General features: G+C 71.4%; 50 protein-coding genes and 4 pseudogenes (1 of these 54 running past the window's edge). 35 read left to right on the plus strand and 19 right to left on the minus strand.

Going from position 1 to position 55,934, the window contains the following annotated elements:
• Positions 1 to 128: 128 nt before the first annotated feature.
• Positions 129 to 1,127 (minus strand): annotated as a pseudogene (locus tag KV205_RS24415) (IS481 family transposase); the annotation flags it as partial.
• 46 nt (positions 1,128 to 1,173) lie between these two features.
• Entirely contained in the window at positions 1,174 to 1,851 is a 678-nt protein-coding gene (locus tag KV205_RS24420) for an NADPH-dependent F420 reductase (protein WP_265866727.1), read from the minus strand.
• Positions 1,852 to 1,958: 107 nt separating this feature from the next.
• On the opposite strand from KV205_RS24420, the gene KV205_RS24425 reads away from it, so the two are divergent.
• The 3 genes and pseudogenes from KV205_RS24425 to KV205_RS24435 all read left to right on the plus strand — a co-directional run bounded on the left by KV205_RS24425 (position 1,959) and on the right by KV205_RS24435 (position 4,525).
• Positions 1,959 to 2,324, plus strand: a complete 366-nt coding sequence (locus tag KV205_RS24425) for a helix-turn-helix domain-containing protein (protein ID WP_265866728.1) — start codon at positions 1,959 to 1,961, stop codon at positions 2,322 to 2,324.
• A gap of 127 nt (positions 2,325 to 2,451) precedes the next feature.
• Positions 2,452 to 3,501: a hypothetical protein gene (locus KV205_RS24430; protein WP_265866729.1), complete on the plus strand. Its 1,050-nt coding sequence runs from the start codon at positions 2,452 to 2,454 to the stop codon at positions 3,499 to 3,501.
• Positions 3,502 to 3,734: 233 nt separating this feature from the next.
• A pseudogene (locus KV205_RS24435) lies at positions 3,735 to 4,525 on the plus strand (IS5 family transposase).
• A gap of 16 nt (positions 4,526 to 4,541) precedes the next feature.
• Here the strand turns inward: KV205_RS24435 and KV205_RS24440 are convergent.
• Positions 4,542 to 4,865, minus strand: coding sequence for a hypothetical protein (locus KV205_RS24440; RefSeq protein ID WP_265866730.1), 324 nt, complete (start codon positions 4,863 to 4,865; stop codon positions 4,542 to 4,544).
• Positions 4,866 to 5,363: 498 nt separating this feature from the next.
• Here KV205_RS24440 and KV205_RS24445 point away from each other — a divergent pair, with 498 nt between their 5' ends.
• Positions 5,364 to 6,578 (plus strand): IS110 family transposase, encoded by a 1,215-nt coding sequence (locus tag KV205_RS24445; protein WP_265866731.1) that lies wholly within the window; start codon positions 5,364 to 5,366, stop codon positions 6,576 to 6,578.
• Between the two features lie 1,381 nt (positions 6,579 to 7,959).
• Positions 7,960 to 9,999 carry an AIPR family protein gene (locus tag KV205_RS24450; protein WP_265866732.1) on the plus strand — a complete coding sequence of 680 codons (2,040 nt, stop codon included), beginning with the start codon at positions 7,960 to 7,962 and terminating at the stop codon, positions 9,997 to 9,999.
• 168 nt (positions 10,000 to 10,167) lie between these two features.
• On the opposite strand, the gene KV205_RS24455 is transcribed toward KV205_RS24450, so the two are convergent.
• Positions 10,168 to 10,584, minus strand: coding sequence for a secondary thiamine-phosphate synthase enzyme YjbQ (locus KV205_RS24455; RefSeq protein WP_265866733.1), 417 nt, complete (start codon positions 10,582 to 10,584; stop codon positions 10,168 to 10,170).
• A gap of 91 nt (positions 10,585 to 10,675) precedes the next feature.
• Here KV205_RS24455 and KV205_RS36560 point away from each other — a divergent pair, with 91 nt between their 5' ends.
• The 6 genes from KV205_RS36560 (at position 10,676) to KV205_RS24480 (ending at position 16,052) form a co-directional block, all read left to right on the plus strand.
• Positions 10,676 to 10,762: a putative leader peptide gene (locus KV205_RS36560; RefSeq protein ID WP_374214724.1), complete on the plus strand. Its 87-nt coding sequence runs from the start codon at positions 10,676 to 10,678 to the stop codon at positions 10,760 to 10,762.
• Positions 10,763 to 10,917: 155 nt separating this feature from the next.
• Entirely contained in the window at positions 10,918 to 11,778 is an 861-nt protein-coding gene (locus KV205_RS24460; RefSeq protein WP_265866734.1) for an ABC transporter permease, read from the plus strand.
• The gene (locus KV205_RS24465; RefSeq protein ID WP_265866735.1) at positions 11,751 to 12,527 is read left to right on the plus strand and encodes an ABC transporter ATP-binding protein; all 777 of its coding nucleotides are present in this window, start codon (positions 11,751 to 11,753) and stop codon (positions 12,525 to 12,527) included. Before KV205_RS24460 ends, KV205_RS24465 begins: the two co-directional genes overlap by 28 nt.
• A gap of 28 nt (positions 12,528 to 12,555) precedes the next feature.
• On the plus strand, positions 12,556 to 13,587 hold the full coding sequence (locus KV205_RS24470) for an ABC transporter substrate-binding protein (protein ID WP_265866736.1): 1,032 nt from the start codon (positions 12,556 to 12,558) through the stop codon (positions 13,585 to 13,587).
• Positions 13,584 to 14,804 carry an LLM class flavin-dependent oxidoreductase gene (locus KV205_RS24475; RefSeq protein WP_265866737.1) on the plus strand — a complete coding sequence of 407 codons (1,221 nt, stop codon included), beginning with the start codon at positions 13,584 to 13,586 and terminating at the stop codon, positions 14,802 to 14,804. The genes KV205_RS24470 and KV205_RS24475 overlap by 4 nt, the downstream gene beginning before the upstream one ends.
• 171 nt (positions 14,805 to 14,975) lie before the next feature.
• Positions 14,976 to 16,052, plus strand: coding sequence for an NAD(P)-binding domain-containing protein (locus tag KV205_RS24480; RefSeq protein WP_265866884.1), 1,077 nt, complete (start codon positions 14,976 to 14,978; stop codon positions 16,050 to 16,052).
• Here the strand turns inward: KV205_RS24480 and mltG are convergent.
• Both mltG and KV205_RS24490 read right to left on the minus strand, forming a co-directional pair.
• The gene (gene mltG / locus KV205_RS24485) at positions 16,018 to 16,893 is read right to left on the minus strand and encodes an endolytic transglycosylase MltG (RefSeq protein ID WP_265866738.1); all 876 of its coding nucleotides are present in this window, start codon (positions 16,891 to 16,893) and stop codon (positions 16,018 to 16,020) included. The two genes, KV205_RS24480 and mltG, sit on opposite strands and share 35 nt — an antisense overlap.
• A gap of 289 nt (positions 16,894 to 17,182) precedes the next feature.
• Positions 17,183 to 19,018, minus strand: a complete 1,836-nt coding sequence (locus tag KV205_RS24490) for an ABC transporter ATP-binding protein (protein WP_265866739.1) — start codon at positions 19,016 to 19,018, stop codon at positions 17,183 to 17,185.
• A gap of 92 nt (positions 19,019 to 19,110) precedes the next feature.
• Here KV205_RS24490 and KV205_RS24495 point away from each other — a divergent pair, with 92 nt between their 5' ends.
• The 5 genes and pseudogenes from KV205_RS24495 (at position 19,111) to KV205_RS24515 (ending at position 24,946) form a co-directional block, all read left to right on the plus strand.
• Positions 19,111 to 19,572: a MarR family winged helix-turn-helix transcriptional regulator gene (locus tag KV205_RS24495; protein ID WP_265866740.1), complete on the plus strand. Its 462-nt coding sequence runs from the start codon at positions 19,111 to 19,113 to the stop codon at positions 19,570 to 19,572.
• A gap of 40 nt (positions 19,573 to 19,612) precedes the next feature.
• Entirely contained in the window at positions 19,613 to 22,537 is a 2,925-nt protein-coding gene (locus tag KV205_RS24500) for an FAD-binding and (Fe-S)-binding domain-containing protein (protein ID WP_265866741.1), read from the plus strand.
• Positions 22,538 to 22,677: 140 nt separating this feature from the next.
• Positions 22,678 to 23,244, plus strand: a complete 567-nt coding sequence (locus tag KV205_RS24505) for a SigE family RNA polymerase sigma factor (protein WP_265866742.1) — start codon at positions 22,678 to 22,680, stop codon at positions 23,242 to 23,244.
• Positions 23,241 to 24,119, plus strand: a complete 879-nt coding sequence (locus KV205_RS24510) for a hypothetical protein (RefSeq protein ID WP_265866743.1) — start codon at positions 23,241 to 23,243, stop codon at positions 24,117 to 24,119. Before KV205_RS24505 ends, KV205_RS24510 begins: the two co-directional genes overlap by 4 nt.
• A 108-nt stretch (positions 24,120 to 24,227) precedes the next feature.
• Positions 24,228 to 24,946: pseudogene (locus KV205_RS24515) on the plus strand (pectate lyase).
• An 80-nt stretch (positions 24,947 to 25,026) separates the two neighbouring features.
• On the opposite strand, the gene KV205_RS24520 reads toward KV205_RS24515, so the two are convergent.
• Complete coding sequence (locus KV205_RS24520) at positions 25,027 to 26,628, minus strand: peptide-N4-asparagine amidase (RefSeq protein ID WP_265866744.1); 1,602 nt, start codon at positions 26,626 to 26,628, stop codon at positions 25,027 to 25,029.
• Between the two features lie 166 nt (positions 26,629 to 26,794).
• Here KV205_RS24520 and KV205_RS24525 point away from each other — a divergent pair, with 166 nt between their 5' ends.
• Both KV205_RS24525 and KV205_RS24530 read left to right on the plus strand, forming a co-directional pair.
• Positions 26,795 to 28,627, plus strand: coding sequence for an ABC transporter ATP-binding protein (locus KV205_RS24525; protein WP_265866745.1), 1,833 nt, complete (start codon positions 26,795 to 26,797; stop codon positions 28,625 to 28,627).
• Positions 28,624 to 30,405 (plus strand): ABC transporter ATP-binding protein, encoded by a 1,782-nt coding sequence (locus KV205_RS24530; protein ID WP_265866746.1) that lies wholly within the window; start codon positions 28,624 to 28,626, stop codon positions 30,403 to 30,405. The genes KV205_RS24525 and KV205_RS24530 overlap by 4 nt, the downstream gene beginning before the upstream one ends.
• Positions 30,406 to 30,507: 102 nt before the next feature.
• Here the strand turns inward: KV205_RS24530 and KV205_RS24535 are convergent, their stop codons facing one another.
• Positions 30,508 to 31,299 (minus strand): metal-dependent hydrolase, encoded by a 792-nt coding sequence (locus KV205_RS24535; protein WP_265866747.1) that lies wholly within the window; start codon positions 31,297 to 31,299, stop codon positions 30,508 to 30,510.
• Positions 31,300 to 31,415: 116 nt separating this feature from the next.
• On the opposite strand from KV205_RS24535, the gene KV205_RS24540 reads away from it, so the two are divergent.
• The 3 genes from KV205_RS24540 to KV205_RS24550 all read left to right on the plus strand — a co-directional run bounded on the left by KV205_RS24540 (position 31,416) and on the right by KV205_RS24550 (position 35,557).
• Positions 31,416 to 33,989, plus strand: a complete 2,574-nt coding sequence (locus tag KV205_RS24540) for an RNA helicase (RefSeq protein ID WP_265866748.1) — start codon at positions 31,416 to 31,418, stop codon at positions 33,987 to 33,989.
• A 31-nt stretch (positions 33,990 to 34,020) separates the two neighbouring features.
• Positions 34,021 to 34,884, plus strand: a complete 864-nt coding sequence (locus KV205_RS24545) for an acyl-CoA thioesterase II (protein ID WP_265866749.1) — start codon at positions 34,021 to 34,023, stop codon at positions 34,882 to 34,884.
• A gap of 241 nt (positions 34,885 to 35,125) precedes the next feature.
• A complete protein-coding gene (locus KV205_RS24550; protein ID WP_265866750.1) occupies positions 35,126 to 35,557 on the plus strand; it encodes a hypothetical protein in 432 nt (143 codons plus the stop codon).
• A 40-nt stretch (positions 35,558 to 35,597) separates the two neighbouring features.
• Here KV205_RS24550 and KV205_RS24555 read toward each other — a convergent pair whose 3' ends face one another.
• Complete coding sequence (locus KV205_RS24555) at positions 35,598 to 35,930, minus strand: hypothetical protein (protein ID WP_374214722.1); 333 nt, start codon at positions 35,928 to 35,930, stop codon at positions 35,598 to 35,600.
• A gap of 480 nt (positions 35,931 to 36,410) precedes the next feature.
• On the opposite strand from KV205_RS24555, the gene KV205_RS24560 reads away from it, so the two are divergent.
• The 3 genes from KV205_RS24560 to KV205_RS24570 all read left to right on the plus strand — a co-directional run bounded on the left by KV205_RS24560 (position 36,411) and on the right by KV205_RS24570 (position 38,134).
• Positions 36,411 to 36,554, plus strand: coding sequence for a hypothetical protein (locus tag KV205_RS24560; protein WP_265866893.1), 144 nt, complete (start codon positions 36,411 to 36,413; stop codon positions 36,552 to 36,554).
• A gap of 457 nt (positions 36,555 to 37,011) precedes the next feature.
• A complete protein-coding gene (locus KV205_RS24565) occupies positions 37,012 to 37,356 on the plus strand; it encodes a hypothetical protein (RefSeq protein ID WP_265866752.1) in 345 nt (114 codons plus the stop codon).
• Between the two features lie 7 nt (positions 37,357 to 37,363).
• The gene (locus tag KV205_RS24570) at positions 37,364 to 38,134 is read left to right on the plus strand and encodes a transposase (RefSeq protein WP_265866755.1); all 771 of its coding nucleotides are present in this window, start codon (positions 37,364 to 37,366) and stop codon (positions 38,132 to 38,134) included.
• Positions 38,135 to 38,203: 69 nt separating this feature from the next.
• Here KV205_RS24570 and KV205_RS24575 read toward each other — a convergent pair.
• Positions 38,204 to 38,422: pseudogene (locus tag KV205_RS24575) on the minus strand (transcriptional regulator); the annotation flags it as partial.
• A 29-nt stretch (positions 38,423 to 38,451) separates the two neighbouring features.
• On the minus strand, positions 38,452 to 38,661 hold the full coding sequence (locus tag KV205_RS24580; protein WP_265866757.1) for a DUF6011 domain-containing protein: 210 nt from the start codon (positions 38,659 to 38,661) through the stop codon (positions 38,452 to 38,454).
• Positions 38,662 to 38,699: 38 nt separating this feature from the next.
• Here KV205_RS24580 and KV205_RS24585 point away from each other — a divergent pair, with 38 nt between their 5' ends.
• The gene (locus KV205_RS24585; RefSeq protein ID WP_265866759.1) at positions 38,700 to 39,182 is read left to right on the plus strand and encodes a glutathione peroxidase; all 483 of its coding nucleotides are present in this window, start codon (positions 38,700 to 38,702) and stop codon (positions 39,180 to 39,182) included.
• Positions 39,175 to 39,942, plus strand: coding sequence for a putative protein N(5)-glutamine methyltransferase (locus tag KV205_RS24590; protein WP_265866760.1), 768 nt, complete (start codon positions 39,175 to 39,177; stop codon positions 39,940 to 39,942). Before KV205_RS24585 ends, KV205_RS24590 begins: the two co-directional genes overlap by 8 nt.
• A gap of 23 nt (positions 39,943 to 39,965) precedes the next feature.
• Here the strand turns inward: KV205_RS24590 and KV205_RS24595 are convergent, their stop codons facing one another.
• Positions 39,966 to 41,354, minus strand: coding sequence for a cytochrome P450 (locus KV205_RS24595; RefSeq protein ID WP_265866762.1), 1,389 nt, complete (start codon positions 41,352 to 41,354; stop codon positions 39,966 to 39,968).
• Between the two features lie 101 nt (positions 41,355 to 41,455).
• Here KV205_RS24595 and KV205_RS24600 point away from each other — a divergent pair, with 101 nt between their 5' ends.
• On the plus strand, positions 41,456 to 41,968 hold the full coding sequence (locus KV205_RS24600) for a VOC family protein (RefSeq protein WP_265866763.1): 513 nt from the start codon (positions 41,456 to 41,458) through the stop codon (positions 41,966 to 41,968).
• Positions 41,969 to 42,056: 88 nt separating this feature from the next.
• Here KV205_RS24600 and KV205_RS24605 read toward each other — a convergent pair whose 3' ends face one another.
• A complete protein-coding gene (locus tag KV205_RS24605; protein WP_265866764.1) occupies positions 42,057 to 43,289 on the minus strand; it encodes an acyl-CoA dehydrogenase family protein in 1,233 nt (410 codons plus the stop codon).
• Positions 43,290 to 43,474: 185 nt separating this feature from the next.
• On the opposite strand from KV205_RS24605, the gene KV205_RS24610 reads away from it, so the two are divergent.
• Positions 43,475 to 44,125 (plus strand): TetR family transcriptional regulator, encoded by a 651-nt coding sequence (locus KV205_RS24610; protein WP_265866765.1) that lies wholly within the window; start codon positions 43,475 to 43,477, stop codon positions 44,123 to 44,125.
• On the opposite strand, the gene def is transcribed toward KV205_RS24610, so the two are convergent.
• Positions 44,122 to 44,694, minus strand: a complete 573-nt coding sequence (gene def / locus KV205_RS24615; protein WP_265866767.1) for a peptide deformylase — start codon at positions 44,692 to 44,694, stop codon at positions 44,122 to 44,124. The two genes, KV205_RS24610 and def, sit on opposite strands and share 4 nt — an antisense overlap.
• A gap of 114 nt (positions 44,695 to 44,808) precedes the next feature.
• Between def and KV205_RS24620 the strand changes: the two genes are divergently transcribed.
• The 5 genes from KV205_RS24620 (at position 44,809) to KV205_RS24640 (ending at position 49,436) form a co-directional block, all read left to right on the plus strand.
• Positions 44,809 to 46,056 carry a Mur ligase family protein gene (locus tag KV205_RS24620; protein ID WP_265866768.1) on the plus strand — a complete coding sequence of 416 codons (1,248 nt, stop codon included), beginning with the start codon at positions 44,809 to 44,811 and terminating at the stop codon, positions 46,054 to 46,056.
• Positions 46,057 to 46,093: 37 nt separating this feature from the next.
• Complete coding sequence (locus tag KV205_RS24625; RefSeq protein ID WP_265866769.1) at positions 46,094 to 46,822, plus strand: type 1 glutamine amidotransferase; 729 nt, start codon at positions 46,094 to 46,096, stop codon at positions 46,820 to 46,822.
• A 177-nt stretch (positions 46,823 to 46,999) separates the two neighbouring features.
• Positions 47,000 to 48,028, plus strand: coding sequence for a 6-phosphofructokinase (locus KV205_RS24630; RefSeq protein WP_265866770.1), 1,029 nt, complete (start codon positions 47,000 to 47,002; stop codon positions 48,026 to 48,028).
• Positions 48,029 to 48,155: 127 nt separating this feature from the next.
• Positions 48,156 to 49,106: a cytochrome c oxidase assembly protein gene (locus KV205_RS24635; protein WP_265866771.1), complete on the plus strand. Its 951-nt coding sequence runs from the start codon at positions 48,156 to 48,158 to the stop codon at positions 49,104 to 49,106.
• Positions 49,107 to 49,226: 120 nt separating this feature from the next.
• On the plus strand, positions 49,227 to 49,436 hold the full coding sequence (locus tag KV205_RS24640; RefSeq protein ID WP_265866894.1) for a hypothetical protein: 210 nt from the start codon (positions 49,227 to 49,229) through the stop codon (positions 49,434 to 49,436).
• 22 nt (positions 49,437 to 49,458) lie between these two features.
• Here the strand turns inward: KV205_RS24640 and KV205_RS24645 are convergent, their stop codons facing one another.
• Positions 49,459 to 50,454, minus strand: coding sequence for a DUF3048 domain-containing protein (locus tag KV205_RS24645; RefSeq protein ID WP_265866772.1), 996 nt, complete (start codon positions 50,452 to 50,454; stop codon positions 49,459 to 49,461).
• Between the two features lie 72 nt (positions 50,455 to 50,526).
• Here KV205_RS24645 and KV205_RS24650 point away from each other — a divergent pair, with 72 nt between their 5' ends.
• Positions 50,527 to 51,207 (plus strand): 1-acyl-sn-glycerol-3-phosphate acyltransferase, encoded by a 681-nt coding sequence (locus KV205_RS24650; protein WP_265866773.1) that lies wholly within the window; start codon positions 50,527 to 50,529, stop codon positions 51,205 to 51,207.
• A 124-nt stretch (positions 51,208 to 51,331) separates the two neighbouring features.
• Positions 51,332 to 52,369, plus strand: a complete 1,038-nt coding sequence (locus KV205_RS24655) for an NAD(P)-dependent oxidoreductase (protein ID WP_265866775.1) — start codon at positions 51,332 to 51,334, stop codon at positions 52,367 to 52,369.
• A gap of 66 nt (positions 52,370 to 52,435) precedes the next feature.
• On the opposite strand, the gene KV205_RS24660 is transcribed toward KV205_RS24655, so the two are convergent.
• The 4 genes from KV205_RS24660 to KV205_RS24675 all read right to left on the minus strand — a co-directional run.
• The gene (locus tag KV205_RS24660; RefSeq protein WP_265866776.1) at positions 52,436 to 54,013 is read right to left on the minus strand and encodes an alpha/beta hydrolase; all 1,578 of its coding nucleotides are present in this window, start codon (positions 54,011 to 54,013) and stop codon (positions 52,436 to 52,438) included.
• Between the two features lie 179 nt (positions 54,014 to 54,192).
• Positions 54,193 to 54,957, minus strand: a complete 765-nt coding sequence (locus tag KV205_RS24665; protein WP_265866777.1) for an urease accessory protein UreD — start codon at positions 54,955 to 54,957, stop codon at positions 54,193 to 54,195.
• Positions 54,954 to 55,631, minus strand: a complete 678-nt coding sequence (gene ureG / locus KV205_RS24670; protein ID WP_265866778.1) for an urease accessory protein UreG — start codon at positions 55,629 to 55,631, stop codon at positions 54,954 to 54,956. Before ureG ends, KV205_RS24665 begins: the two co-directional genes overlap by 4 nt.
• Positions 55,632 to 55,651: 20 nt before the next feature.
• Positions 55,652 to 55,934, minus strand: the 3' portion of a protein-coding gene (locus KV205_RS24675; RefSeq protein ID WP_265866779.1) for an urease accessory protein UreF. 392 nt of this gene lie beyond the right edge of the window; 283 of the gene's 675 nt are visible here — the last part of the coding sequence; its start codon lies beyond the right edge, outside the window — the gene reads right to left on this strand; the stop codon is at positions 55,652 to 55,654.

Raw genomic sequence — 55,934 nt, forward strand, 5'->3', positions numbered from 1 at the left:
TCGGCCTCGGTCACGTTCTCACTGGTCATCGGTGCATCCTCCATGATCGGGAGTTACACCGAACGATTTACAGTCCCCGACAGTGGAGCTGCTGAGCTTGCCGTCTCCAGTCCCACCGACAGGCAGCGCTAGTTGTATGAGGTCAGGACGTGGGTGACGCTGGTGCCGAGTCGGATGGCTGGCGGTTGGTTTCCGATGGCGGTGTGGGGTCGGTGGTAGTTGTAGTGGATGTTCCAGACGCCGAGGGTGTCCGCGCGCTGCTGCTCTGACGTCCAGGTCCTGGCGTAGAGAAACTCCTCGGCCAGGATACGGTTGTACCTCTCGACCTTGCCGTTATGTCGGGGTGTGCACGGCGTAATCCGCTGATGCCGGGACGCCAGCATGGCGCGAGCGAAAGCGTCGGCGCGGTAGCAGGCGCCATTGTCGGTCACTACGCGCTCGATCCGAGTGATCCCGTGGGCTGCGAACCATGTTCTTGCTCGGTGGAGGAACCCGATCGCGGTGCTGGCCGTTTCGTCGGCGAGGGCTTCGGTGTACGCGAGCCGGGAGTAGCCGTCGACTGCTGAGTGCAGATACACGTACCCGCTGCGGGCGCCTTGCGTCTTGGCCTTGTCGACAGCCTTGGCTTGTTCGCTGCCGCGGCCGTGTACACGCCAGCCCCCGCCGTCTTGGATCCGGCCGACTTTCTTCACATCGACGTGCACCATGTGCTCGGGGCGTCTCGCGACGATTGGTTGGGGTGCCCGATTCGATTCGCCATTGGGGTCGATGAAGCGCCGTCGGTTCAGCCCCATCAAGGCCAGGTGCCGACTCACAGTACGTCGGCTGATCGGGGTCCCCTCAATGGTGAGCTCAAAGGCTATTCGGGCTGCCGAGTACTTGCGGTTGCGGCGTAGGTCTTCGATCTGCGCGATCACCCAGGCCGACGTGGCGGTCGGCTGGCGGTGTGGTGTCGAGGAGCGGTCGAGGAGACCGAGCTCGCCGTGGCGTCGATAACGGTTGGCCCACTTCGACGCGCACACCCGGGAGATTCCCATCTCGGCGGCGACGTGGGCGATTGGTCGGGTCTGGCATCGCTCGACCAGGCGTCGGCGGCCCTCGGCCGAGAGCGGAGCATTGCGGTGAGACGTGGTGGGCTTTCCGGACGGCGTGGAGAGAGCGCCGGGGCGCGGGTCACGGCCCTCTCCAGGGGTCTGCCGGCTCAGTGGTTGTCGTGGATGCTGCACTGATCAGCGCCGGGTCGACATCGGGCGCGGCGAGCCTCGGATTGTGGCCGGACGCGACGACCCTCATGACGAATCCCGCGGTCTCTTCCAGCTGCCGGGTGCTGTCGAGCCCTCCGATCACCGCCGCCCGCCCGCCGAGGTCACCGATCAGTGCCGTGGCGAGATCCAGAGCACTGCGCTCGCTGCCGCAGATCGCCACGACCGGCGCCGTCTCCTGCGAGCTCGCGTATGGCCACGAGGCCCCCGCGAACAGGTGCAGCGCCTTGACGACGTGGGCACCAGGAGCGGAGCGAGCCACAGGCTGCGCTGCGGAGCCGGATGCCGGCTTGAGTTCACCGGTCGCGTAGTCGACCGGGTTGGTGCAGTCGATCACGGTCTTGCCAGCCAGCGTCCCGTCGGAACCGCCGACGAGATGCAGAGCGGCCTCCAGCCCTTCCCAGGAGACCGCAACCACGACCGCATCGGCCCTCCCCGCGAAGTCGGCGGGGGCAACTGCTTCCGCTGAGGGGCCGATGTGGTTTGCGGCCTCACTGACGTGCAGCGGATTGCGCCCTGCCACCAAGAGCGAATGACCGGATGCGGCCCAGGCTCGACCGAGCGTCACGGCCAGGTTTCCAGTGCCCAAGATGCCTACGTTCGCAACTGTCTCCTCCGTTTGGAAGCGGTGTCCTCCAGAACCCTACGAACGCGCCTCCTACCATTCGGTAGGAAGCTGATGGGACACTGAACTTCATGATTGAGGAGTCTTGTCAGACGTTCGTCTCCGACTGTCATGTGCGCGTGGCAGCGGAGCTCATCCGCCACACGTGGGACCCCGTCGTGCTCTCAACCCTGCGCCTGGGGCCAACGCGACGCAACGAACTACTCCTGCGCATCACGGGAGTCAGCGACAAAGTGCTCACTCAGGCGCTCCAACGCCTGCAGGCTCGTGGCCTCGTCATCAAAGTGCGCAGCACCGAGCGATCGTCGGAGCATCCTGGCGCGGTTTACCAACTCTCACCGCTTGGCGAATCGTTCGCGAACGGGCCCCTGGCGCAGCTCGCGCATTGGGCGGTAGACAACCAAGCTGAACTCACCGGCCCGCCAACAACCTCATGACCCGCAACACCTAGTGAACAGAAACCAGCACCACCTCCCCATGACTGCAGGAGGAACAATGCCCGCTACCGGACCAGCCACCTTTCTCGTCCCATTCTCCCGGGCGAGCCACGAGCACCTTGAGCCAATGCAGGACGTCACGCAGGCGCTCACGCCCACGTCCACCGTCCTCGGGCCATACGACGTCCCGGCGTACGGGTACCTCCGGAACATCATCCTGGATGTCCATGCATTCAGCGGCTCCGGCAACGGCGTTACCGCCGTGGAAGACGCGCCGTGGAGTGTGATCTCCGAGATCGCCCTCGTCGACACGAACGGAACCCCCGTCGTCGGCCCCTTCTCCGGGTATGACCTGTACCTCGTCAACAAGTACGGAGGATACGCCTACGCTTCAGACCCGAAGTTGTCCCCGATGTATTCGGGTGTCGCAGCGTCCGACGGCGGTTTCCGGTTCTGCTTGCGAGTTCCCGTGGAGTTCTCCACGCAAGATGGGCTGGGAAGCCTCCCGAATACGAACGCGGCATCCTCCTGGAAGGTCCGAATCACGCTTGCCCCTGCGAACCACGTCTACGGCACCGCACCATCCCCCCTGCCGTCGGTGCGTGTCCGGATACACCTGGACGCATGGTCCCAGCCGTCACGGACAGATCTCCAGGGCAACACGACGCCCCAGACACCACCGGCCGTCGGTACGACGTCTTACTGGTCCAAGACCATCCTTCCGGTATCGTACGGCTTCAACACACTCCGGTTGCTGCGCGTGGGGGCGCTCATCCGCAATCTGTTGTTCGTCTGTCGCGACGCGGCCGATTCGCGGTCGGAGGGCGACGCGATATTCCCCGATACGACGTCATTGTTCTGCGACGCCCACCTCCTGAAGGCCTACCAGAAAGATTTATGGAAGCACGAGATGTTCCGGAAGACGGGGCTCTCCGCGCCGATCGAGGCGGCAAACGGACTCGACTCTGGAGTGTATGTCGAGAATTACTGCCCCCACCTCGACGGGAGGGGCGACGAAGAACTCCACCACCGCTACCTGGCAACCACGCAGAGTACAAGATGCGAGCTGACGGGATCGTTCTCCGCGGCCGGAACCCTCACGGTGCTCACGAACGACGTGGTCCCCGCTCCCAAGTTCTGCACGGACGAGGTCGGGCTGGAGGGGCGTCGGCGGTGACGTCACCCATCTCAGCGAGGTGGTCCCTGGGAATGACCTCCCGTGCCATGTCGTCGCCCCGTTCCGGCGTGACCACTATCTGAATTCCCGTCCTTGACCTCGATTCATCAGTGAGCTCTTCAGGCCGCGTTTGAGATCTGCCGCGCCGTGGGGCTGGCAGGGTCGTTGAGCTCTGTGTGAGTGGCTCTGGGGGCGGGTATCCGTCGGACCTGGCGGACGAGCAGTGGGCCCTGATGGAGCCGTTGCTGCCGCCGGCGCGGGTGGGTCCGAAGGGCGGTCGGCGGGAGAAACACCCGCGGCGGCGGATCGCGGACGCGATCTTCTACGTGGTGCGGACCGACTGTGCCTGGCGGCAGCTGCCGAAAGACTTCCCGCCGTGGCCAACGGTGCACTGGTACTTCACCTGGTGGCACGACGACGGCAGTGTCGAGCGTATCCACGACGCACTGCGCGGCCGGATCCGGGAGGCGCGACGTGGAGCCGAGCGCGGGCCTGATCGACTCGCAGTCCGTCCGCACCGCCGACACCGTCCCTGCTGCTACCAGGGGTTTCGACGCGGGCAAGAAGGTGAAAGGCCGCAAGCGGTTCATCGTCACCGATACCCTCGGCCTGCTCATGGCCGTCCACGTCGTCGCGGCGAGCATCCAGGACCGTGACGGCGCAAAGCGACCGTTGCTGTGGACCAGGCTCGACCATCCCGGCGTCCGGAAGGTCTGGGCCTACCAGGGCTTCGCCGGCCGCCTGGTCGAGTGGACTGCCCAGATCCCCGGCCGTGACCTGGAGATCGTCCGCAAGGATCCCGACCAGCGCGGCTTCCAGGTTCAGCCCAAGCAGCGGGCGGTGGAACGCACCTTCTCGTGGGTCACCGCCCACCGCCGCCTTGCCCGCGACTACGAGACCAGCCCCCGCTCATTCGGAGACGGTGATCCGCTGGGCGATGATCGGCATCATGGTCCGCCGCCTTGCCCGACGCCGACCGGCACCCCGGCAAGACCCGCGATCCCTCTCACGCGTCACCGGCTGACGCATCGCACATCTCCTCATGTGTCATACGAGCCGTCCCACGGTGCGCTGAATCCAAGCCGGTTCGGGTAGAACTCAGCCCAGTCATCCTGTTCCACCCCATCGGGATACTCCCCGTGGCACTCAGGGACCAGACCAAACAGTGTGCCGTCGACCTCTACGGCGAACGGGGCGACTGCGATGTCGGCGAACCGCCGACCGGGCAGCGAGTCCAACCACTCACCCATAACCCGCTGCGCGGCTTCCACCACCGGCACCTTCCCCGGTCCGTCGGCGACCGTTCCTGCCGACCTGATGCGCGAGTCCAGGTGCTGGCCGTCGGTGTCGAACTCGTGCAGCACGGAGTACCACCGCCGCACTACCCGCCCATTACCTTCCCGGCCTGTGACAACACCGCTGACGTGAGCGAAGAACTGGCCTCCGTCCCACTGTCCGATGGTGGACGTTCTGTAGTCCGGCTCATGCCGAATGGGAACGAGATCAGGCAAAGTCATGGCCGCACCCTACGTGCCGACCACGACAGTACGGATGCCTGCCCAGCCTCACTCGTCGCAGATCTCAAACGCGGTCTCAGAGTGGCCACTGATCGAGTGCCCCAGGCCGAGTCACCCGATCCATACCGTTCGTCGTGGGCCGTTCCGGTCATTCGTAGGATCGGAGCACCCAGGGGTGCTGGGTATGGCTGTCACCCGATAGCCGATGATGTGGCTTCCACTGATTGGCCGCCCGGCACCCCGCGACGACTCGGCCGCTCATTGGGATACGCGAACTGAATCGCTCGTGTGGATGCGTCGGCGAGGTCGTCTGCTGGGACACAACACCACGTCGGAGGAGGATCGGTGCCGGAATTGTGGGCCGGGACGGACGCGGGGAAGGCCGAGCACCACTGCACGGTCATCGATGCCAACGGGACGACGTTGCTGTCGCGGCGTGTGCCGAACAGCGAGGCTGAACTGCTCGAACTCCTTGGTGACGTATTGGGGATAGCCGACGGTGGTCCGGTCACCTGGGCCGTCGACCTGAACGCCGGCGGGGCCTCCTTGTGGATCGCGCTGCTGGTCAACCACGGCCAGAAGCTGTTCTATATCCCCGGCCGGACCGTGCACCACGCCTCAGCGGCCTATCGGGGCAGTGGGAAGACGGACGCGAAGGACGCGTTCATCATCGCCGACACCGCCCGCATGCGCCGTGACCTGCAGCCTCTGCAGGAGCTCGGTGAGATCGCAGTAGACCTGCGGATTCTGACCGCGCGCCGGATCGACCTCGCGGCCGACCGCACTCGCGCGATCAACCGCCTCCGCGCGCAGCTGCTGGAGTACTTCCCCGCCCTGGAGCGTGCCTTCGATCTGAGCACCTCCAAGAGCGCGCTGATTCTGCTGGCCGGCTACCAAACCCCGGCAGCCCTGCGAAGGATCGGCCGGTCGCGGCTCACGACCTGGTTGAAGAACCACGGCGTGCGTACCAGCACCGCTGCCAGGAGCACGGCCGAGGCCGCGGTGACCGCCGGAGAAGCCCAGTTCACCGTCGTTCCCGGGGAAAGGACCTGCGCGCGGATGGTCCACACGCTGGCCGCGGCGGTGACGGCCCTCGACGAGGAAATCTCGGAGCTCGAAGCCCAGATCGAGGCCCGGTTCCGGGAGCATCCCGACGCAGACGTGATCACCAGCATGCCCGGCATCGACATGACGCTGGGCGCCGAGTTCATCGCCGCTACCGGTGGAGACATGTCTGTGTTCGGTAGCTCCGACCGGCTCGCCGGTGTGGCCGGCCTGGCCCCGGTCCCCCGTGACTCGGGCAAGGTCAGCGGTAACCTCCGCAGGCCCCGGCGCTACAGCAGGCGACTGCTGCGAATGTTCTACCTCTCTGCCCAGGTCGCCACCGTGTGCTGCCCTGAATCGAAGCGGTACTACCAGCGCAAACGCGCGGAGGGAAAGTCCCACAAGCAAGCCGTCCTGGCCCTCGCCCGGCGCCGCCTGAACGTGCTCTGGGCCCTCCTGCGCGACCACAAGCTCTTCGAGACCGCTGCGGCCCGCGCAGGCGCGACAGCGATATGACCCAACCACAGTGGGTCACTACCGCCCCTTGACAACACCATTGGGAATCAGTGGCCACTCTGAAAAAGCTCAGTGCACCACGTGCGACGGAACCGAATACCGCGGCGTGTGGAAGTGCGCCAGCTGCCGCGGCAGTGACGACTGCAAGGCATGTGACGGCCGTGGCTGACCACACGATCCTGCCAGTTCGGCCTGGTCCTCCGGTGAGGACTTGTGCCGCGCGGCACGAACTCCCACCGCCTCGAACGGGGAGCTGAAATGTGGAAGCGCGTTCTTTATGGGGCCTTGGTGTGCCTGTCAGCGCTGGTTGCCCTGGGGCTCGCCTCCTGGCACTTCTGGGAGACCTGGACCAGGCTGATCAGGTGGCGAGTGTCTGCGGAGCAATCGCGGGCGTCATCGCGGCTGTCGTGCCGCGGTGATCCTCTTGAGGACTCCGAGCACGCCATCCGCAGTGGTCACCATGCGCGCCGGACGAAGCTCGCTCCTAGCCCAGGGGACCATCGAGCGGTCACACGCCCGTGTGCCTCGTGACGGCTCGTCACAGGTCGACGCTGGTGAGGATGTGCACATCGCTGCGGGAGACGGTTCCGTCCTCTCCGGTGCCGGCCTTGGAGACGTAGCAGCAAGAGAGGACGCCATCTCCTCATGACAGGTGCCCGAGACGCCAACTCCCCTCGACGGGGCACGGCAGTCCGTACCGCCGCCTCCCACTCATCCCCCCGGTTCACCGCGGGTGACGGAGCACTGCTGGCAGGCCACAGCATCACGAACCCGAACCGGCCCGTCCATCGGTCGGGACAACCGGGGCACCATCGTCGGCCGGGACATCAACAACACGACCAAGAAGGGAGGACGCTGGTGGATCCCGCTCGTGGTCCCTCTCCTGGCCGGAACGGGTGGGGCGTGTACTGGGCCACGCAGGGAACCGGAAACTCCGTCCGTGATGTCGGAGCTCAGCCTGGCGAAGCCGGTGTGCGCGACACGTGGACCACAACCTCCGAAGCGGTACGGAGGGGAAATGGGGAGACCGTGTGCGCCCCGGACAAGTGCGCCAAGGCTGTGGGGGAACTCTTCGCCAGCTCGGAGTCCTCGACGCTGGACGAGGCGGCATCCGGCAGCCTGCGAGAGGTGGCGGTGCAGGGAGAATGGGCCGAGGTCGTTCAGGCGCGGCCAGGCGATCCGGAGCCGTCGTACAGCTACATGGAGCGCTTCGGCGACAGATGGTGCTGGTCACATCGGGTCCTCTTCGTCAAGTTCCACCCCGAAAAATGTCCACAGGCCACCTGGAACGATTCCGGATCGCAGGATCCCAGGTGCCGCCTGGAATCACTGTTTCCGCCTGACACGTCAAGGCAGTAACTGCTTGGACGAAGAAGTCCCCATGGCCGCCGGCACGCCCCTCCAAACCAGCGGGAAGGCGGTTCGGAGGAGGCTGCTGGGACCTCGGCCGCCTGCAGCAGGTGTCGCCACCACCGAGGGAGCCGACCTCGCCAGTCCGGCGCACCCCGACGCCGCCGGGCTCAGGGAGGGCATCCGGCACCGCACACGCAGCTGGGTCACGCCGAGCGCACGCTACGACCTGATCTACACCACTTCGAGGGGTTTCCTCTTGCTGGGTGAGCCTGCGACCATCTTGTCTCGTTCGCCTGCGCACCGGAGGTGTTGGATGACGTCTGCTCAAAACAACGATCAGCGACTTCTGGACCGGATTCTGGATGACCAGCACCGGCGGCTGGCGCCACAGAAGGGACGGGACGACTTCTTCACATTCTTCGCAGCCGACAAGGCGCTGCAGGATTGGGATCTGGACAACGACGAAATCACCGACGGCATAGTTGACGGCGCACACGACTGTGGCATCGACGGCATCTGGTCATTCGTAGACGGCCGCTACGTCACTTCTGACGCCCACCAGTACCTCACTCAACGTGCCGGCACCATCGAACTGGTCGTGCTTCAGGCGAAGACCTCACCCGGCTATCAGGAAACGGTCTTCGAGAAGCTCCACTTCCATCTGCCCACGCTTCTCGACATGAGCCGCGACGAAGACGAGCTGGGCTCTCACACCAACGCCAAACTCCTCGAGCGCACACGACGATTCCTCCGCGTTCTCGAAGACCTGGCCTCCTCGTTCCCACAGGTACGGGTCAAGGTGATCTACGCCAGTAAGGCGGCAGAGGGCCCTCACCCCAACGTGAAGGCAAAGGGAGATCGTCTCCGTCGAGAAATCTCCAAGATCACATCGGACACACAGGCGACGATCGAGTATCTCAATGCGGCGGACCTTCGCGAACGAACCGCCCGTGGCGCGAAGGCGGTGGCGCAGCTCGTCTTCACCGAAACTCCCATGAGCACGTCTCTCGGGGAGGGCTACGTGTGCCTGGCACGGCTCGATGAGTACTACCGCTTCATCACCTCGGACAACCAGGCCCTCCGACTGGAGCTGTTCGAATCGAACGTGCGGGACTACGCCGGTTCCACAGCGGTGAACAATGCCATCGGTGAGACCTTGAAGTCCGGCACGGGCGAAGACTTCTGGTGGTTCAACAACGGTGTCACGGTCGTCGCCGACGCAGCACAGATCGCGGGCAAGAAGATCGTCATCAAGGATCCACAGATCGTCAACGGACTTCAGACGAGCCACGAGGTCTACAGCTTCTTCCAAGCCGGTGGTCATCACCGCGATCGCTCTCTGCTCGTCAAAATCGTGGTCGCACCGGAGAACGGGACAGCTCGCGACAGGATCATCCGGGCCACCAACAGTCAGACCCAGCTTCCGGCCGGTGCGCTGAGGGCCACCGAACCGATTCAGAAGGACATCGAAGAGAGTCTCACGCATGGCGGCGGCTACTACTACGAGCGGCGCGCCAGCTATTACCGCAACCTCGGGTTCCCGCTTGATCAGGTCGTCTCCATGGCGCGGTTGGCACGCGAGTTCACGGCCTTCGCGCTCCGCGAGCCGCACGTGGCACTCAGGCACTCAGAGGCCTTGCTCCTCGAGGACAAGCACTACCACCAGATCTTCTCCTCGAAAGTGGATCTCGACCTCTACCGTCTGTCCCTCGACGTCCACACCCGGATCCGGCAGCATCTGAATGCGTACACCGAGGATCGCCCCCTTCTCGGAGAGACCATCGAGAACTGGCTCTACCCCCTTGCCTCAGTGTCCGCCTACGCGCTCACGCGGCTGCGCCAGCCCACCCCGCGCGATCTGCTGAACATCGACCTCGACCACCTCAACACCGAGCTCATGGACCGTCTGACAGGCGTGCTCGACCAGTGCTTCAAAACAGCCCTACGCAACAACAAGGCCGGCGGCGTCGACCGGATTGCCCGAAGCCCCGAATTCACCAACCGCATCCGCCAGACGGTGGTGTCCCAAGGTCGCTTCCACATCGAAAATGCATCGAAGGACGTCTGAATCACTCAGAGACAGACGCGGTCCTCGGCGAAGCAAGCCGCTCCCTCGCCGCATCACAGCACCGGGCCGACGCTCCGAACCGGAGGGGCGGATGCCCGGCGGGGCACGCTCCGGACCATCACTTGGAGCGGCCGCGGATGCCACTTACAGTCATGCGGCAGCGAGCCGCTACCCCAGGAACGACAACCGGACCTGCCGCCGCGGGTTGTCCTTGTTGGTGTCCACCAGGCAGATCGACTGCCAGGTGCCCAGTTCCATACGGCCCGCCAGGACAGGGACCGTCGCGTGGGGCGGGATGAGGGCCGGGAGGACGTGGTCGCGGCCGTGGCCCGGGGAGCCGTGGCGGTGTTGCCAGCGGTTGTCGGCGGGGAGGAGGTGGTGGAGGGCGGTCAGGAGGTCGGTGTCGCTGCCGGAGCCGGTTTCGAGGAGGGCCAGGCCCGCGGTGGCGTGGGGGACGAAGAGGTGGAGGAGGCCGTCGCGGCCGGAGGCGGTGTCGGCGAGGAACTGTTCGCAGTCACGGGTGAGGTCGGTGACCGTCTCCGTCGAACCGGTGGTCACGGTGAGGACGGTGCTGGTGAAGGACATGGGGTCATCTTGCCGTTCACGGGGCGGGATTACGCGTCCACGCTCCGAGACGGCGTTGACCGGCCGCCGAACGGGTCGCTAGGTTCGCGCCATGTTGCGTACAGCACTGCTCACCACGCGCGGTCACATCGACCTGCTGCGGGTAGCCTCCGCCGCGTGTTCCCGCCGCGGCTGCTGACGCCCTTCTGCGTTTTCCTCGGCGTCCTCTTCGGCGTTCTCTTCAGCGCTTTCTTCGGCGCTTTCTTCTGTCTTTTCTCCGCGGCGTTCTGACGGACTGGCCGCCGCGCCCTCGCGCCTTCGCGCGCCCCCTCCACCTTCCCCGGAGCCTTCTTCATGACCCTCGGGCATGCACCGGCGCATTCTCCGCCGGATATTTCCGCTATTTCAGAGCTTGAGTCGCTCGTCTCCGGCCGGCGCGCCCGTCGGCTGCCGCGCCCGCCGCGCTGGCTGCGGCGCGCCGTCGGGCCCGTGCTTCTCCTCGTCCTCTGGCAGGTGCTGAGCGCCACCGGCGTGCTGAGTGGTGACGTGCTCGCCTCGCCCGGGACCGTCGCGCGGGCCGGCGGTGAGCTGGTGCGGGACGGGACGCTGCCGCACGCGATGCTGGTCTCCCTGCAGCGGGTCGCCGTGGGGCTGCTGATCGGCGGGGCGGTCGGGGTGTCCCTCGCGCTGGTGTCCGGGCTCTCGCGGCTCGGCGAGGACCTGGTGGACGCGAGCGTGCAGATGCTGCGCACCGTGCCGTGGGTGGGGCTGATCCCGCTGTTCATCATCTGGCTCGGGATCGGCGAGGCCCCCAAGGTCGCGCTGATCGCGCTCGGCGTCGCCTTCCATCTCTACCTCAACGTGTACGCGGGGATCCGCGGCGTCGACGCCCAACTCGTCGAGGCGGGCGAGTCCTTGGGACTGGGGCGCTGGGGGCTGATCCGGCACGTGGTGCTGCCCGGGGCGCTGCCGGGGGCCATGACCGGGCTGCGCTACTCGCTCGCCACCGCCTGGCTGGCCCTGGTCTTCGGCGAGTCCGTGAACGCCGACGCCGGCATCGGCTTCCTGATGAACCAGGCCCGCGAGTTCTTCCGCACCGACGTCATCGTCGTCTGCCTCGTCGTCTACGCCCTCCTCGGCCTCCTCGCCGACACCCTCGTCCGCTCGCTCGAAAGGCTGCTGCTGCAATGGCGACCGACCTTCACCGGACAGTGACCGTCCGCGGTCTGACCCGCTCCTTCGACGGCCGGGCCGTCGTCGACGGACTCGATCTCACCCTGCGCGCCGGCCAGTTCACCGCTCTCCTCGGCCACAGCGGCTGCGGCAAGTCGACCCTGCTGCGCGTCCTCGCCGGCCTCGACCGGGAGATCAGCGGCACCGTGCTCGTGGCGAAGCGGCGCGCCGTCGCCTTCCAGGCGCCGCGGCTGATGCCGTGGAAGCGGGTCTGGCGCAATGTGCTCCTCGGGCTGCCCGGCCGCCCGGACCGCGAGCGCGCCGAACGGGCCCTCGCCGAGGTCGGCCTCGGACACCGGTCCGGTGCCTGGCCGAAGACACTGTCCGGCGGCGAGGCCCAACGCGCCTCGCTCGCCCGCGCGTTGGTACGGGAGCCCGATCTGCTGCTGCTCGACGAGCCGTTCGGCGCGCTCGACGCGCTGACCAGGATCAAGGCCCAGCGTCTGGTGGACGAGTTGTGGCGGCGGCGCGGCTGCACGGTGCTGCTCGTGACCCACGACGTCGACGAGGCGCTGCTGCTCGCCGACCGGGCGCTGGTGATGCGGGACGGCGTCATCGCGTACGACACCCCGGTCGCCCTCGACCGGCCCCGCGACCCCGCCGACCCCGGCTTCGGCGCCCTCCGGGCCCGGCTGCTTTCCGAACTCGGCGTCCACGACACCCCGGGCGCCCTCCGGGACGCCTCCACGACCGCGGAGACCCCCGCCCCGCCCGTACCCCAGACCGTCTGATCCGCCCCACTTCCCGAAGGTCGCCGTCATGACACGCCTCCGCTTCCTCCGCCCCGCCGCCGCCCTCCTGCTCCCGCTCGCCCTCCTCTCCTCCGCCTGCTCCCCCACGCCCTCCGCCGCCGCGGGCGACTCGTCCTCGGTCGTGCTGCGCGTGGGCGACCAGAAGGGCGGCTCCGAGGCCGTGCTGCGCGCCGCCGGGGAGCTCGACCACCTGCCGTACCGCGTGACCTGGTCGACCTTCACCTCGGGACCGCCACTCCTCGAAGCGATCAACGCGAAAGCCGTCGACATCGGCGGCGTCGGCAACACGCCACCCGTCTTCGCGGCCGGCGCGGGCTCGAAGATCACCGTGGTGGCGGCCACCCACGGCGATCCGGCCGGCGAGGCCATCCTGGTGCCGCGCGACTCGACGCTGCGCTCCGCGGCCGACCTCAAGGGCCGTTCGATCGCCGTCGCGCAGGGCAGCTCCGCGCACTTCCAGCTGATCGCCTCGCTGGCGAAGGCCGGGCTCCGGCTCTCCGACGTCCAGGTGAAGCTTCTCCAACCGGCCGACGCGCTCGCCGCGTTCACCAGCGGCAAGGTCGACGCGTGGGCGGTCTGGGACCCGTACACCTCACAGGTCCTGCAGAGCGGCAAGGGCCGGGTGCTCACCGACGGGCGCGGGGTGGTCAACGGGCTCGGCTTCCAGGTCGCCGCGCCCGCCGCGCTGGCCGACGCGAAGAAGGCGGCGGCGATCGGCGACTTCGTCGAGCGGCTGCGGCGCGCGCAGGACTGGGTGTACCGGCACCCGGAGGCGTGGGCGAGGGTCTGGTCGAAGGAGACCGGTCTGCCGTACGAGGTGGCGCTCGCCTCGGTGAAGCGCAGCAACGGCACCCGGATAGCCGTCGCGCTCGACCCGGCGGCCGTCGCCTCCGAGCAGAAGATCGCCGACACCTTCGCCGAACTCCGGCTGATTCCACGGACGTTCCGCTTCGCGGACTTCGTCGACAACCGCTTCGACAAGAACCTGCCGCCGTCCACCACCCCGGCGCGCTCCTACGGAAAGGACTCCTCCCGATGACCGTGCATCTCCACTGGTTCCTGCCGACCGGCGGCGACGGCCGCACCCTGGTCGACCGGCACGTCTACGCCGACGGCGGCATCGGCCGCGCCTCGCGCACCGCGAGCGGGGTGCGCCCGCCGGACATCGAGTATCTGGCGCAGATCGCCAAGGCGGCCGAGCAGTTGGGCTTCGAAGCCGTCCTGACGCCGACCGGTACGTGGTGCGAGGACGCCTGGCTGACCACGGCGGCGCTGGCCCAGCACACCGAACGCCTGAAGTTCCTGGTGGCGTTCCGTCCGGGGGTGCTTTCGCCGGTGCTCGCCGCGCAGATGGCGGCCACGTATCAGCGGATCACCCGGGGCCGGCTGCTGCTCAATGTGGTGACCGGCGGAGACTCGGCCGAGCAGCGGCGCTTCGGGGACTTCCTGGACCACGACCGGCGCTATGCGCGGACCTCCGAGTTCCTGGAGATCGTGCGCGGGGTGTGGAGCGGCCGGCCGTACGACTTCCAGGGCGAGCACTACGAGGTCGAGGGCGGGCTGACCGCACTCCCGCCGGATCCGGTGCCGGAGATCTTCTTCGGCGGCTCGTCGGTGGCGGCCGGGCCGGTCGCCGCGGCGCACGCGGATGTGTATCTGACGTGGGGCGAGCCGCCCTGGCAGGTGAAGGAGAAGATCGACTGGATCCGACGCCTTGCCGAGGAGCGGGGCCGCACAGTGCGCTTCGGCATCCGGCTGCACACCATCTCGCGGGACTCGGCGCGCGAGGCGTGGGCGACGGCGGACCGGCTGCTCGCGGATCTCGACCCGGAGACGGTGGCGACGGCGCAGTCGGCGCTCGGGCGCAGCGAGTCGGTGGGCCAGCAGCGGATGCTGGCGCTGCACGGCGGCGGCGCGCTCGACCGGGACCGCCTGGAGATCGCGCCGAACCTGTGGGCGGGCATCGGTCTGGTACGGGGCGGGGCGGGCACCGCGCTGGTGGGCAGCCACGCGGACGTGGCCGACCGGATCGAGGAGTACCACGACCTGGGCGTGGAGCACTTCGTGCTCTCCGGCTATCCGCATCTGGAGGAGGCGTACTGGTTCGGTGAGGGCGTGACGCCGGAGCTCGCCGGGCGCGGCCTGCTGCCGACCCTGCCCGCCTCGCCGCTGCTCGGCGGCGGCCCGGCCGCGAACGGGCGCCCGGCCTCGGCCCCGGGCGGAGCGCCGCTGCTTGTCGCGGGCGGCGGACGCTAGCCCGTATCCGCGCACGGACACCGCACGGACGCCGCACGGACACCGTGGGCGGGGCGCGGGAAGATCCCGGCCCCACCCACGGTTGGTGGAATCGTGAACGATTTCGAGGTGCACGAGCTGGACGAGCTGAACGGCGCGGACAGGGCTGACCGGACGACGCCGGGCGGCGCGGTGCGCGCTGTCGACGTGGTGGTCATCGGGGCCGGGCAGGCCGGCCTGTCCGCGGCCTACCACCTGCGGCGCACCGGCTTCGAGCCCGACCGGGACTTCGTGGTCCTCGACCACGCCCCGCGGCCGGGCGGCGCCTGGCAGTTCCGCTGGCCCTCGCTCACGTACGGCAAGGTGCACGGCATGCACGCGCTGCCCGGCATGGAGCTGACCGGCGCGGACCCGGCGCGGCCGTCCTCCGAGGTGATCGGCGGGTACTTCACCACGTACGAGGAGACCTTCGACCTGCGGGTGCACCGCCCGGTGGACGTCACCGCGGTCCGGGAAGGGGAGCACGGGCGGCTGCTCGTGGAGACCTCGGAGGGCACGTACGCCACCCGGGCGCTGATCAACGCAACCGGCACCTGGGACCGGCCGTTCTGGCCGCGCTATCCCGGGCAGGAGACCTTCCGGGGGCGCCAGCTGCACACCGCCCAGTACCCGGGACCGCAGGCCTTCGCCGGGCAGCGGGTGATCGTGGTCGGCGGCGGCGCCTCCGGCACCCAGCACCTGATGGAGATCGCCGACGTCGCCGCCGCGACGACCTGGGTCACCCGGCGCGAGCCGGTCTTCCGCGAGGGCCCGTTCGGCGAGGTCGAGGGGCGGGCCGCGGTCGCCCTCGTGGAGGAGCGGGTACGGCAGGGGCTGCCGCCGCGCAGCGTCGTGTCGGTCACCGGCCTTCCGCTCAACGACGCCATCCGGGACGCCCGCGCCCGCGGCATCCTCGACCGGCTGCCCATGTTCGACCGGATCACCCCGACCGGGGTGGCCTGGGACGACGGGCGGACGGTGGACGCCGACGTGATCCTGTGGGCCACCGGTTTCCGCGCCGTGATCGACCATCTCGCACCGCTGCGACTGCGCGAGCCGGGCGGCGGCATCCGGGTCGAGGGGACACGGGCGGTCCGCGACCCGCGGATCCATCTCGTCGGTTACGGTCCCTCCGCGTCCACCATCGGCGCCAACCGGGCCGGCCGGGCCGCGGTCGCCGACATCCGGCGGCTGCTCAGGAACGCCCCGCGGCCCGTCGCTGCTCGTTGAAGTCGGCGACGTTCGCCTGGTGTTCGGCGTAGCTGCCGGTGAAGCGGGTGTCGCCGTGCCGCACGGTCACGAAGTACAGCCAGTCGCCGTCCGCCGGGGCGACGGCCGCGCCCATGGCCTGGTCACCGGGGTTGCCGATGGGTGACGGGGGCAGGCCGCGCCGCTCGTAGGTGTTGTAGGGGCTGTCGACGCGGGTGTCCTGGTGGCTGGTGTCGACGGTGTCCCGGCCCAGGGCGTAGTTGATGGTGGAGTCCATCTGCAGCGGCATGCCCTGGGCGAGCCGGTTGTAGACGACCCGGGCCACCTTGCCCATGTCCTCGGGGGTGTCGGCCTCCGCCTGGACGATGCTGGCGACGATGACCATCTGGTGCACGCTCAGCCCGTGGCGGCGGGCGCCGTCGGCGATGCGCGGGTCGCCGAAGCGCTTGGCGGCGGTGGCGACCATGTAGCGCAGCAGGCCGTCGACGGTGGTGGCCTTGTCGACCGGGTAGGTGGCGGGGAAGAGATAGCCCTCGGGGTTGCCCTCGGCGGCGGCCGGCAGGGCGAGCTTGGTGGCCGGGGCCTGGGCGGTCTTGCGCGCGGCGCCCTGGGGGAGCTTGAGGGAGCGGTCGACGGCCGCGTACACCTCGCCGTCCCGCCAGCCCTCCGGGATGAGGAGGGTGCGCTGCTTCTCGGGGACGGGGCGGGGCGCGGGGGCGTCGCCGCCGGTGAACAGCAGCAGCAGCACGGTGATGGCCGTGGCGGTGGCGAGCAGACCGCCGAGCAGCAACGCGAGCTTCCCGCGCCGGGTGAGCCGGGTGCGGCGGCGACGGGGGTCGGGCTGCCAGGTCCGGTACGTCATGGGCGCACGCTAACCCGCTCCGTACCCGATTCCGCGGAACCCGCGCACGCGGCAGCGCCGCCGGTCCCTGGGACGGGGGCCGACGGCGCTGGCCTTCCTGCTACGGGTCAGACGAGCCAGCCCAGGAAGTGGAGGACGCCGGCGAGCAGGTTGGTGATGACGTTCATGGTGGTGCTTCTCCTCGTACAGAGCTTTCTGTGGGACTGCGCAGTCGCGGTCTGCAGCCCGTCGCTTGCGCACCGTAATCATCCGACGCCGTACGGGAGTTGGGCAACGAAATCCGGAACGATCACGCGTTCTGGGGAACAACCGCTCCCACGTTCGTGTGTTCGTCGCGGCGCACCAGGGCCGCGTACCGCCCGTCGAGGGCGAGCAGTTCCTCGTGGGTGCCGCGCTCGACGATGCGGCCGGCGTCCAGGACGACGATCTGGTCGGCGTCGCGGACGGTGGAGAGGCGGTGGGCGATGGTGATGGTGGTGCGGCCGGCCGAGAGCGCGTCGATGGCCTGCTGGACGGCGTGTTCCGTACGGGTGTCGAGGGCGCTGGTCGCCTCGTCGAGGATCAGCACCGGCGGGTCGCGCAGGATGGTGCGGGCGATGGCCAGGCGCTGCTTCTCGCCGCCCGAGAAGCGGTGGCCGCGCTCGCCGACCAGCGTGTCGTAGCCGTCGGGCAGCGAGGCGATGTGGTCGTGGATCTGGGCGGCGCGGGCGGCGGCTTGTATCTCCTCGTCGGTGGCGTCGGGCTTGGCGAAGCGCAGGTTGTCCGCGACGGAGGCGTGGAAGAGATAGGTCTCCTGGGAGACCACGCCGACCGCGCGGGCGAGGGTGTCGAAGTCGAGGTCGCGCACGTCGACGCCGTCGAGGGTGACCCGGCCGTCGGTCACGTCGTAGAGCCGGGGGACGAGGTAGCTGAGGGTGGACTTGCCGGAGCCGGTGGGGCCGACCACGGCGAGGCTGCCGCCGGCCGGGACGGTGAGGTCGATCGCGTCGAGGGTGGGGCGGCCCTCGCCCTCGGGCTCGTAACGGAAGGTGGCCTTGTCGAAGGAGACCTCGCCGGCGACCTTGGAGAGGCGCACGGGCTCGTCGGGTTCGGTGATCTCGACGGGCAGGTCGAGGTACTCGAAGATGCGCTGGAAGAGGGCGAGCGAGGTCTGCATCTGCACGCCGGTGGACAGCAGGCTCACGGTGGGCCGGAAGAGGCCCTGCTGGAGCGAGACGAAGGCGACCAGGGTGCCGAGCGAGATCGCGGGGCCGCCGACCTGGAGGGCGAGGCCGGCCGCCCAGTAGAGCAGGGCGGGCATGGCGGCCATGACGATGCCTATGGTCGACATCCGCCAGCGGCCGGCCATGGAGGAGCGCACTTCGAGGTCGACCAGGCGCTCGGACTCGTCGGCGAAGGACTTCGTCAGGGAGTCGGCGCGGCCCATGGTGCGGCCGAGCAGGATGCCGCTGACGGACAGCGACTCGGTGACGGTGGCGGCCATGGCGGCCATCTGCTTCTGGCGCCGGGTGGTGATCCGCTTGCGCTCGCGGCCGACCCGGCGGCTGATCCAGACGAAGACGGGGAGCAGCAGCAGCGAGACCAGGGTGAGCCGCCAGTCGAGGGCGAGCATGGCGACGACGCTGGCGACGACGGCGGTGAGGTTGGAGACGAGCGAGGTGGCGGTCGAGGTGACCGTGGCCTGCATGCCGCCGATGTCGTTGGCGATGCGGGACTGGACCTCGCCGGTGCGGGTGCGGGTGAAGAAGGCCAGCGGCATGCGCTGCAGCTGGGCGTAGACCGCGGTGCGCAGGTCGTGCATGACACGCTGGCCGACGGTGGTGGAGATGAGGGTCTGGAGCACGCCGAAGACGCCGGAGGTCACGGCGGTGAGGATCATGCCGAGGGCGAGCAGGCTGAGCAGCCCGGTGCGGCCCTGCGGGATGGCGGTGTCCAGGATCTCGCGGAGCAGGAAGGGCGAGGCGACGGACACCAGCGACGAGGCGGCCACGAGCAGGCCGACCACGGCGAGGCGGCCGCGATAGGGGTGGAAGAGCCGGAGGATGCGCCGCAGCTGGGCGGGTTCCTTGGGCTCCTTGGGATCACGGGCGGGGGGCGTCCAGGCGGACTCGTCGTGCGGATGCATGGGCTCCTACGAGGGTTCGAGAGTGGGGCGATGAGAGCATAGCTCATTGTTACCTATACTCACAATGCACGTGGTCCTGATATTGTTCCGTCATGAGTACCCCGGCCCTCCCCGACTCCCCCGACCCCGACGGTGTCCTCGCCGAGCAGCTGCTGCGGCTCACCCGCCGGCTGCACCGCCATCACAAGCGGTATCTGGAGCCGGTCGGGATCACCCCTGCGCAGTTCCGGCTGCTCCGGACGGTCGCGCACTACGAGGAGCCGCCGCGGATGGCCGATCTCGCGGCCCGGCTCGAGGTGGTCCCCCGCGCGGTGACGAGTCTGGTGGACGGCCTGGAGGCCGCCGGCCGGGTGCGCCGGGTGCCCGATCCGACCAATCGCCGGGTGGTCCGGATCGAGCTCACCGACGCCGGCCGCGACACGCTGAGGGAGTTGCGCAGCGCGCGCCGTGCCGCCGCAGAGGACATCCTTGCCCCACTGACCGTCGAACAGCGCGAAGTGCTCGGAGGTCTGCTGTCCGCCCTGGTCGACGGCGGTCCTGAGCGGGCCTGCTGAGATCCCCGGGCACGCCGCGCGCCGGAGGGGAGCGCTGGCCATGCCCGTACGGGAGCCGAACCCGCAGTCGCTGCGAGCCGGTACGAAGCGACGGGCGGCGCCCGACCGTGTGCCGGACCTCCAGGCCCGGGGCACCCCGAAGCATCTGCGCGAGGAGCTGGTCGCCGTCCTCGGCCCCGGGAAGGTGCTCTCGAAAGTCTCCGACCTGGTGCGTTACGCCTCCGACGCGAGCCCCTACCGCTTCCTGCCGCAGGTCGTGGTGGTGGCCGAGGACCTCGACGACATCTCGGCCGTCCTGTCGTACGCGCACGGCAAGGGCCGCGAGGTGGTGTTCCGGGCCGCCGGGACCAGCCTCAACGGGCAGGCGCAGGGCGAGGACATCCTGGTCGACGTGCGCCGGCACTGGGCGGGCGTGGAGGTCCTGGACGGCGGCGCCCGGGCCCGGATCCGGCCCGGCACGACCGTGGTCCGGGCGAACGCGGCGCTCGCGCCGTACGGCCGGGTGCTCGGTCCCGATCCGGCGAGCGCCCTCGCCTGCACGATCGGCGGGGTGGTCGCCAACAACGCCTCCGGCATGACGGCCGGCACCACCCGGAACTCCTACCGGACGCTCGCCTCGCTCACCTTCGTGCTGCCGAGCGGCACCGTGGTCGACACCGCCGACCCGGCTGCCGACGAGGAGCTGGCCCGGGCCGAGCCGCGGCTGTGCGCCGGGCTCATGGCCCTGAAGGCGGAGATCGAGGCGGACCCGGAGCTGACGGCGCGGATCCGCGCCAAGTACGCGATCAAGAACACCAACGGCTACCGGCTCGACGCCTTCCTCGACGGCGCCACCCCGGTGGAGATCCTGCGCGGTCTGATGGTGGGCTCCGAGGGCACCTTCGGCTTCATCGCCGAGACCGTCTTCGACACCGTCCCCCTGGACCGGATGGTGTCCACGGCACTGCTCTTCTTCCCCTCGCTGCCGGCCGCCGCGGCCGCCGTGCCCGGCTTCAACGAGGCCGGGGCGCTGGCCGTGGAGCTGATGGACGGCAACACCCTGCGCGCCTCGGTGAGCGTACCCGGGGTGCCGGGCGACTGGGCGGAGCTGCCGAAGGAGACCGCCGCGCTGCTCGTGGAGTTCCGGGCGCCGGACGAGGCCGGGCTGCGGGCGTACGAGGAGGCGGCGGCCGCCGTCCTGGCGGACCTTGAGCCGGTCGCGCCGGTGGCCTCCGTGGACAACGCCTTCACCCGCGACCCGGGGACGATCGGCGGGTACTGGAAGGCCCGCAGGGCCTTCGTGACGGCGGTCGGCGGCTCCCGCCCCTCGGGGACGACCCTGATCGCCGAGGACTTCGCGGTGCCGCCCGAGCGGCTCGCCGAAGCCTGCGCGGAGCTGCTCGACCTGCAGGCCCGGCACGGCTTCGACGCCGCCGTGGCCGGGCACGCCGCACACGGCAATCTGCACTTCCTGCTCGCCTTCGACGCGGGCGACCCGGCCGACGTCGAGCGCTACGCGTCCTTCATGGACGAGTTCTGCAAGCTCACCGTGGAGCGCTTCGACGGCTCGCTGAAGGCCGAGCACGCCACCGGCCGCAACATCGCGCCGTTCCTGGAGCTGGAGTGGGGGCCGAGGGCGACCGAGCTGATGTGGCGGACCAAGGAGGTCATCGACCCGGACGGGGTGCTCGCCCCGCGGATCGTCCTGGACCGCGACCCGCAGGCCCATCTGCGCGGTCTGAAGACCATCCCCACCGTGGAGGCGGTCGCCGACCCGTGCATCGAGTGCGGCTTCTGCGAACCCACCTGCCCCAGCCACGATCTGACGACCACACCACGCCAACGCATCGTGCTGCGCCGGGAGATGATGCGACAGGCCGACGGATCACCGGTCGAGACGGCCCTGTTGGAGTCGTACGGCTATGACGCCGTCGACACCTGCGCCGGCGACTCCACCTGCGCCCTCGCCTGCCCGGTCGGCATCGACACGGGAGCGATGATGAAGGCGTTCCGGCACGAGCGGCACTCGCCGGCCGAGGAGCGGGTCGCGGCGCTCGCGGCGAGCCGGTTCAAGGCCGTGGAGGCCTCGGCGCGGCTCGCGGTGGCGGCGGCCGCCCGGATGGGCGACGGATTCCTGGCGTCGGTGACGGGCCTGGCGCGCAGGGCGGCGCGGCCGGACCTGGTGCCCGAGTGGCTGCCCGAGATCCCCGGCGCGGCCGGCCGCCGGCTGCCGCGCACCCACCGGCCGGCCGCCGTCGCCGTCTACTACCCGGCCTGTGTGAACCGGATCTTCGGCAATCCGGAGGGACTTGACGGACCGTCACTGCCGGAGGCGGTGGTGGCGCTCTCGGCCCGCGCCGGGCGGCCGGTGTGGATCCCGGACGACGTGGCGGGCACCTGCTGCGCCACCATCTGGCACTCCAAGGGCTACGAGCGCGGCGACGAGGTGATGGCCAACCGGATCGTGGCGGCCGCCTGGGGCTGGACCGCCGGGGGCCGGCTGCCGCTGGTGGTCGACGCCTCCTCCTGCACGCTGGGCATCGCGCGCGAGGTCGTGCCGTACCTCACCGACGAGAACCGGGAGCTGCACGCCGAACTCACCGTCGTGGACTCGCTGGTGTGGGCGGCCGACGAGCTGCTGCCCCGCCTCGACGTGCGCCGCCGGGCCGGCTCGGCCGTGGTCCACCCGACCTGTTCCATGCGGCACCTGGGCGACGAGGAGAAGCTGACGGAGCTCGCCGGGGCCTGCGCCGAGGAGGTCGTCGTCCCGGTCGACGCGGGCTGCTGCGCCTTCGCCGGCGACCGGGGCATGCTCCATCCGGAGCTGACCGCCTCGGCCACCGCGCGGGAGGCCGCCGAGGTGACCGCCCACCCCTTCGACCTGCACCTCTCGGCCAACCGGATGTGCGAGGTCGGCATGGACCGCGCGACGGGCCGCACGTACTACTCGGCGCTCATCGCCCTGGAGCACGCGACCCGCCCCTGACGCTCCGTCCCCTGACGGCCCTCCCCCTGCCCCGGCGGCCCCCTGACCCGTCACCTGCCGATTCGTTGGTACAGTTCCGGATCTCTCCCCGGCGCACGGCTGTTCGACGCCCAGGGGACCACCAAGAGGAGAGACCGACCGTGGGGACTGACGTCGACGACGCCGCCTCCGTGGAGTTCCATGCCTTCTTCGAGCGCCACTACGCCGAGCTGGCCCGCCTCGCCCATCTGCTGACCGGCGAGGCGGACGCCGCCGACGACCTGGCGGCGGACGCCCTGCTCGCGCTGTGGCACCGCTGGGACCGGGTGCGCGCCGCGGAGCATCCGGTGGCGTACGCGCGCGGGGTCGTCGCGAATCTCGCCCGCACCCGGATCCGCGGCGCGGTGCGGGAGCGGCGCCGGATCGCCCTGTTCTGGTCGCAGCGCGAGGAGCGGGCCGAGAACCCGGATGTCGCCGGGGTCGTCGACGTCCAGGCCGCGCTGCGCCGGCTGCCGTTCCGCAAGCGGGCCTGCGTGGTGCTCCGGCACGCCTTCGACCTCTCGGAGAAGGACACCGCGCTGGCCCTGGGCGTGTCGGTGGGTACGGTGAAGAGCCAGACCTCGAAGGGGATGGCCGAGCTGCAGCGGCTGCTCGGGACGCGCGGAGCGCCGCAGCGCTTGCAGGCGGCGATGGCGCGCGGCGGCGAGGCCGGAGGAAGGGACCGATGACGCGGGACGTGGACGACGAGCTGCGGGCCCGGCTGCGCGAGGCGGCGGGGGCGCATCGGCCGGACCGCGCCCGGATCCTGGCCAGGGTCGAGCGCGGCATGGCCGGGCCGGCCGGCGCGGAGCGTGGCGCGCGCCGGCGGCCGGCGGCCGGCCGGCTGCGGCTCGCGGGCGTCACGGCCGCGGTCGCGGGTGTGCTCGCGGTCGGCGGCTTCGCCGTCGCCGCCGCGGTGAAGGAGGAGGTCCCCACGCCGCCGCAGGGCACGGTCTCCATGCCGCCCGCGCCGTCGTCGCCGAAGGAGACGGACCGCCCGCCCGTCGTCCCGACGGGTCCGACGCCGGGGGCGACGGACGGCCGTACGGACGCCCCGAAACAGCCCGACCGGACCACCGCCGCACCCCCGACCACCACCCCGCTCCCGGGCGGCGACTCCTCCGCGTCCGCCCCGCCCCCGGGCGGGACCTCCGGCGTCGCGGACGGGCCGCTGTGGTCGGACGGCTCGGTGGACCCGCACAGCAACGCGTACTGGGCGCAGAGCAACATCACCCTGAAGACGACCGCGGAGCTCTCCGCGCTCACGGTCCGGCTCCGGGTCGCGCAGACCGGCGGGGTGGCCTCGACGGGCGCCTGGCGCTCGCTGCCGGAGCAGGACTTCGCCCTCACCGTCGAGGAGCGGGACGGCTTCCTCGTCTACACCTGGGTGCTCAAGCGCGGCCGTACGGTCCCGGCGGGCGAGTGGGTGTTCGCCGGGCAGTACGACCACCGGAGCGGCGGCCGGGACGCCACGGACGACCGGTACACAGTCACGGCTACGACCTCCGCGGGTGCCGAACGCCCGTCCGTCTCGGGGGACTTCGGACCGCACGGCGACAACTGAACGAACCCCGGCGGGTCTTCGTCAAGGGATCTTCCTCGGCTCGGCAACCCTTTCCGCACCGGTGGCGACCACGGGGCGCAACCATCCCCCACCATTCAAGGATTGGGTATGACAGTCCAGCCCGAACGGCCCGTACGCCGGCACCGTCGCCGCCTCACCAGGCGGCGCGCGGTCATCGGCGGTGCCGCCGCGTTCGGCCTCCTCGGGACGGCGATCGTCACCACGACGATGCTGTCCTCGGCCGGTGCCGCGTCCACCTCCGCGTCCACCTCCGCCTCCGCCTCCGCTTGGCCGAAGGCCACCGGCACGAAGCCCGTCAGCGGCACCATCAAGGTGACGGGCACGTACGACGGCAAGTACCGGCGCTTCCAGGGCAGCGGCCCGCTCGGCGGCAGCGGCCAGGACGAGGGCCAGGACCCGGTGTTCCGGCTCGCGGACGGCGCGGTCCTGAAGAACGTCATCCTCGGCACCCCCGCCGCCGACGGCATCCACTGCCTGGGCAGCTGCACGCTGCAGAACGTCTGGTGGGAGGACGTCGGCGAGGACGCCGCCACCTTCAAGGGGAAGTCGGCGTCGTCCGTAACCGCCAGGTGATCGTCAACGACGTGGACGTGACCGCGCCGGGCAACTCGATCGTCGGCATCAACGCCAACTACGGCGACACCGTGGCCCTGCGCAATGTGCGCATCAGCGGCGACGGCGGCCGGAAGATCAAGCCGTGCACGCGCTTCCGGGGCAACACCACGGGCGCCGAGCCCAAGGTCCTGGGCACCGGCCCCAACAGCACGCACTGCCGGTACACGGCGGCGGACCTCACCTACAAGTAGGCCCTACGAGTAGGCGCCCGCAGAGCGGTGTCCGGGCCCTCGGCGGACGGCCCGGACACCACACCGCGGTCCCATGGCGCTCAGCAGCGCCGCAGATCCTCGACCAGGGTCCCCTGGACGGTCTTCAGGGACCGGTCGTAGCAGCCGCCGGACCCGTAAGTGCGGTAGCGCTCGGCGCTGGTGCCGACCGCGTGCCGCTGCTCGCGCGGGACGCCGAGGGTGAAGGCGGCGTCGCCGGTGTAGGTGTCGTCGAGCCGCGACCAGGACAGCCGCTCGCCGCCGCGGACGACGTCGACGGAGGCGCGGTCGCCGATGGTGAGCACCGTCCGCAGCCGGTTGCCGGCGTCGATGGTGATCTCGCCGTCCATCGTGTACTCGCGGTGGGTGCGGGTCGCGGTCCGGCCGACCGTCACCGTCTCGTCGTCGCGCCAGGCGGCGGTGAGCGCGTCCGGGTTCTCGTCGGCGCCCCAGCGGTGCGTCGAGGTGTTCTCGACGGTGCGGGTGACCGTGGTCGAGACCCGGCCGTGCGAGGTGTTCAGATGGCCTGCGACGGTGAGCGTGTGCCCGCCGGCGGCCTCCAGCACGTCCGGCGAACCGGCCTTGTACACCACCGAGTCGCGCGGGACTCCCGCCTCGTGCCGGTCGAGGGCGCCGGTGACGACCTTGCTGCCCTCGTCCTGCCAGAGCAGCACGTTCGCGGGCACGCTCCAGCCGCTCTGCCCGGCGGGCACGCCGGCCACGGACACCTCGACGCGATGGGCGCGCCCGTCGTTGAGCACGGCGGCGAAGGGGGTGAGGTCGTAGACGACCGGCTGCACGTCGAAGGCGCGCGGGGCGGGCGTCACGTACCAGAGGAAGGGGTTGGACCAGCCGCCGGTCCACACGTGCGGGAAGGGCGCGGCGATGCCGGCGAGCTGCCCGTCGACGGAGATCTGCACCTCGCGGTACGGGCCGTCGGCGGCCTTGCAGGAGTAGGGCGCCGCGTCGGGGACGGTGAGGTACCAGAACTCCTCGCAGCCGCCGCCCGAGCCGGTGGCGTACACCTCGGCGAGGACGCGTTCGGTGTTGCGCGGGGTGGTGAGGGTGCCGTCGGTGAGCGGCAGCACGCGGTCGGGGGTGCCGGCGGCGGGCTTCACCGGGCCCTGGGCGGTGTGGAAGGCGAGGGTGACGCGGACGTCGATGACGCCGGTGTAGGTCTCGTTGACGACGTTGCCGATGAGCATCTCGACGGGCTGGGGGCGGCTGAGGACGTCGCGGTAGCGGGTGACGTCCTTCTCGACCGTCCAGGCGATGCCGTCGGGCGAGGGTTCGGGGGTGGAGGTGCGGAGGATCTCGACGCCGCCGACGCTGAGGTGGCCGAGGCGGTCGTACTGACGCCCCTTCACCTTGCCCTCCAGGCGCAGCACGACCTTGTTCCAGCGGGTGCCGCACTCCTTGGGCGGCGCGTAACTCCCTCGGTACGGCGTGAAGTCGCGGAACTGGGCCTCGGCGAGGGTGACTTCGCAGCTGCGGGTGCCGGGGACGGCGACCGGCGGGGCGGCGGTGACCGGGTCGTGCCAGTCGGTGGTGAACTCGGCGGGCGGGGTGGGCGCCTGGTCCGCGTGCGCCGCCGGGGCGGCGAGCAGCAGTCCGGCGGCCAGGGTGAGGCCGCCGATCATGCTCATGATCTTCCGTTGTCTCATGGGTCGGCAGTGAAGCGCGGGCCCGGTGGGGCGCGCCAGAGGGCGTGGGCCCGGCTTGGCGGGATCTGTTCTGAGTTGCCGGAAAATCGTTTGCCGGGGTGTGGCGCGTGGCGCAAACCTTGAGGGTCCGGGGTTCCGAAGGCCCCGTCACGACCGTTGGGGCGTCATGCAGATCAAAGACCTACCGTACGCCGACCCAGGGGTTCCGGACGTCCGCTCGGGCTTCCGCTTCCTCCTCTGGCTCGGCCGGCGCCAGCTGGGCGCACAGCTGGCGTGCCTGTTCTGGGGCCTGCTGCTGCAGCTGGGCATCGCCGGGCTTCCGCTCGGCGTCGGACTGTCCGTGCAGGCGGTGGTGGACCGCGACGGCGGCCGGTTCGCCCTCGGCCTCGGGCTGCTGGCCGGCTGCGGCCTGGCCATCGCGGTGGGCGACACGATGGTCCACCGGGTGGCCGTGACCAACTGGATCACCGCCGCCGCCCGGGTCCAGCAGCTGCTCGCCCGCAAGACCGCGGAGCTCGGCTCCGTCCTGACCCGCCGGGTCGCGGCGGGCGAGGTCGTGGCGGTCTCCACGGCCGACGTGGAGAAGATCGGCTGGTTCGTCGAGGCGGTGTCCCGCTTCGCGTCCGCCGCCGTCGCCCTGGTCGCGGTCTGCGTCGGCCTCGTGCTGTACCAGCCGGAGCTCGGCCCGCTGGTCGCGCTCGCCGTGCCCGTGCTCGCCCTCGCCGCGCTGCCGCTCCTCCCCCGGGCCACCCGGCGGGCCGACGTGCAGCGCGAGAAGGCCGGGCGGGCCACCGAGCTGGCCTCGGACACGGTCGCCGGGCTCCGGGTGCTGCGCGGCATCGGCGGCGAGGAGCTGTTCCTGCGCCGCTACCGGACCGCCTCCCAGGAGGTGCGCCGGGCCGCCGTGCGCAGCGCCCGGATGTGGGCGCTGATCGCGGCGCTCCAGGTGCTGCTGCCGGGCCTGCTGCTCGTCGGAGTCGTGGTGTACGGGGCGCGGCTCGCGCTCGACGGGCGGATCTCGGTGGGCGCCCTGGTCACGGTGTACGGCGCGGTGGCCCTGACCCATCATCCGCTGCGCGTGTTCGAGGAGATCGCCATGGCGTACTCCTTCTCGCGCCCGTCGGCCCGGCGCGCCGCCCGGGTGCTCGCCCTGTCCCGTACGACGACCGTGCGGGCCGGGACGAACGGGACGGACGTCGCGGTGGTCGCGGTGCCGGACGGGGACCTGTACGACCCGGTGACGGGGGTACGGGCGCCCGCGGGCGCGTTCACGGCGGTGGTGTGCGGCGACCCGGACGCGGCCGGCCGGCTCGCGGACCGGCTCGGCGGGCATCCGGCGGAGCCGGAAGAAGGGCACGCCTCGGCGCTGCTCGGCGGGGTCGCGCTCGACGAGCTGCCCCTGGACACCGCGCGGACCGCCGTCCTGGTGCAGGACAAGGACCCGGTGCTGCTCTCGGGCAGCCTCGCGGAGCTGCTCGACGTGCCGTCCTCCGGCAAGGTGCCGGCGGCCGACGCGCTGGACGCGGCCCGCTGCGCCGACGTCCTCGACGCGCTCGCGCAGGCCTCCGTGGACACCGGCGGCGACCCGATGCGGACCCGGATCACCGAGCGCGGCCGGTCGCTGTCCGGCGGGCAGCGGCAGCGCCTCGCCCTGGCCCGTTCGCTGGTCACCGACCCGGACGTGCTGGTGCTCGACGAGCCGACCTCGGCGGTCGACGCGCACACCGAGGCGCGGGTGGCGGCCGGGATCAAGCGGCTGCGGGCCGGCCGGACCACCGTGGTCCTGGCCTCCTCGCCACTGCTGCTCGACCTCGCGGACCGGGTGGTCCTGGTCGACGACGGCACGGCCGTCGCCGTCGGCACCCACCGTGAGCTGCTGGCCCGCGAACCCCGCTACCGGGCGGTCGTGACCCGCGAGACCGAACCGGAGGCCGCCCTCGACGGGGACCCCGACGGCGGCCTCGTCCCCCTCGACGCACTGGAAGGAGAGAGCGCGTGATCCGCGTGGCACCGCCCGCCCACGACCCGGCCGCGCCCCGGTCGGCCACCACCCTGCCGGTCGCCGGCGCGGTCACCGTCCGTGGCTACGTACGGGAGCTGCTGCGCCGCCACCGGCGCGCGTTCGCCGTGCTCGTCGCGGTCAACGCGATCGCCGTGACGGCGTCGATGGCCGGCCCGTATCTGCTCGGCTCGGTGGTGGACGCGCTCACCGCCGGGGCCCGGGAGCTCCATCTGGAGCGCACCGCCGCCCTGTTCGCGGTCGCGCTGCTCGCCCAGACGGTGTTCACGCGCCTGGTCCGGCTGCGCGGCGCGATGCTCGGCGAGGAGATGCTCGCCGATCTGCGCGAGGACTTCCTGGTGCGGTCGGTGGCGCTGCCGCCGGGCGTTCTGGAGCGGGCGGGCACCGGCGATCTGCTGTCCCGGATCACCACCGACATCGACCGGCTCGCCAACGCGATGCGCGAGGCGGTGCCGCAGCTCGTCATCGGCGTGGTGTGGGCGGGGCTGCTCGTCGCCGGCATCGCGGTCACGGCGCCGCCGCTCGCGCTCGCACTGCTGCTCGCCGCGCCGCTGCTGATCACCGGCTGCCGCTGGTACTTCCGGCGCGCGCCCGCCGCCTACCGTTCCGAAGCCGCCGGTTACGCGGCCGTGGCCGCCGCCCTCGCGGAGACCGTGGACGCGGGCCGCACGGTCGAGGCGCACCGGCTCGGCCGGCGCCGGGTCGAGCTGTCGGACCGGCGGGTCCGGGAGTGGACCCGGTGGGAGCGCTACACCCTGTATCTGCGCGCGGTGCTGTTCCCGGTCGTCAACCTCACCCACACCGTGGTGCTCATCGGGACCCTGACGATCGGCGGCCTCCTCGTCTTCTGGGGCCGGATGGACGTGGGGCAGCTGACCACGGGCGCACTGCTCGCGCAGATGCTGGTCGACCCGATCGGAATCGTGCTCCGCTGGTACGACGAGCTCCAGGTCGCCCAGGTGTCGCTGGCCCGGCTCGTGGGCGTGCGGGAGATCGAGCCCGCGGCGGGCGAGGAGTCCGTACGGCCCGAGGGACGCGCGGTGCGCGCGGACGAGGTGCGCTTCGGCTACCGCGAGGGCGTGGACGTGCTGCACCGGGTGTCGATGGACGTCGCCCCGGGCACCCGGCTCGCCCTGGTCGGCCCGTCCGGCGCCGGGAAGTCGACGCTCGGCCGGCTGCTCGCCGGGGTGTACGCTCCGCGCGCTGGCACGGTCACCCTGGGCGCGGCGGAGCTGGCCCGGATGCCGGCCGAGCGGGTCCGCGAGCACGTCGCCCTGGTCAACCAGGAGCACCATGTCTTCGTGGGCTCGCTCCGGGACAATCTGCTGCTCGCGCGGGCGGGCGCCGGGGACGCCGAGCTGTGGGCGGCGCTCGCGGCGGTCGACGCCGAGGAGTGGGCGCGGGCGCTCGACGCGGGCCTGGACACCGAGGTCGGCTCGGGCGGGCAGGCGCTCACCCCGGCCCAGGCCCAGCAGGTGGCGCTCGCCCGGCTCGTCCTGGCCGACCCGCACACCCTGGTCCTCGACGAGGCGACCTCGCTGCTCGACCCGCGCGCGGCCCGGCATCTGGAGCGCTCGCTGGCCCGGGTCCTGGACGGCCGCACGGTCGTGGCGATCGCGCACCGGCTGCACACGGCGCACGACGCCGATCTGATCGCGGTGGTCGAGGACGGCCGGATCAGCGAACTGGGCAGCCACGACGAGCTGGTGGCGGCGGACGGCGCGTACGCAGCGCTGTGGCGCTCCTGGCACGGCTGAGCCCGAAGGGCGCGCCGCCGCGCCCGTGCCCGTACACAGAAGGGGCCGCACCGGACGATCCGGTGCGGCCCCTTTCCCGTACGGCTGTAAGACCCGGTACGGCTAGAAGACCCCGAGCGCCGAGGCCCCGCCGACGCCGCCGAGGAGCATGAAGACCGGCATGAGGACCTTCAGCTCGACCCAGCTGCCGGCCCGGAAGCGCATGCCCTTCGGCGGGCCGATCGGGTACCAGCGCTTGCGGCCGACGGGGATCGGCCACAGGATCGGGCAGCCGGAGACGGTCAGGGCGTCGCCGATGTCGTGGACGAGGGCGCCGAGGACGATCGGCAGGCCCAGCCACAGATACTCCTGGCCGGGCTGGGTGAACAGCCAGTCCGAGCCGTTGCCGGGCTGGTCCAGGACACCGGCGAGGATCCAGGCGCTGGTGGCGCCGAGCAGCCACACCAGGACGTCGCTGGACATCCGCGCGGCCCGCCACAGCAGGCCTTCCACGGCGAGGACCAGGTGCACGAAGAGGATCGCGAGGACCGCCCAGCGGCCGCCGGTGACGGCCGCGACGGAGCAGCCGCCGCCGATCAGGACCGCCCACACCCAGGTGTGGGTGAGGGTGCGGTGCCCGCCGGAGCGGCGCGGGTCGGCGGTGGAGCGGGTGCCCTTGTAGACGGCGTACGACAGCTTGTCGACGATCTCGCACAGCCACCGGGAGACCGGCCCGAAGGCCCGCGAGATGGTGGCCGCCTTGTGGTCGAGGTCGGGTGCGAGGGCCGCGCCCGCGCAGATGAGCGCGCCGACGACGAGAACCGGCCACGGCATCGGGTGGTCGAAGGCCGCGGCGGCCGCTCCGATCCCCAGCCAGGCCGCCGCTCCGGACAGCGAGTGCGCCGGTCCCATCATGGTCGTTTCCCGCCCCGTCTCTCGCCGTGTCGCGCCGTTTCCCGTGCCCCGGCGCCCAGTTGACGTCCGGTCGGCAGTCCGGCCGCACGGCCGGCCGACGGGTCAGCCTATCGTCCGTGATCTTCGATCCGGTGGCCGGTTCCCTCATCCGAGCGGAATCCAGGCAAGATGGGGTCGTGACCCTTATCGATCAGCTGCCGCCGACCGCCGACCCCGATGCCCTCTTCGAGGCCTTCTCCTCATGGGCGGAGGGCCGGGGCATCACGCTCTACCCGGCCCAGGAGGAGGCGCTGATCGAGGTGGTCTCCGGGGCCAACGTGATCCTTTCCACCCCCACCGGCTCGGGAAAGTCGCTGGTCGCGGCGGGTGCGCACTTCACGGCCCTGGCCAATGACCAGGTCACCTTCTACACCGCGCCGATCAAGGCGCTGGTGTCGGAGAAGTTCTTCGAGCTGTGCAAGATCTTCGGCACCGAGAACGTCGGCATGCTCACCGGCGACGCGTCGGTGAACGCGGACGCGCCGGTCATCTGCTGCACCGCCGAGGTGCTCGCCTCGATCGCGCTGCGTGACGGCAAGGACGCCGACATCGGCCAGGTCGTCATGGACGAGTTCCACTTCTACGCGGAGCAGGACCGCGGCTGGGCCTGGCAGATCCCGATCCTGGAGCTCCCGCAGGCGCAGTTCGTCCTGATGTCGGCGACGCTCGGCGACGTGTCGATGTTCGAGAAGGACCTGACCCGGCGCACCGGCCGGCCCACCTCGGTGGTCCGCTCGGCGACCCGGCCGGTCCCGCTCTCGTACGAGTACCGGCTCACGCCGATCACCGACACCCTCACCGAGCTCCTGCAGACCAAGCAGGCGCCGGTGTACATCGTCCACTTCACGCAGGCGCAGGCGGTGGAGCGCGCCCAGTCGCTGATGAGCATCAACATGTGCTCGCGCGAGGAGAAGGACGCCATCGCCGAGATGATCGGCAACTTCCGCTTCACCACCAAGTTCGGCAAGAACCTGTCCCGTTACGTCCGGCACGGCATCGGCGTGCACCACGCGGGCATGCTGCCGAAGTACCGGCGTCTGGTGGAGAAGCTGGCGCAGGCGGGCCTGTTGAAGGTCATCTGCGGTACGGACACCCTGGGCGTCGGCGTCAACGTGCCGATCCGCACGGTGCTGTTCACCGCCCTGACCAAGTACGACGGCAACCGGGTGCGCACGCTGCGGGCCCGGGAGTTCCACCAGATCGCGGGCCGGGCCGGCCGGGCCGGCTTCGACACCGCCGGTTTCGTGGTGGCGCAGGCGCCCGAGCACGTCATCGAGAACGAGAAGGCGCTGGCGAAGGCCGGCGACGACCCGAAGAAGCGCCGCAAGGTGGTCCGCAAGAAGGCCCCGGAGGGCTTCGTCGGCTGGACCGAGAGCAGCTTCGAGAAGCTGATCGCCGCCGAGCCGGAGCCGCTGACCTCTCGCTTCCGGGTCACCCACACCATGCTGCTCTCGGTGATCGCGCGCCCCGGCAACGCCTTCGAGGCGATGCGCAAGCTCCTGGAGGACAACCACGAGCCGCGCCGCAACCAGCTCAAGCACATCCGCCGGGCCATCGCGATCTACCGCTCGCTGCTGGACGGCGGCGTCGTGGAGCAGCTCGACACCCCGGATGCCGAGGGCCGCACGATCCGGCTGACCGTCGACCTCCAGCAGGACTTCGCGCTCAACCAGCCGCTGTCGACCTTCGCGCTCGCCGCGTTCGACCTGCTCGACCCGGAATCCCCCTCGTACGCCCTCGACATGGTGTCGGTGGTCGAGTCGACCCTGGACGACCCGCGGCAGATCCTGCACGCCCAGCAGAACAAGGCGCGCGGCGAGGCGGTCGGCGCGATGAAGGCCGACGGCGTCGAGTACGAGGAGCGGATGGAGCGGCTCCAGGAGGTCACGTACCCGAAGCCGCTCGAAGAGCTGCTCTGGCACGCGTACAACGTCTACCGGAAGTCGCACCCGTGGGTCGGCGACCACCCGGTGTCGCCGAAGTCGGTCATCCGTGACATGTACGAACGGGCGCTCTCCTTCACGGAGTTCACCTCTTTCTACGAGCTGGCGCGCACCGAGGGCATCGTCCTGCGCTATCTGGCGAGCGCGTTCAAGGCGCTCGACCACACGATCCCGGACGACCTGAAGACGGAGGACCTGCAGGACCTGATCGCCTGGCTGGGCGAGATGGTGCGCCAGGTGGACTCCTCGCTGCTCGACGAGTGGGAGCAGCTGGCCAACCCGGAGCTGGAGTCCGCGGAGGAGGCGCAGGAGAAGGCCGACCAGGTCAAGCCGGTCACCGCGAACGCGCGCGCCTTCCGGGTGCTCGTGCGCAACGCGATGTTCCGGCGGGTGGAGCTGGCGGCCCTCGACAACGTGGCCGAGCTCGGCGAGCTGGACGGCGAGGCCGGCTGGGACGCGGACGCGTGGGGCGAGGCGATGGACGGGTACTGGGACGAGTACGACGACCTCGGTACGGGTCCGGACGCGCGCGGTCCGAAGCTGCTCGCCATCGAGGAGGACCCGGCGCACGGCGTCTGGCGCGTCCGGCAGACCTTCGCCGACCCGAACGGCGACCATGACTGGGGCATCAGCGCGGAGGTGGACCTGGCGGCCTCGGACGAGGAGGGCCGGGCGGTCGTGCGGGTGACGTCGGTCGGCCAGCTGTAGTCCCGTAGCGGCGCCTGAAGGAGGACCAGAGGTGACCAACCCCGCCGAGAGGCTCGTGGATCTGCTCGACCTGGAGCGGATCGAGGTGAACATCTTCCGTGGCCGCAGCCCGCAGGAGTCGCTCCAGCGGGTCTTCGGCGGGCAGGTCGCCGGGCAGGCCCTGGTGGCGGCCGGGCGCACCGTGGACGACGAGCGCCCGGTGCACTCGCTGCACGCCTACTTCCTGCGGCCGGGCCGCCCGGGCGTGCCGATCGTCTACCAGGTGGAGCGGGTGCGCGACGGGCGGTCCTTCACCACCCGCCGGGTGACGGCGGTCCAGGAGGGCCGGACGATCTTCAATCTGACGGCCTCCTTCCACCTCCCGGAGGAGGGCGCCTTCGAGCACCAGCTCCCGCCGCGCCACCTCACCGACCCGGAGAGCCTGCCGAAGCTCCCGGACGAGATCCGCGACCACCTGGGCGCCCTGCCGGAGGCCCTGGAGCGGATGGCCCGCCGCCAGCCCTTCGACATCCGCTACGTGGACCGGCTGCGCTGGACGAAGGACGAGGTCACCGGCGCGGACCCGCGCAGCGCAGTGTGGATGCGCGCGGTGGGCCCGCTGGGCGACGACCCGCTGGTGCACACCTGCGCACTCACGTACGCCTCGGACATGACCCTGCTCGACGCGGTCCGGATCCCGATCGAGCCGCTGTGGGGCCCTCGGGGCTTCGACATGGCGTCCCTGGACCACGCGATGTGGTTCCACCGCCCCTTCCGCGCCGACGAGTGGTTCCTGTACGACCAGGAGTCGCCGATCGCGACCGGCGGGCGCGGCCTTGCCCGGGGCCGGATCTACGACCGCGAGGGGCAGCTGCTGGTGTCGGTGGTGCAGGAGGGCCTGTTCCGGAAGCTCTGAAAGCTGGAGCTGGTCAGAGCCTCGGTCCCCGCCCTGCCGTACGTGGCGGCGAGGCGTTCGGTCAGGGCGTCCGGCGAGAGGGTGCAGCCCTGGGCGCCCCGCCCTTCGAGGGCGAACGACGCGACGGCGCACTCCAGCCGGGCCACGGACTCGGCGTCCGCGCCCCGGCAGCATCGTCGGCTCGACCCTGGGCGGCCGGCTCGGCGACAGGGCCCGGGCCCAGGGCCGCACGGACCAGCCGATGCTGGCCGTGTGGGGCCTGCTGCTCGCCGTGGGCATCGCGCTGACGGTGTGGGGTCCCGGCCTGGTCGTGGCGCTGGCCGGCGTGGTCGTCCGGTTCGTCGCCAGCGGCGGCTTCGTCACCGACCGGCAGACCCTCGCCGGCACGGCCGCGCCCGAACTGCGGGCGACGTCCAGCGCGTGGCTGACCTCCACCATGTACGCCGGTACGGGTATCGGCGCCTGGGCGGTGGGGGCTCTTCGGCGACCTGTCGCTGAGCACGGCGCTGATCGGTGTGGCGTTCGCGGTGGTCACGGCGCACGGTGGCCTGCCGGTCAGCGCGCAGCTGCGCCGTGGCACGGCGGGCGCCGGTGTGGTGGGCGCGCCGGAGAGCGCCTGAGCCGGAGCGGGTCCGCGCGGTGGGTGACCACCGGCGTCCCGCACCCCCTGTGACCGGCTGAGGGCGCGGCGGCCCTCCCCCGCCGTCGCGCCCTCAGACCGCTTTCCGTGCGGAGCCGACAGGATGCGGCGGACGGTTGACGAGATCGGCGACCGCCGCGCCGTCCTGCCGGCTCTTCGGCGTGCAGAGCAGGATCAGGGAGGCGGGGGCGTCGACCGGGCGCAGCGAAGACAGCGACATCCGGATCGGGTCGCCGCCGGCGGGGGTGGCGGTGACGACCCGGGTGGTGAGCCCGCCCACCGAGTGGCAGCCCCACCAGTGGCTCAGCTCGGGCACGTCGGCGGCGAGCCGGCGGTACAGCTCGTGTACCCGCTCGTCGGCGGGTCCGGCTCCGGCCTGGGCCCGGAAGTGCTGGAAGACGCTCATGGCGAGGGGCTCCCAGTCGCTGTCCCGCGAAGTGGTCAGCCACCGTCGCCGGCTTCGTGCACAGCACGCACCACGGATGGGCGTAGAGGTAGCGGCGCCGGATATTCGGCCACCGTCGCCCGTACGCACTCGTCCCCGATGTCACCCGTAGTGCGGTCGCCTCACGCTCGTGAGCGACACAGCGGCCACCACGGGCTGTTAGCTCGGGGCACCCGGGTACCGAGCAAGGGGGGCGGGGTCTGCGGGGCATGAGGGTCCCCCTCCAAACGGGTTTGAAGTGGCGAAGAAGTGGCGAATGTGGGTATTGCAGTGGCGTTACCCGCTGTGGTATTTGCAGCCACCGAAGTGGGGTGAAGTGGGTGACGAGCGGGGTCGCTTCCCCACTTTGGCCGTGGTAATCGGTACCCCATTTGAAGTGGCGAAGAAGTGGGGAACCAACGGCGTAGCTATGACCCCCCGCCGTACGGCTGAATGGAAGTCATGGCTCCCAAGACCGAAACTCGGCCCGTGTTCGAACTGCGCATCTATGGCTTCCACGTCGTCGCGCAGCGCATCTCCGGATGGCTCGTCACCCTGGCGTCCCTCGCTGGCGGGGCGGCACTCACGTGGTGGACGCAGCGCTAGGCATCCGGCGCCGCTCTACGCGCACAAGCGCGATGAGCAAGTGCACGTGGACAAGACCCACCACTGCGAGGCACGGCTCCGCGACCGGCTGACCGCCCGACTCCCGTAATTTCGCCTTTCGTCACCTCGCCGGACCTACTGTTCAGGCAGTCGACCCACCCGTCCGGAAAGAGGGCACAACCATGTCCAAGCGCGCAGCGATGCCCGATCGCCACACTCGCCCCGCTCTTGAACTCCGCGTCGGTGGGCTGCACTTGACCGTGCAGCGCATCCCGGGATGGCTCGTAGCCCTGATCACCACGGCCGGCGGGGCAGCGGGGACGTGGTGGGCACAGCGGTAGGCCGACGGGACTCAGTTCGGCTAAGAGCTGTCCCGCAAATGCTGGCCGGGTTGCACCCAGGTGAGAGCCGGGATATCCGCGAGCCTCCGGCACGGCGGCTGTGGCAGCCTGCTGACATGCCATGGGAGTTGCGAGAACATGCAGGCCGTCACTACGCCGTTCTCTTTCACTACTCCTTGCCCGACGATGCCTGGGCCGTGGAGCTGAGCGAGGCTGTGCCGGCGTCGGCCGAGGGGGACGAGACCCCCGACGCCGCAGTGACCCACGTGCCCGGTGCTGCCTTCTTGGTAGCGCTTGTCCCGGACGAGGACTCGAATCTGCAGCCGACCGTCCGCGTCTGGAGCCCTGTCGAGCGCGTTGTCCCCTACGAGGTCATGCGCTGGTTCATGGAGCAGGTAGCCGACCAGGTAGAACGCTGCCGCATCGCGTTCGAGCAGGGGGAACCTGAAGCAGTGGAATGATCACGCGGTGACTGGTGTGATCACGGCGTCGGAGCCTTCCTGGATAGCCCCGTTCACCGGGCTGAGCCCGCGTGCCTTCGGGAAGCTTGTGACGGTGTTGCGCCGCAAGGGTGCGGACGCGGCCCGCAAGGGCCGGCCGTGGAGTCTCCCGCTGGAGGAGCGGGCCCTGCTGGTCGCGGCGTACTGGCGTACGAACCTGACCATGCGCCAGCTCGCCCCCCTGTTCGGGGTCTCGAAGTCGGCGGCGGACCGGATCATCGACCACCTTGGGCCGATGTTCGCGCTTCAGCCCCGCAAGCGGTTCGCCAAGGACACCGTGCTCATCGTGGACGGCACCCTGGTTCCCACTCGGGACCACACCGTGGCCGAGCGCTCGAAGAACTACCGGTACTCCACCAACCACCAGGTCGTCATCGACGCCGACACCCGCCTGGTCGTCGTGGTCGGCCGGCCGCTCGCCGGGAACCGCAACGACTGCAAGGCATGGGAGGAATCAGGCGCCGAGGCCGCCATCGGCAAGACCCTCACCATCGCCGACGGTGGCTACCCGGGCACCGGACTCGTCATCCCGCATCGCCGAGAGCGCGGCCAGACCGAACTGATGGACTGGAAAGAGGAACACAACAAGTCCCACAAGCAGGTCCGGGCCCGGGTCGAGCACGTCTTCGCCCGCATGAAGACCTGGAAGATCCTCCGCGACTGCCGTCTCAAGGGCGACGGCGTCCACCAGGCCATGCTCGGCATCGCCCGGATGCACAACCTCGCCCTCGCCGGATAGGCGAGCGGCCCACATGGTGACCCGCCTTTCCCGAGACGACTTGGAGATCATTTACGGGACAGCTCTTAGTTGGAGCCAGGTGTACCAGGCGATGCTCACGCCGGAGAGGGAGGCGACCTCCTCGCGGCGCAGCCCGGGGGTGCGGCGGCGGGACGTCGCGGGCAGGCCCACGTCCTCGGGCTTCAGCAGGGCGCGGTGGGCCCGTAAGAACGCACCGAGCTCCCGGCCCGGCCGCGGGAGTGGACATGGAGTGACTCCTTCACGCGTGCCCGGGCTGGACCCGGACATGTCAGTTCGCACGGGTGCGGCCCGCCGCCCTAGACCCCCGGCAGGGTGTCCTGTTCCACCTCGTGGCGGCGGGTGCGGATGTCCGGGCCCGCCGGGTGGAGTTTGGCGTCGCAGGCCGGGCCCAGACCCGTGCGGCGGGATTCCGGGCCGGTCAGGGGGCGGCCGCACAGCCGGCAGCGGACCCGGCGGGTCTCGGCGGGCGCGGAATCGAGGTCGATTGCCAGTGGTTCATCTCCCATGCTGAGATCAAACCCCATTGGTGTGACAAGGAGCTCCTATGAGCCTGTATGACATCCCCCTGACGACCCTGGCCGGTGATCCGGTCTCGCTCGGCGACTTCCGCGACAAGGCCGTCCTGGTGGTCAACGTGGCCTCCAAGTGCGGTCTGACCCCGCAGTACGAGGGCCTGGAGCGGCTGCAGAAGGAGTACGGGGAGCGCGGCTTCACCGTGCTCGGCGTGCCGTGCAACCAGTTCGCGGGGCAGGAGCCGGGCAGCGCCGAGGAGATCGAGACGTTCTGCTCGACGACGTACGGGGTGAGCTTCCCGCTGCTCGCGAAGACCGAGGTCAACGGGGACGGGCGGCACCCGCTCTACGCGGAGCTGACCAAGGTCGCGGACGCCGACGGCGAGGCCGGCGACGTGCAGTGGAACTTCGAGAAGTTCCTGATCGGGCGGGACGGCGCGGTCACCCGCTTCCGGCCGCGCACCGAGCCCGAGGCCGCGGAGATCGTCAGCGCCATCGAGGCCCAGCTTGTCTGACCTGGGGGTGGTGGAGCGGCTGCGGGCCGCAGGCTGCGTCTTCGCCGAGGAGGAGGCGGAGCTGCTGCGCGCGGCGGCGGCCGGTCCGGCCGAGCTCGACGCGCTGGTCGAGCGGCGGGCGGCCGGCCTGCCGCTGGAGCACGTGGTGGGCTGGGCCGCGTTCGGGGGGCTGCGGATCGAGGTCGACGCCGGGGTGTTCGTACCGCGCCGGCGTACGGAGTTCCTGGTCGACCAGGCGGTGCGGCTCGCCCGGCCGGGCGCCGTCTGCGTGGATCTGTGCTGCGGCTCCGGCGCGGCGGGCGCGGTACTGCTCGCGTCCGTCGAGGACGCCGAGGTGCACGCCTCCGACATCGAGCCGGCGGCGGTGCGCTGCGCCCGCCGCAATGTGGAACCGCGCGGCGGCCGGGTGTACGAGGGCGACCTCTTCGACCCGCTGCCGGACGTCCTGCGCGGCCGGATCGAGGTCCTGGTGGCGAACGTCCCCTACGTGCCCAGCGGCGACGTGCCGCTGCTCCCGGCCGAGGCCCGCGAGCACGAGCCGCTGGTCGCCCTCGACGGCGGCGCGGACGGCCTGGACGTGCTGCGCCGGGTCGCGGCCGGGGCCGTGGAGTGGCTGGCCCCGGGCGGCCGGCTGCTGTGCGAGACGAGCGAGCGGCAGGCCGCCCGGGCCGTCGCCGCGGTCACCGCCCACGGCCTGACGGCCCGGATCGTCACGGACGAGGAGCTATACGCGACGGTCCTGGTGGCGACCCGGCCGTAACAGCGCGCCCGTGACGGCGCCGCTCAGGCGGTACGGCGCTTCAGCCGGCAGCGGGCCGGGCCCAGGGCCTGGAGGGTGATCGCGGAGTCGAGCGGCACCTGGGTGTCGATCGCCTCCAGCTCGTGACCCTGAAGGATCATCGCGAGCGCGATCACCGACTCCAGCATGGAGAAGTGCTGGCCGATGCAGGCGCGGGGGCCGCCGCCGAAGGGGAAGTACGCGTAGCGCGGGCGGGCGGCCTCGGCCTCCGGGGTGAACCGGTCGGGGTCGAAGCGCTCCGGGTCCTCCCAGTAGCGCGGGTGCCGGTGGGTGACCCAGGACGAGACGATCACATCGGCTCCGGCGGGGATGGTGTGGCCGCCGATCTCGGTGGCCGCCACCGCCCGGCGGCCGATCGCCGGGGCGGCCGGGAAGAGCCGCATGGCCTCCTTGAGCACCTGGGTGAGGTACGGCAGGGCGTCGAGGTCGGCCGCGCCCGGGGTGCGGCCGGCCAGGACCCGGTCGAGCTCCTCGTGGGCGCGCGCCTGGTGCTCGGGGTGGCGGGCCAGCAGGTGGAGCGCGAAGCCGAGCGAGGTCGCGGTGGTCTCGTGGCCGGCGAGCAGGAACACCAGGACCTGTTCGCGCAGTTCGGCCGGGTCGAAGGCGCTGCCGTCCTCCTCGCCGGCGGCGACGAGCAGGGTGAGCAGGTCGCGGCCCCCGCCGGCCGTGCCGGCCGCGCGCCGCTCGGCGATGATCCGGTCGCAGACCGCGTACAGCTCCTCGTGGGCGACGGCGGCCCGCCGGTTCGACGGCGTCGGCCAGGACCGGGGCGGCTTGCGGGGCGAGTAGCCGCGGCGCGCCACGTAGGCGCCGAGCACCGGGAAGCAGCGCTCGACGATGCCGACGGCCTCGTCGACGTCGGTGCCGAAGAGGATGCGGGCGACGGCGCGCAGCGCGAGTCCGGTCATCTCGTGGACGACGTCGACGGTCTCGGCGCCGCGGGCGTGCCAGCCGTCGGTGAGCCGGGTGACCTCGTCGGCCACGGCGGAGGCGTAGGTGTCGACGCTGCGGCGGGTGAACAGCGGCTGGACGAGCCGCCGTTGGCGCAGATAGTCGGCGTCCTGGCTGGTCAGCAGGCCGTTGCCGAAGGACTCCCGGATCTCCTGGTAGAAGGCGTTGTCCTTGCGGAAGTTGGCGGCCTCGCCGGCCAGCACCTGCTGGGCGCCCTCGGCGGAGAAGACGCAGTGGACGGTGGCCCGCAGCCCGGGCGGTCCGGCGGTGATCCGGACGACGTCCCCGTGGTCGCGGCGGGCCTTGAGGAAGGTGCCGAGCGAGTCGTTCTTGAGGTCGAGCAGCGAGCCGAGCAGCGGAAGTCCGGTGAGTTCGGGAATCGGCGGAGTGGTGCCCGTGCCGGTCGTCGTGTTGGTCGCCATCGTGCTGTCTCCCCCTCGTGAGCTTCGGTGGCGCGTCGATTCTGCCCCAGGCGGGCGACGCTGTCCGCCGGGTTGTCAGTGGTGTCTGCGACGCTTCCCCCATGAACGCAGAAGAGACCCACGAGGCGGGAGCGGGCGCGCCGGGGACGGACGCGCCGGACCCGGTCCTGCAGCTGACCATCGACTGCGCGGACCCGCGCCGGCTCGTCCCCTTCTGGGCGGCGGCGCTGCGGTATGTGCCGGAGCCGCCGCCGGAGGGGCATGCGACGTGGACGGCGTACTGGCGGGCGATGGGTGTGCCGGAGGAGGAACTGGAGGACGGCGCGGGCGAGTTGCCGGAGTCGATCGTGGACCCGAAGGGCGTCGGCCCGCGGGTCTGGTTCCAGCAGGTCCCCGAGCCGAAGACGGTGAAGAACCGGCTGCATCTCGATCTGAAGGTCGGCGGCGGCCGGACGGTGCCGATGGCCGTCCGCCGGGCCCGGGTGGACGGGGAGGTGGCCCGGCTGACCGCGCTCGGCGCGTCGGTGCTGCGCACCATGGACGAGCCGGAGGGGATGGACCACTACGCGGTGGTGCTCCGGGACCCGGAGGGCAACGAGTTCTGCGTCGTGTGAGCCCTCCGGGCCCGGGCGGCCCGGGGCCTGGACTCCCCGGGGGCAGGTGCGCGGCGTGCCGCGGTCAGCGGGTCAGCGGATCGGCACGTCAGCGGATCGGCATGCCGGAGAGGGTGCGGGCGATGACCAGGCGCTGGATCTCGCTCGTGCCCTCGAAGATGGTGTAGATGGCGGCGTCGCGGTGCATCCTCTCGACCGGGTACTCGCGGGTGTAGCCGTTGCCGCCGAGGATCTGGATGGCCTGGGCGGTGACCTTCTTGGCGACCTCGCTCGCGTACAGCTTGGACATCGAGCCCTCGGCGGAGGTGAAGGGCTTGCCGGCGGTGGCCATCCAGGAGGCGCGCCAGACCAGGAGGCGGGCGGCGTCGATCTGGGTGCGCATGTCGGCGAGCTGGAAGGCGACGCCCTGGTTGTCGATGATCGGTCGGCCGAACTGCTCGCGCGTCTTGGCGTAGTCGAGGGCGACCTCGTACGCGGCGCGGGCGGTGCCGACGGCCATGGCGCCGACGGCGGGGCGGGAGGCCTCGAAGGTGGCCATCGCCGCGTTCTTCACGCGCTCCCCGTTGCCGGCCTGCTTGGCGCGCTCGCGGGCCCGGGCGAGGCGCTCGTCGAGCTTCTCCTTGCCGCCGAGCAGGCAGTGGCCGGGGACCCGGACGTTCTCCAGGACGACCTCGGCGGTGTGCGAGGCGCGGATGCCGTGCTTCTGGAACTTCTGGCCCTGGGAGAGGCCGGGGGTGTTCGGCGGCACGATGAAGGAGGCGTGGCCCTTGGAGCCGAGCTCGGGGTCGACGACGGCGACGACGACATGCACGTTGGCGATGCCGCCGTTGGTCGCCCAGGTCTTGGTGCCGTTGAGCACCCACTCGTCCTTGGCCTCGTCGTAGACGGCACGGGTGCGCATGGAGGCGACGTCCGAACCGGCGTCGGGCTCGGAGGAGCAGAAGGCGGCGACCTTGACGTCGTCGGCGTCGCCGTACATCTGCGGGACCCAGGTGCCGATCTGCTCCTCGGTGCCGTTGGCGAGGACGCCGACGGCGGCGAGGCCGGTGCCGACGATCGACAGCGCGATGCCGGCGTCGCCCCAGAAGAGCTCTTCCATGGCCATCGGGATGCCGAGACCGGTCGGGTCGAAGAACTGCTGCGCGTAGAAGTCGAGGGAGTAGATTCCGAGCTTGGCGGCCTCCTGGATGATCGGCCAGGGGGTCTCCTCACGCTCGTCCCACTCGGCGGCCGCGGGGCGCATCACGTCGGCGGCGAAGCCGTGGAGCCAGTCGCGCACCTGCTTCTGGTCGTCGTTGAGTTCGAGCGTGAACTCGGCCATGATCCCTCCCGGCGGTGTGTTACTTGCGGTAACACCATTTTGTTACCGACGGGTACAGGCTGTCAACCAGCAACGGAGCAGTTCCTGACGGGCCCTCTCCGACACCGGCCGGACGGCACCGGGTGCCGCTCGGGTGTTACGTTGCGACAGCCTCAGGAATTTCGTACGGGCGGGGAGACACGCTGATGACCACCACACACCGGAGCACCACCGACCAGCAGAAGCCGGCCGACCAACGGCGACGGGAACTGCTGGAGGCGGCGGACCGCGTGGTGCTCCGCGACGGCCCGCAGGCCTCGATGAACGCGATCGCCGCCGAGGCGGGGATCACCAAGCCGATCCTCTACCGCCACTTCGGCGACAAGGGCGGCCTCTACCGCGCCCTCGCCACCCGCCACACCGACGCCCTGCTCTCGGCCCTGCGGGCCGCGCTCGACGCGCCGGCGGACCGGCGGCAGCGGGTCGAGTCGACCCTCGACACGTACCTCGCCTCCATCGAGGCGATGCCGCAGGTCTACCGCTTCCTCATGCACCCGGCCGAGGAGCCGCACCAGGCCGAGCAGGGCTTCGACGTCGGCCGGCACTCCGCGCCGCTGCTGCGCCGCATGGGCGAGGAGCTGGGCCAGGTCATCGCCGAGCGCATCGACCTCGGCCCCGGCGGCGAGGCCCAGGCCCGCATCTGGGGCCACGGCATCGTCGGCATGATGCACGCGGCCGGCGACTGGTGGCTCGGCGAACGCCCCTGCTCCCGCGCCGAACTCGTCCGCAGCCTCGCGGACATCCTCTGGGGCCGCCTGGCCCAGGCCCAGGACCGCGCCGACGGGCCGGGTTTCTAAGGGCTCGGTTCGCCCAGCGCCGCCACGCCCTTCGTGCCCCACGGCTCCTTCCTGATCGCCCGCAGCAGCTTGCGCCGCGACCAGCCCGTCACCAGGTCCGCGTAGACCCCGCCCGCCAGGTGGTCGCACTCGTGCTGGAGGCAGCGGGCGAAGAAGCCGGTGCCCTCGACGCGGACCGGGGTGCCGTCGACGCGGACGCCCTCGACGACCGCGTGGTCGTAGCGCGGGGTCGGGGCCTCCAGGCCCGGGAGGGACAGACAGCCCTCGGGGCCACGGAACACGTCGCCGTCGGCCTCGACCAGGCGCGGGTTCACCACATGGCCCAGATGCCGGACGTCCTCGTCGTCCGGGCAGTCGTAGACGAAGACCCGCAGCCCCTCGCCCACCTGGTTGGCGGCGAGGCCGACGCCGTTCGCCGCGTACATCGTCGCGAACATGTCCTCGACGAGCCGGGCGAGTTCCGGGCCGAAGTCGGTCACGGGCGCGCAGGGGGCGTGCAGCACGGGGGCGCCGAGCAGGGTCATCCCCCGGACGCGGCCGGAACTGCCGGGGATCGGGCGGTTTCGCATGGGCGCAAGGGTACGTTCAGGGGTCGACATGGCTGGTCGGCGGTGCCGCGGTTCGGGCTGCTGGCCGGATCTCGATAGGCTGAGCCCGGACCGACGCAAGGAGGAACAAGGACGATGTCAGGGAACGCCGCTAATCCAGAGCCGCTGTCGGCGCGCGCCAAGCTCGCCGTGACCGCGGGCAAGGCCGCCGCCGCGGTGTCGCGGGCGGCCGGCCGCGGCAGCGGATCGGTGATCGGCGGCCGGGTGGCGCTGAAGCTCGACCCCGATCTGCTGGGACAGCTCGCGCAGCACCTCGATGTCGTGCTCGTCTCGGCGACCAACGGCAAGACGACCACGACGCGCCTGATCGCCGAGGCCCTGCGGGCCGCGGGCCCGGTCGTGTCGAACGCGCTCGGCGCCAACATGCCCGCCGGTATCACCTCCGCCCTGGCCGGCGGCTCGGAGTCGAAGTACGCCGTGATCGAGGTCGACGAGAAGTACCTGGCCGGTGTGGCCCGGGACACCTCGCCCAAGGCGATCGCGCTGCTCAACCTCTCGCGCGACCAGCTCGACCGCGCCGCCGAGACCCGGATGCTCGCCGAGAAGTGGCGCGAGGGTCTCAACGGCAGCAAGGCCGTGATCATCGCCAACGCCGACGACCCGCTGATCGTCTGGGCCGCGTCCTCCTCCCCCAACGTGGTGTGGGTGGCCGTCGGGCAGGAGTGGAAGGACGACGCCTGGTCCTGCCCCGCCTGCGGCGGTGTGCTGCAGCGCCCCGGCGACGACTGGTTCTGCGGCGAGTGCGGCTTCCGCCGCCCCGCCCCCAGCTGGGCGCTCAACGGCGACCACGTCCTCGACCCGCACGGCTCCGCCTGGCCGATCCGGCTCCAGCTGCCCGGCCGCGCCAACAAGGCCAACGCCGCCACCTCCGCCGCGGTCGCCGCGGTCTTCGGGGTGCCGCCGCAGGTCGCCCTGGAGCGCATGTACCAGGTGCAGGCCGTCGCCGGCCGCTATGACGTGGTCACCTTCCAGGGCCGCGAGCTGCGGCTGCTCCTGGCCAAGAACCCGGCCGGCTGGCTCGAAACGTTTTCCCTGATCGACCAGCCGCCGGCCCCGGTGATCCTCTCCGTCAACGCCCGCGGCGCCGACGGCACCGACACCTCCTGGCTGTGGGACGTGGACTACGGACGCCTGGCCGGCCACCCGATCATGGTGATCGGCGACCGCAAGCTCGACCTCGCCGTACGCCTGGAGGTCGCCGGCGTGGACTTCCGCGTCTGCGAGACCCTCGACGAGGCCGTCACGGTGGCCCCGCCCGGGCAGATCGAGCTGATCGCCAACTACACGGCCTTCCAGGACGTCCGCCGCCGCGTCGGCAACTGACCCCGGCCCCGACACGACTCGCAGAAGGACTTGCAGCATGAGTGACAGCAGCCTGCGGGTGGTCTGGGTCTACCCGGACCTCCTCAGCACCTACGGCGACCAGGGCAACGTCCTCGTCGTCGAGCGCCGCGCCCGGCAGCGCGGGCTCAGCGTCGAGCGCCTCGACGTGCGCAGCGACCAGCCCATCCCGACCTCCGGCGACATCTACCTGGTCGGCGGCGGCGAGGACCGCCCGCAGCGGCTCGCGGCCGAGCGGCTGCGCCGCGACGGCGGGCTGAACCGGGCGGCGGCCAACGGCGCGATCATCTTCTCGGTGTGCGCCGGCTACCAGATCCTGGGCCACGAGTTCATCAACGACCTGGGTGAGCGCGAGCCGGGCCTCGGCCTGCTCGACGTCACCACGGTCCGCGGCGAGGGCGCCCGCTGCGTCGGCGACGTGCTCGCCGACATCGACCCGCGGCTCGGCCTGCCCCAGCTCACCGGGTTCGAGAACCACCAGGGCGTCACCCACCTCGGCCCGACCGCCCGCCCGTTCGCCCGGACCGTGTTCGGCAACGGCAACGGCACGGGTGACGGCACCGAGGGCGCGTACAACGACACGGTCTTCGGCACGTACATGCACGGCCCGGTCATGGCGCGGAACCCGCAGATCGCGGACCTGATGCTGAAGCTGGCGCTCGACGTCAACGCGCTGCCGCCGACCGACGACCGGTGGTACGAGGCGCTGCGCGCCGAGCGCATCGCGGCGGCCTCGCAGCCCGCCTGACGCCCCGCCAGGCCCGCACGTCTGAGCGGGCTAGCGCACATTGGATTCGTAAGTAAAGACGGTGTCCAATCTGCGGACATCCGGTTCGGCCCCGCCACTTTCCACCGATAGGGTGGCGGGGATCCAGCCGGACGACGTGGTCCGGGAGTCGGCCCACGTTGCAAAGGTTTTTGGGCTATGCGCATTGGTGTGCTCACCTCCGGCGGAGACTGTCCCGGTCTGAACGCCGTCATCCGGTCCGTCGTGCACCGCGCCGTCGTCGACCACGGTGACGAGGTCATCGGCTTCCACGACGGCTGGAAGGGCCTCCTGGAGGCGGACTACCGCAAGCTGGACCTGGACGCGGTGGGCGGCATCCTCGCCCGCGGCGGCACCATCCTCGGCTCGTCCCGGGTCCAGCCGGCCCATCTCGTCGACGGGGTGGAGCGGGCCAAGGGCCATGTCGCCGACCTCGGCATCGACGCGATCATCCCGATCGGCGGCGAGGGCACCCTGAAGGCGGCGAACCTGCTCTCCGAGGCCGGGCTGCCGATCGTGGGCGTCCCGAAGACCATCGACAACGACATCGCCTCCACCGACGTCACCTTCGGCTTCGACACCGCCGTGACCGTCGCCACCGAGGCCCTGGACCGGCTGAAGACCACCGCCGAGTCCCACCAGCGCTGTCTGGTCGTCGAGGTGATGGGCCGGCACACCGGCTGGATCGCGCTGCAGTCCGGCATGGCGGCCGGCGCGCACGCCATCGTGGTGCCCGAGCGGCCCTTCGACATCGACGAGCTGACCGCCCGGGTCGGCGCCCGCTTCGAGGACGGCAAGCGCTTCGCGATCGTCGTGGTCGCCGAGGGCGCGAAGCCGCGCGAGGACGGCTCGATGGACTTCAAGACCGCCGGCACCGACATCTACGGCCACGAGCGCTTCACCGGCGTGGCCAACCAGCTCTCCGTGGAGTTGGAGCGGCGGCTGGGCAAGGAGGCCCGCCCGGTGATCCTCGGCCACGTCCAGCGCGGCGGCACCCCCACCGCGTACGACCGGGTCCTGGCGACCCGCTTCGGCTGGCACGCGGTCGAGGCGGCGCACCGCGGCGACTTCGGCAAGCTGACGGCGCTGCGCGGCACGGACATCGAGCTGGTCCCGCTGGCGCAGGCCGTGGAGACCCTGAAGACGGTCCCGGCCGACCGCTATGCCGAGGCCGAGAACGTGCTCTGACGCCCTCCCGGCGCGGGGTCCACTCGCCACGAACCGCCCCCGGTCGCGATCGCGGCCGGGGGCGGTTCTAGTCTGGTCCGGACATCAAGCGCGACAACAGCGCGAATCGGGCGCCAGGAGTAGATGAATGGATCACAGCGGGCACGGCATGCCCATGGATCTTCCGCCGTTCACGCTGGGGCGGGGCCTGGAGTTCTCTCCCGACCTGTTCTTCCTGATCGGCTGCGTCGCCGGTCTCGGGCTCTACGGCTGGGGCGTGGCGCGGCTGCGGAGGCGCGGGGACGCCTGGCCGGTGAGCCGGACGGTGTTCTTCACGGTGGGCGTGCTGACCATCGCCCTGGTGATGTGCACCAAGCTGAACGACTACGGCATGGTCATGTTCAGCGTGCACATGGTGCAGCACATGGTGATCTCCATGCTGTCGCCGATCCTGCTGCTGCTCGGCGCGCCGGTGACGCTGGCGCTGCGGGCGCTGCCGGTGGCCGGCCGCGGGTCCACGGGCCCGCGCGAGCTGCTGCTGAAGCTGCTGCACAGCCGCTACATGCGGATCGTCACGCACCCGGCGTTCACCATCTCGATGTTCATCGCGAGCCTCTACGCGCTGTACTTCTCGCCGCTCTTCGACTTCCTGATGGGCTCGAAGGCGGGTCACGTCGGGATGATGGTCCACTTCCTCGCCGTGGGCCTGGTCTTCTTCTGGCCGATCATGGGCGTGGACCCGGGTCCGCACCGGCCGGGCTATGTGATGCGGATGCTGGAGCTGTTCGCCGGCATGCCGTTCCACGCCTTCTTCGGCATCGCGATGATGATGGCGTCGGAGCCACTGGTGAAGGTGTACACGAACCCGCCCGCCTCGCTCGGCATCGACGCCCTCGACGACCAGCACGCGGCCGGCGGCATCGCCTGGGCGTTCAGCGAGATCCCCTCGGTCCTGGTGCTGATCGCCCTTGTCTACCAGTGGTACCACTCCGAGCAGCGGCAGGCGGTCCGCAAGGACCGGGCCGCGGACCGGGACGGCGACAAGGAGCTGGAGGCGTACAACGCGTACCTGGCCTCGCTCCAGGCGCGCGGGCAGTAGCAGCAGCCGGTCGGCGGATTCGTACACAGCGCGCGACGGGCGCACCACAGCGCGTCCGAGGTATGGCGCACGCCCCTCCTCCGGGGTCACGATGGGCGGGAGGTGGAGGAGGGCGGAGCGATGATGTCCGGTCCCACGAAGACGATGGGTGTGATCACCTTCGCCGCCCTGGTGCTGATCACCACCTACACGGTGGCGCTCGGCAGCAGCGGCTGGCTCTGGTTCGGCTGGGTGGTGCTCGGCGTGGCCACCATCGGGATGGCCGCCGCGGACGCCGGCGAGCCGCACGCCCGGCCCGTACCGCCCGGCCGTCCGAAACCGCACGCCTGACGCCCCGAAACACTCCTGAGGCTCAGCGCGTCCCCGTGAGCAGCACCCACACCTGGCCCGGCGCGAAGTTCAGCGGCGCGCCCGCCGGGGTGGTGAAGGCCGTGCCCCGGTCCGCGTCCGGCCGGCTCCAGCGGGCCGGGTAGGCCCGCCCGTCGCGCAGCACCTCCGCCGTACCGGAACCGGTGGTCACGCTGTACGGGGAGACGGCGCCCAGGAAGTCGTGGAAGCGCGAGGACCGCACGGTGATGTGCTGCACCACGACGGTGGCCGGGGCGAGCGGCCCGTCCGCGCGCCCGTCCATGGCGACGTGCCAGGCCTTCGCGGCGGGCGCCCAGGTGAAGGTGTAGCGGACGGCGGGGAAGCTCACGGTGCGGCTGTTGACCGGTTCGCCGCCCTGCGGGGCGGCACCGAAGCGGAAGCCGATGTCCTTGGCGTGGGTGGCGTCCGGTGCGGCGGCGAGCGCGCGGGCGGGCCGCAGATACAGGTTGTGCGGGGCGCTGCGGGCGGGATCGCGCAGGAAGGCGCCGGGGGTGGTGCCCTCGGAGACCAGGTGCAGCGGCGCCGCCTTGAGCAGCGGGGTGAGCGCGCTCTGGGCGCCCGAGTAGGCGAGGACGGGGCGGCCGAACTGGCGCAGCAGGGCGAGGTCGGACTCGCGGGCGCTGCGGACCGGGCCGACGAGCTCCGGGGTCCGCGCGGAGTAGACGGCCATGAGGCGGGTCTGGCCGGACTCGACCTGCTCGACGTAGACGAGGTCGGCGGCGGTGAGCCCGGTGTGCGGGCGGGCCGGCGGCACGTTGTCGATCTTCACGGCGAGCACGGGCCCGGACCGGGCGGGCAGCCCGGTGAGCGGTGAGGTACCGGCGGGCGGGGTGGTGGGCGCGGGGGTGGGCGTCGGTGTCGGGCGGGGCTCCGACGGGCCCGAGCCGGAGCAGCCGTACAGACCGGCGGCCGTCACGGCGCACAGTACGGCGGCGGTGGCGGCGGCGCCGGGACGCCTGTGCCCGCGCGCGCCTGTCATGGATCCCGCTCCTCCCCACCAGTGGACCACGCGGGCGGCCTTGGTTACAAAGGCAGGAAAAGGGGGTCTTGGATGTTCTACTACGTGCTGAAGCACGCGCTGCTCGGGCCGCTGCTCAAGCTGCTCTTCCGGCCGCGGGTGGAGGGTCTGGAGCACGTCCCGGAGGAGGGTGCGGCGATCGTCGCCGGGAACCATCTGTCCTTCTCGGACCACTTCCTGATGCCGGTGGTGCTGAGCCGCCGGATCACCTTCCTGGCGAAGCAGGAGTACTTCACGGGGCCGGGGCTGAAGGGCCGGCTGACGGCCGCGTTCTTCCGCAGCGCGGGCCAGATCCCGGTGGACCGCTCGGGCAGGGAGGCCGGCCGGGCGGCGATCCGCGAGGGCCTCGGCGTGCTCGCGAAGGACGAGCTGCTCGGCATCTACCCGGAGGGCACCCGCTCGCACGACGGGCGCCTGTACAAGGGCAAGGTGGGGGTCGCGGTGATGGCCCTGACGGCCGGGGTGAAGGTGGTGCCGTGCGCGATGGTCGGCACCTTCGAGATCCAGCCGCCGGGCCGGGTGCTGCCGCGGATCCGCCGGGTCACCATCCGCTTCGGCGAGCCGCTGGACTTCTCCCGCTACGCGGGCCTCGCCGGTGAGAAGGCGGCGGTCCGCGCGGTCACCGACGAGATCATGTACGCGATCATGCGGCTGTCCGGGCAGGAGTACGTGGACGAGTACGCGGCGAAGGTGAAGGCGGCCGGGGGTTCCTAGCGGGCCGAGGGGCCCGAACACCCGGCGTGTGCCGGGAAGTTCCCGATCGGTGCACGCTGTCGGCGGATCCGCGCACGGCGAAAGCGGCTGGGCGGGTCCGCCGGCGCGCCGTAGCGTCCCCTGCATGACCAAGGGAAACGCATTCGTGCTGGGAGCGACGGGACAGATCGGGCGGGCGGCCGTACGGGCGCTCGTCGCGGACGGATGGGAGGTGACCGCCGCCTCGCGCGGCGGAGCGCGGGACGAGGGGTGGCCGGCGGAGGTCCGGTCGGTGACGGTGGACCGCGACGAGGACGGCGCGCTGGCCGGGGCGCTCGGCGCGGGCACGGACGTCCTGGTGGACGTGGTCGCGTTCGACGCGGGGCATGGGCGGCAGTTGGCAGGACTCGCGGACCGGATCGGTTCGGCGGTGGTGATCTCAAGCGGCGCGGTGTACGAGGACGACAAGGGCCGCAGCTTCGACACCCAGGACGAGCCGGACGGCTTCCCGCGCTACCCCCTGCCGATCCCGGAGTCGCAGCCGACGGTCGCACCGGGCGACAGCACGTACGGCACCCGCAAGGTGGCCCTGGAGCGGGAGCTGCTCGCGCTCGGCGAGCGGCTGCCGACGACGCTGCTGCGCGCGGGCGCGGTGCACGGCCCGTACTGCAAGGCGCCGCGTGAGCTGTGGTTCGTCAAGCGGGCGCTCGACGGGCGGCCGGTGCGGGTGCTCGCGTACGGCGGCTCCTCGCGCTTCCACCCGGTGCACGTGGACAACCTCGGCGAGCTGGTGCGGCTCGCGGCGGCGCGGCCCGGCAGCCGGGTGCTCAACGGCGGTGACCCCGAGGTGCCGACGGTGGCGGAGATCGGCGCGGCGATCGATGCCGTGGTCGGCGTGGAGAGCGAGACGGTGATCGTCGACGGACCGCCGCCGGTGGGCGATGTCGGCGCGACGCCGTGGGGCGAGGACCGGCCGATCGTCTTCGACATGGGCGCGGCGGAACGGGAGTTGGGCTACCGGCCGGTGGTGTCGTACGTCGACTCGCTGCCGGGGACGGTGGAGTATCTTGCGCTGCGGCTGGCGGGCCGGCACTGGCTGGAGGCCTTCCCGAACCTGGCCATGTACCAGCAGGACTGGTTCGACTACGCGGCGGAGGACGCCTGGCTGGCCTCACGCGGCTGAGTCCGTGAACGGCGGAGGGGCGGTCGCCGTGCGGCGACCGCCCCTCCTTGTCCTGCGGGGGGGGTGTTACGGCTTCGGCGTGGCGTGCGGCTCGCACGTCACGTCGCGGCTGTCGACCTTGCCGGTCAGCAGGTACGTCTCGACCCGCGGGTTGATGCAGGCGTTCACCAGGTTGGTCACGCCGTGCGAGCCGGCGTTCTTCTCGGTGATGAGGCGCGAGCCCTTGAAGCGCTTGTGCAGTTCGACGGCGCCGGCGTACGGGGCGGCGGCGTCGCGCTCGGACTGGACGATGAGCACCGGCGGCAGGCCCTTGCCCGTCTTCACCTCGGTCGGCCGCTGGCGCGGCGCGGACCAGGTGGCGCAGGGCAGGTTCATCCAGGCGTTGGCCCAGGTCACGAACGGGTACTGCTCGTGCAGGCGGGAGTTGTCCCGGTCCCACTTCTTCCAGCTGGTCGGCCAGGGCGCGTCGGCGCACTCGACGGCCGTGTAGACCGCGGTGCCGTTCTCCGCGGAGATGTTGCCCGCGGTGTCGGTGGGGTCCGACGCGGCCGAGTCGATCAGCGGCTGCGGGTCGCCCGCGGCGTAGGCGCTCCAGGCCTCCGCGACCGGGACCCACATGGAGTCGTAGTACGGGGCGTTCTGGAAGAAGCCGATGAGCTCGGCCGGGCCGACCTTGCCGCCGAGCGGCTCCTTCTTGGCGGCGGCGCGCAGGGTCACCCACTGCTGCTGCACCTCGGCGTAGGTCTTTCCGAGGTGGAAGGCGTCGTCGTGCTGGGCGACCCAGGTCATCCAGTCCTTGAGGCGGCCCTCGAAGGCGATGTCCTGGTTCAGGTTGGCCCCGTACCAGATCGCCTTCTTCGACGGGTCGACCACGCTGTCCACGATCATGCGGCGCACGTGGTCCGGGTACAGGGTGCCGTAGACGGCGCCGAGGTAGGTGCCGTACGAGACGCCGATGAAGTTGAGCTTCTTCTCGCCGAGCGCGGCCCGGATGACGTCCAGGTCACGGGCGGTGTTCCGGGTCGTCATGTAGGGCAGCATGTCGCCGCTCTTCTCGGCGCAGCCCTTGGCGTACTCGGCGGCCAGCTTGCGCTGGGCGAGCTTGTCGGCCTCGCTGTCCGGAACCGGGTCGGCCTTGGGGCCCTTCACGAACTCGGTCGGGTCGACGCAGGAGATGGGCGCCGAGTGGCCGACGCCGCGCGGGTCGAAGCCGACGAAGTCGTAGGCCTTGGCGGTGTTCACCCAGAGCGGGGCCTTGGTCGTGACCCGGCGCGGGAAGCGCAGTCCGGAGCCGCCGGGGCCGCCCGGGTTGTAGAGCAGGGAGCCCTGCTTCTCCTGGGGCGTGCCGGTGGCACGGGCGCGGTCGACGGCGAGCTTGATCTGCTTGCCGTCGGGCTTGGTGTAGTCGACCGGGACGGTGACCCAGCCGCACTGGATGGGCTTCTCCAGGCCCCAGTCGGCCGGGCAGTCCTGCCAGTCGATGCCGGCCTTCGCCGCGCGGGCGGCGGCCACGGCAGCGCCGCGGGCCTCGTCGTCGCCGCCGTGGCGGTTCTGCGCGCTCGCCGCCGGAGCGGCGAGCGCGGTCGCCATCAGCGTGCCCGCTATGAGAGTGCCGGCAGAGCCGAGCACTGCACTACGTCGCAAGTGGTTCCTCCCCCTCGGTGGGCGCCGCCCCCTTGACAGCGCCGTGTGGGTCGTCCGGGGGATCCTCGCGTCGACCGGGGCTCGGGTTAAAGGGCGTACACGTGTTCTTTGCCGAACCGATAAGCGGTGACCGGTGTCCCGCTCAGAGGTGAACCCCCGAACAGGGTTCGCAATCTGGCTCAGAACGGGGCGAGTGCCCGCAGAGCCTCGTCGAGGACCCGGCGCAGGGCCAGCGCGTCCGGGGCGACCGCGGTGACGAGCGCGGCGGGGCCGGCCAGCGGGGCGAGCACCGCGTGCTCGCCGAGCAGCCGGGTGCCGACCGGCTTGTCGGCGAACTCCGGGTAGACGACGAGGAGTTGTCCGGCGGCGCGGTGTCCGGCGAGGACGGCGGGGCCGTCCCAGCCGGCCGGTGCACCGGGGCCGCAGCCGAGTTCCTGGTCGAGCAGCGGGCGTCCGGCGCGGCGGACGGTGAGCCGGGCGGCGAGGGTGCCGGGCTCCTCCCGGTGCCGGCCGAGGATCTGTTCCTCGCGCAGGACGAGCCGGGCGGTGGGGTCGAGGTCGACGGTGGTGCGCATCCGCAGCACGGAGCCGGTGGCGCACACCAACTGTTCGGGCAGCCAGCGCAGTTCGGCCCCGGCGCCGACGGTGAGCCCGATCTCGTACGAGGCGGGGGTGCCGGTCCGGCCGGGCAGGGCGACGGTCGCGGCGGCGGAGTCGACGAGCAGCCGCGCCCCGTCCCGTACCTCCGCGTCCAGGCGGAGCCGGTCGCCGCCGAGCGGGGCGCTCATCGCGCCGACGACGGTGACCCGGGTGTACGGGCCGTACGGGCCGGTGGCGCGGGTCCGGCGGAGGGCGAGCGGTCCGGCGCTCTCCAGGACGGGCAGGGAGCCGTCGGCGGCGGCGACGATCCGCGCGCTCGCGGTGAGGGCCGCGCGGTCGTTCACGCGGTCCACTCGGCGAGCCGCTCGCGGACCCAGTCGGCGACGGGCGCGACGCCCTGCTCGGAGCGGAGCGAGGTGAAGGCGACGGGCAGTTCGCCGCGCTGCTCCTTGGCGTCGCGGGCCATCCGCTCCAGGTCGGAGCCGACGTACGGGGCGAGGTCGGTCTTGTTGATGACGAGCAGGTCGGCGGTGGTGACGCCGGGGCCGCCCTTGCGCGGGATGTCGTCGCCGCCGGCCACGTCGATGACGAAAATCTGGGCGTCGACGAGGCCCTTGGAGAAGGTGGCGGTGAGGTTGTCGCCGCCGGACTCGACGAGGACGAGGTCGAGCGGGCCGACGCCGTCCTCAAGGTCCTCGACGGCTTCGAGGTTGGCCGAGATGTCGTCGCGGATGGCGGTGTGCGGGCAGGCGCCGGTCTCGACGGCGGTGATCCGCTCGGGCGGCAGGACGGCCTCGCGGAGCAGGAACTCGGCGTCCTCTCGGGTGTAGATGTCGTTGGTGACGACGGCGAGGGAGAGGGTGTCGCGCAGGGCACGGCAGAGGGCGGCGACGGTGGCGGTCTTGCCGGAGCCGACGGGGCCGCCGAGGCCGATGCGCAGGGCGCGGTGGGTGCCGTCGGGCCGGTGGGCGTCGGCGGAGACGGCGGTGCCGTGGTCGTGGGAGTGGTCGAGGTGCATGGTGGGGGACTCCAGGGTTCTCAGGAGGCGAAGAGGCGGACGGGCCAGGCCGCGTGCTGTTCGGCGGTGAGGTCGAGCAGCGGTGCGGAGGCGGCGGGCAGCGCGTCCGGGCCTTCGGTGAGTGCGAGGTGGGCGGCCTCGGCGGCGCGGGCCGCCACCCGGTCGAGCTCCGGGGCGAGCCGGGCGAGCACGGCGGTGGCCTGGAAGGGGTCGAGGCCGAGCAGCCGCACCACCGCGGTCGCGGGGCCGCCGACCGTCTCGTACGCGACGCAGTGCGCGGCGTCCTCGGGGCCGAGCCCGGCG

This window comes from Streptomyces sp. SKN60 (assembly GCF_026236535.1).
Classification (GTDB): Bacteria; Actinomycetota; Actinomycetes; order Streptomycetales; family Streptomycetaceae; genus Streptomyces.

What these genes read in the sequence shown, in the direction of transcription:
- KV205_RS24425 (WP_265866728.1), top strand. Translation starts at nt 1,959, where the DNA reads ATGATTGAGGAGTCTTGTCAGACGTTCGTCTCCGACTGTCATGTGCGC.
- KV205_RS24430 (WP_265866729.1), top strand. Translation starts at nt 2,452, where the DNA reads ATGCAGGACGTCACGCAGGCGCTCACGCCCACGTCCACCGTCCTCGGG.
- KV205_RS24450 (WP_265866732.1), top strand. Translation starts at nt 7,960, where the DNA reads ATGGCCGCCGGCACGCCCCTCCAAACCAGCGGGAAGGCGGTTCGGAGG.
- KV205_RS24455 (WP_265866733.1), bottom strand. Translation starts at nt 10,584, where the DNA reads ATGTCCTTCACCAGCACCGTCCTCACCGTGACCACCGGTTCGACGGAG.
- KV205_RS36560 (WP_374214724.1), top strand. Translation starts at nt 10,676, where the DNA reads ATGTTGCGTACAGCACTGCTCACCACGCGCGGTCACATCGACCTGCTG.
- KV205_RS24460 (WP_265866734.1), top strand. Translation starts at nt 10,918, where the DNA reads ATGACCCTCGGGCATGCACCGGCGCATTCTCCGCCGGATATTTCCGCT.
- KV205_RS24465 (WP_265866735.1), top strand. Translation starts at nt 11,751, where the DNA reads ATGGCGACCGACCTTCACCGGACAGTGACCGTCCGCGGTCTGACCCGC.
- KV205_RS24470 (WP_265866736.1), top strand. Translation starts at nt 12,556, where the DNA reads ATGACACGCCTCCGCTTCCTCCGCCCCGCCGCCGCCCTCCTGCTCCCG.
- KV205_RS24475 (WP_265866737.1), top strand. Translation starts at nt 13,584, where the DNA reads ATGACCGTGCATCTCCACTGGTTCCTGCCGACCGGCGGCGACGGCCGC.
- mltG (WP_265866738.1), bottom strand. Translation starts at nt 16,893, where the DNA reads ATGACGTACCGGACCTGGCAGCCCGACCCCCGTCGCCGCCGCACCCGG.
- KV205_RS24490 (WP_265866739.1), bottom strand. Translation starts at nt 19,018, where the DNA reads ATGCATCCGCACGACGAGTCCGCCTGGACGCCCCCCGCCCGTGATCCC.
- KV205_RS24495 (WP_265866740.1), top strand. Translation starts at nt 19,111, where the DNA reads ATGAGTACCCCGGCCCTCCCCGACTCCCCCGACCCCGACGGTGTCCTC.
- KV205_RS24500 (WP_265866741.1), top strand. Translation starts at nt 19,613, where the DNA reads ATGCCCGTACGGGAGCCGAACCCGCAGTCGCTGCGAGCCGGTACGAAG.
- KV205_RS24510 (WP_265866743.1), top strand. Translation starts at nt 23,241, where the DNA reads ATGACGCGGGACGTGGACGACGAGCTGCGGGCCCGGCTGCGCGAGGCG.
- KV205_RS24520 (WP_265866744.1), bottom strand. Translation starts at nt 26,628, where the DNA reads ATGAGACAACGGAAGATCATGAGCATGATCGGCGGCCTCACCCTGGCC.
- KV205_RS24525 (WP_265866745.1), top strand. Translation starts at nt 26,795, where the DNA reads ATGCAGATCAAAGACCTACCGTACGCCGACCCAGGGGTTCCGGACGTC.
- KV205_RS24535 (WP_265866747.1), bottom strand. Translation starts at nt 31,299, where the DNA reads ATGATGGGACCGGCGCACTCGCTGTCCGGAGCGGCGGCCTGGCTGGGG.
- KV205_RS24550 (WP_265866750.1), top strand. Translation starts at nt 35,126, where the DNA reads ATGCTGGCCGTGTGGGGCCTGCTGCTCGCCGTGGGCATCGCGCTGACG.
- KV205_RS24555 (WP_374214722.1), bottom strand. Translation starts at nt 35,930, where the DNA reads ATGAGCGTCTTCCAGCACTTCCGGGCCCAGGCCGGAGCCGGACCCGCC.
- KV205_RS24560 (WP_265866893.1), top strand. Translation starts at nt 36,411, where the DNA reads ATGGCTCCCAAGACCGAAACTCGGCCCGTGTTCGAACTGCGCATCTAT.
- KV205_RS24565 (WP_265866752.1), top strand. Translation starts at nt 37,012, where the DNA reads ATGCCATGGGAGTTGCGAGAACATGCAGGCCGTCACTACGCCGTTCTC.
- KV205_RS24580 (WP_265866757.1), bottom strand. Translation starts at nt 38,661, where the DNA reads ATGGGAGATGAACCACTGGCAATCGACCTCGATTCCGCGCCCGCCGAG.
- KV205_RS24585 (WP_265866759.1), top strand. Translation starts at nt 38,700, where the DNA reads ATGAGCCTGTATGACATCCCCCTGACGACCCTGGCCGGTGATCCGGTC.
- KV205_RS24595 (WP_265866762.1), bottom strand. Translation starts at nt 41,354, where the DNA reads ATGGCGACCAACACGACGACCGGCACGGGCACCACTCCGCCGATTCCC.
- KV205_RS24600 (WP_265866763.1), top strand. Translation starts at nt 41,456, where the DNA reads ATGAACGCAGAAGAGACCCACGAGGCGGGAGCGGGCGCGCCGGGGACG.
- KV205_RS24605 (WP_265866764.1), bottom strand. Translation starts at nt 43,289, where the DNA reads ATGGCCGAGTTCACGCTCGAACTCAACGACGACCAGAAGCAGGTGCGC.
- KV205_RS24610 (WP_265866765.1), top strand. Translation starts at nt 43,475, where the DNA reads ATGACCACCACACACCGGAGCACCACCGACCAGCAGAAGCCGGCCGAC.
- def (WP_265866767.1), bottom strand. Translation starts at nt 44,694, where the DNA reads ATGCGAAACCGCCCGATCCCCGGCAGTTCCGGCCGCGTCCGGGGGATG.
- KV205_RS24620 (WP_265866768.1), top strand. Translation starts at nt 44,809, where the DNA reads ATGTCAGGGAACGCCGCTAATCCAGAGCCGCTGTCGGCGCGCGCCAAG.
- KV205_RS24625 (WP_265866769.1), top strand. Translation starts at nt 46,094, where the DNA reads ATGAGTGACAGCAGCCTGCGGGTGGTCTGGGTCTACCCGGACCTCCTC.
- KV205_RS24630 (WP_265866770.1), top strand. Translation starts at nt 47,000, where the DNA reads ATGCGCATTGGTGTGCTCACCTCCGGCGGAGACTGTCCCGGTCTGAAC.
- KV205_RS24635 (WP_265866771.1), top strand. Translation starts at nt 48,156, where the DNA reads ATGGATCACAGCGGGCACGGCATGCCCATGGATCTTCCGCCGTTCACG.
- KV205_RS24640 (WP_265866894.1), top strand. Translation starts at nt 49,227, where the DNA reads ATGATGTCCGGTCCCACGAAGACGATGGGTGTGATCACCTTCGCCGCC.
- KV205_RS24645 (WP_265866772.1), bottom strand. Translation starts at nt 50,454, where the DNA reads ATGACAGGCGCGCGCGGGCACAGGCGTCCCGGCGCCGCCGCCACCGCC.
- KV205_RS24650 (WP_265866773.1), top strand. Translation starts at nt 50,527, where the DNA reads ATGTTCTACTACGTGCTGAAGCACGCGCTGCTCGGGCCGCTGCTCAAG.
- KV205_RS24655 (WP_265866775.1), top strand. Translation starts at nt 51,332, where the DNA reads ATGACCAAGGGAAACGCATTCGTGCTGGGAGCGACGGGACAGATCGGG.
- ureG (WP_265866778.1), bottom strand. Translation starts at nt 55,631, where the DNA reads ATGCACCTCGACCACTCCCACGACCACGGCACCGCCGTCTCCGCCGAC.